Origin of the sequence: Agrobacterium sp. LAD9, assembly GCF_003031125.1 — a bacterium.
In the GTDB taxonomy this organism is placed as follows: Bacteria; Pseudomonadota; Alphaproteobacteria; order Rhizobiales; family Rhizobiaceae; genus Agrobacterium; species Agrobacterium radiobacter.
Genome location: NZ_PHGS01000023.1, coordinates 1 through 49,431, shown reverse-complemented (window position 1 = coordinate 49,431; position 49,431 = coordinate 1). Strand labels below are relative to the sequence as shown.

The 49,431-nt window shown below is 60.0% G+C and carries 45 protein-coding genes and 1 pseudogene; 23 read left to right on the top strand and 23 right to left on the bottom strand.

Annotated features, from left to right (window positions below; genetic code table 11):
- The 6 genes from DA915_RS21510 to panB all read left to right on the top strand — a co-directional run.
- Positions 1-969, top strand: a 969-nt coding sequence (locus DA915_RS21510; protein WP_305765031.1) for a carboxyl transferase domain-containing protein, incomplete at its 5' end; no start/stop codon positions are given.
- A 7-nt stretch (positions 970-976) separates the two neighbouring features.
- The gene (locus DA915_RS21505; protein WP_107677262.1) at positions 977-2,968 is read left to right on the top strand and encodes an acetyl/propionyl/methylcrotonyl-CoA carboxylase subunit alpha; all 1,992 of its coding nucleotides are present in this window, start codon (positions 977-979) and stop codon (positions 2,966-2,968) included.
- Between the two features lies 1 nt (position 2,969).
- Positions 2,970-3,881, top strand: a complete 912-nt coding sequence (locus tag DA915_RS21500; RefSeq protein ID WP_107677261.1) for a hydroxymethylglutaryl-CoA lyase — start codon at positions 2,970-2,972, stop codon at positions 3,879-3,881.
- Positions 3,882-3,886: 5 nt separating this feature from the next.
- A complete protein-coding gene (locus DA915_RS21495) occupies positions 3,887-4,657 on the top strand; it encodes an enoyl-CoA hydratase-related protein (RefSeq protein ID WP_107677260.1) in 771 nt (256 codons plus the stop codon).
- 152 nt (positions 4,658-4,809) lie between these two features.
- Entirely contained in the window at positions 4,810-5,688 is an 879-nt protein-coding gene (gene panC, locus DA915_RS21490) for a pantoate--beta-alanine ligase (RefSeq protein ID WP_107677259.1), read from the top strand.
- Positions 5,685-6,524, top strand: coding sequence for a 3-methyl-2-oxobutanoate hydroxymethyltransferase (gene panB, locus DA915_RS21485; protein WP_003506997.1), 840 nt, complete (start codon positions 5,685-5,687; stop codon positions 6,522-6,524). The genes panC and panB overlap by 4 nt, the downstream gene beginning before the upstream one ends.
- Before the next feature lie 201 nt (positions 6,525-6,725).
- Here the strand turns inward: panB and rhaI are convergent, their stop codons facing one another.
- A complete protein-coding gene (gene rhaI / locus DA915_RS21480) occupies positions 6,726-8,018 on the bottom strand; it encodes an L-rhamnose catabolism isomerase (protein ID WP_107677258.1) in 1,293 nt (430 codons plus the stop codon).
- 188 nt (positions 8,019-8,206) lie between these two features.
- Complete coding sequence (locus tag DA915_RS21475) at positions 8,207-10,303, bottom strand: bifunctional rhamnulose-1-phosphate aldolase/short-chain dehydrogenase (RefSeq protein WP_107677257.1); 2,097 nt, start codon at positions 10,301-10,303, stop codon at positions 8,207-8,209.
- Between the two features lie 200 nt (positions 10,304-10,503).
- On the opposite strand from DA915_RS21475, the gene DA915_RS21470 reads away from it, so the two are divergent.
- The 7 genes from DA915_RS21470 to DA915_RS21435 all read left to right on the top strand — a co-directional run bounded on the left by DA915_RS21470 (position 10,504) and on the right by DA915_RS21435 (position 17,880).
- Positions 10,504-11,334 (top strand): DeoR/GlpR family DNA-binding transcription regulator, encoded by an 831-nt coding sequence (locus DA915_RS21470; protein ID WP_003507004.1) that lies wholly within the window; start codon positions 10,504-10,506, stop codon positions 11,332-11,334.
- Positions 11,335-11,381: 47 nt separating this feature from the next.
- Positions 11,382-12,392, top strand: coding sequence for a rhamnose ABC transporter substrate-binding protein (gene rhaS, locus DA915_RS21465; protein ID WP_003507005.1), 1,011 nt, complete (start codon positions 11,382-11,384; stop codon positions 12,390-12,392).
- A gap of 224 nt (positions 12,393-12,616) precedes the next feature.
- A complete protein-coding gene (locus DA915_RS21455) occupies positions 12,617-14,152 on the top strand; it encodes a sugar ABC transporter ATP-binding protein (protein ID WP_192886628.1) in 1,536 nt (511 codons plus the stop codon).
- A 13-nt stretch (positions 14,153-14,165) separates the two neighbouring features.
- On the top strand, positions 14,166-15,167 hold the full coding sequence (locus DA915_RS21450) for an ABC transporter permease (protein WP_003507007.1): 1,002 nt from the start codon (positions 14,166-14,168) through the stop codon (positions 15,165-15,167).
- Positions 15,164-16,174: an ABC transporter permease gene (locus tag DA915_RS21445; RefSeq protein WP_003507008.1), complete on the top strand. Its 1,011-nt coding sequence runs from the start codon at positions 15,164-15,166 to the stop codon at positions 16,172-16,174. The genes DA915_RS21450 and DA915_RS21445 overlap by 4 nt, the downstream gene beginning before the upstream one ends.
- Positions 16,175-16,177: 3 nt before the next feature.
- Positions 16,178-16,501, top strand: coding sequence for an L-rhamnose mutarotase (rhaM, locus tag DA915_RS21440; RefSeq protein WP_020812004.1), 324 nt, complete (start codon positions 16,178-16,180; stop codon positions 16,499-16,501).
- The gene (locus tag DA915_RS21435) at positions 16,498-17,880 is read left to right on the top strand and encodes an FGGY-family carbohydrate kinase (protein WP_107677256.1); all 1,383 of its coding nucleotides are present in this window, start codon (positions 16,498-16,500) and stop codon (positions 17,878-17,880) included. Before rhaM ends, DA915_RS21435 begins: the two co-directional genes overlap by 4 nt.
- Before the next feature lie 55 nt (positions 17,881-17,935).
- Here DA915_RS21435 and DA915_RS21430 read toward each other — a convergent pair whose 3' ends face one another.
- From DA915_RS21430 to DA915_RS21415, 4 genes are all read right to left on the bottom strand, one after another.
- Positions 17,936-18,772: an alpha/beta fold hydrolase gene (locus DA915_RS21430; protein WP_107677255.1), complete on the bottom strand. Its 837-nt coding sequence runs from the start codon at positions 18,770-18,772 to the stop codon at positions 17,936-17,938.
- Between the two features lie 253 nt (positions 18,773-19,025).
- Positions 19,026-19,721, bottom strand: coding sequence for an FkbM family methyltransferase (locus DA915_RS21425; protein WP_107677254.1), 696 nt, complete (start codon positions 19,719-19,721; stop codon positions 19,026-19,028).
- A gap of 161 nt (positions 19,722-19,882) precedes the next feature.
- On the bottom strand, positions 19,883-21,805 hold the full coding sequence (locus DA915_RS21420) for a bifunctional diguanylate cyclase/phosphodiesterase (protein ID WP_223564893.1): 1,923 nt from the start codon (positions 21,803-21,805) through the stop codon (positions 19,883-19,885).
- Positions 21,806-21,826: 21 nt separating this feature from the next.
- Positions 21,827-22,333: a molybdopterin-dependent oxidoreductase gene (locus DA915_RS21415; RefSeq protein WP_003507019.1), complete on the bottom strand. Its 507-nt coding sequence runs from the start codon at positions 22,331-22,333 to the stop codon at positions 21,827-21,829.
- Between the two features lie 616 nt (positions 22,334-22,949).
- Between DA915_RS21415 and DA915_RS21410 the strand changes: the two genes are divergently transcribed.
- Both DA915_RS21410 and DA915_RS21405 read left to right on the top strand, forming a co-directional pair.
- A complete protein-coding gene (locus tag DA915_RS21410) occupies positions 22,950-24,386 on the top strand; it encodes an NAD-dependent succinate-semialdehyde dehydrogenase (protein ID WP_031233430.1) in 1,437 nt (478 codons plus the stop codon).
- A gap of 150 nt (positions 24,387-24,536) precedes the next feature.
- A complete protein-coding gene (locus tag DA915_RS21405) occupies positions 24,537-25,634 on the top strand; it encodes a DNA alkylation repair protein (protein ID WP_107677253.1) in 1,098 nt (365 codons plus the stop codon).
- A gap of 7 nt (positions 25,635-25,641) precedes the next feature.
- Here the strand turns inward: DA915_RS21405 and DA915_RS21400 are convergent, their stop codons facing one another.
- From DA915_RS21400 to DA915_RS21380, 5 genes are all read right to left on the bottom strand, one after another.
- Entirely contained in the window at positions 25,642-26,667 is a 1,026-nt protein-coding gene (locus DA915_RS21400; protein WP_107677252.1) for a sulfate/molybdate ABC transporter ATP-binding protein, read from the bottom strand.
- A 5-nt stretch (positions 26,668-26,672) separates the two neighbouring features.
- The gene (cysW, locus tag DA915_RS21395; protein WP_107677251.1) at positions 26,673-27,560 is read right to left on the bottom strand and encodes a sulfate ABC transporter permease subunit CysW; all 888 of its coding nucleotides are present in this window, start codon (positions 27,558-27,560) and stop codon (positions 26,673-26,675) included.
- A 3-nt stretch (positions 27,561-27,563) separates the two neighbouring features.
- Positions 27,564-28,403, bottom strand: a complete 840-nt coding sequence (cysT, locus tag DA915_RS21390) for a sulfate ABC transporter permease subunit CysT (protein ID WP_107677250.1) — start codon at positions 28,401-28,403, stop codon at positions 27,564-27,566.
- Between the two features lie 57 nt (positions 28,404-28,460).
- Positions 28,461-29,447 (bottom strand): thiosulfate ABC transporter substrate-binding protein CysP, encoded by a 987-nt coding sequence (gene cysP / locus DA915_RS21385; protein ID WP_107677249.1) that lies wholly within the window; start codon positions 29,445-29,447, stop codon positions 28,461-28,463.
- A 315-nt stretch (positions 29,448-29,762) separates the two neighbouring features.
- On the bottom strand, positions 29,763-30,833 hold the full coding sequence (locus DA915_RS21380; RefSeq protein ID WP_107677248.1) for an enoyl-CoA hydratase/isomerase family protein: 1,071 nt from the start codon (positions 30,831-30,833) through the stop codon (positions 29,763-29,765).
- A gap of 283 nt (positions 30,834-31,116) precedes the next feature.
- Between DA915_RS21380 and DA915_RS29005 the strand changes: the two genes are divergently transcribed.
- Positions 31,117-31,374, top strand: coding sequence for a DUF2934 domain-containing protein (locus DA915_RS29005; protein WP_020808902.1), 258 nt, complete (start codon positions 31,117-31,119; stop codon positions 31,372-31,374).
- Between the two features lie 203 nt (positions 31,375-31,577).
- Here the strand turns inward: DA915_RS29005 and DA915_RS21370 are convergent, their stop codons facing one another.
- Positions 31,578-32,423: an SH3 domain-containing protein gene (locus DA915_RS21370; RefSeq protein ID WP_020808901.1), complete on the bottom strand. Its 846-nt coding sequence runs from the start codon at positions 32,421-32,423 to the stop codon at positions 31,578-31,580.
- A 256-nt stretch (positions 32,424-32,679) separates the two neighbouring features.
- Between DA915_RS21370 and ubiG the strand changes: the two genes are divergently transcribed.
- Positions 32,680-33,432, top strand: a complete 753-nt coding sequence (ubiG, locus tag DA915_RS21360) for a bifunctional 2-polyprenyl-6-hydroxyphenol methylase/3-demethylubiquinol 3-O-methyltransferase UbiG (RefSeq protein ID WP_107677247.1) — start codon at positions 32,680-32,682, stop codon at positions 33,430-33,432.
- A 38-nt stretch (positions 33,433-33,470) separates the two neighbouring features.
- Here ubiG and DA915_RS21355 read toward each other — a convergent pair whose 3' ends face one another.
- The 4 genes from DA915_RS21355 to DA915_RS21340 are packed head-to-tail and all read right to left on the bottom strand — an operon-like array spanning position 33,471 to position 35,893.
- Positions 33,471-33,899: a DUF1178 family protein gene (locus tag DA915_RS21355; protein ID WP_003507039.1), complete on the bottom strand. Its 429-nt coding sequence runs from the start codon at positions 33,897-33,899 to the stop codon at positions 33,471-33,473.
- Positions 33,896-34,756 (bottom strand): carbon-nitrogen hydrolase family protein, encoded by an 861-nt coding sequence (locus tag DA915_RS21350; protein WP_107677246.1) that lies wholly within the window; start codon positions 34,754-34,756, stop codon positions 33,896-33,898. The genes DA915_RS21355 and DA915_RS21350 overlap by 4 nt, the downstream gene beginning before the upstream one ends.
- A gap of 30 nt (positions 34,757-34,786) precedes the next feature.
- Positions 34,787-35,041, bottom strand: coding sequence for a glutaredoxin 3 (grxC, locus tag DA915_RS21345; protein ID WP_060724909.1), 255 nt, complete (start codon positions 35,039-35,041; stop codon positions 34,787-34,789).
- A gap of 60 nt (positions 35,042-35,101) precedes the next feature.
- Positions 35,102-35,893: a ComF family protein gene (locus tag DA915_RS21340; RefSeq protein ID WP_107677245.1), complete on the bottom strand. Its 792-nt coding sequence runs from the start codon at positions 35,891-35,893 to the stop codon at positions 35,102-35,104.
- A 143-nt stretch (positions 35,894-36,036) separates the two neighbouring features.
- Between DA915_RS21340 and DA915_RS21335 the strand changes: the two genes are divergently transcribed.
- Positions 36,037-36,918: a methyltransferase domain-containing protein gene (locus DA915_RS21335; RefSeq protein WP_107677244.1), complete on the top strand. Its 882-nt coding sequence runs from the start codon at positions 36,037-36,039 to the stop codon at positions 36,916-36,918.
- A gap of 10 nt (positions 36,919-36,928) precedes the next feature.
- Here DA915_RS21335 and DA915_RS21330 read toward each other — a convergent pair whose 3' ends face one another.
- The 6 genes from DA915_RS21330 to DA915_RS21305 all read right to left on the bottom strand — a co-directional run bounded on the left by DA915_RS21330 (position 36,929) and on the right by DA915_RS21305 (position 41,160).
- A complete protein-coding gene (locus tag DA915_RS21330) occupies positions 36,929-37,123 on the bottom strand; it encodes a Flp family type IVb pilin (protein ID WP_003507050.1) in 195 nt (64 codons plus the stop codon).
- A 93-nt stretch (positions 37,124-37,216) separates the two neighbouring features.
- Complete coding sequence (locus tag DA915_RS21325; RefSeq protein ID WP_020808898.1) at positions 37,217-37,531, bottom strand: hypothetical protein; 315 nt, start codon at positions 37,529-37,531, stop codon at positions 37,217-37,219.
- A 230-nt stretch (positions 37,532-37,761) separates the two neighbouring features.
- Positions 37,762-38,175: an 8-oxo-dGTP diphosphatase MutT gene (mutT, locus tag DA915_RS21320; protein WP_020012084.1), complete on the bottom strand. Its 414-nt coding sequence runs from the start codon at positions 38,173-38,175 to the stop codon at positions 37,762-37,764.
- Positions 38,172-38,948, bottom strand: coding sequence for an N-acetyltransferase (locus DA915_RS21315; RefSeq protein WP_020808897.1), 777 nt, complete (start codon positions 38,946-38,948; stop codon positions 38,172-38,174). Before DA915_RS21315 ends, mutT begins: the two co-directional genes overlap by 4 nt.
- An 18-nt stretch (positions 38,949-38,966) precedes the next feature.
- On the bottom strand, positions 38,967-40,208 hold the full coding sequence (argJ, locus tag DA915_RS21310; RefSeq protein ID WP_080864808.1) for a bifunctional glutamate N-acetyltransferase/amino-acid acetyltransferase ArgJ: 1,242 nt from the start codon (positions 40,206-40,208) through the stop codon (positions 38,967-38,969).
- An 88-nt stretch (positions 40,209-40,296) separates the two neighbouring features.
- A complete protein-coding gene (locus DA915_RS21305) occupies positions 40,297-41,160 on the bottom strand; it encodes a peptidylprolyl isomerase (RefSeq protein ID WP_099087380.1) in 864 nt (287 codons plus the stop codon).
- A 242-nt stretch (positions 41,161-41,402) separates the two neighbouring features.
- Here DA915_RS21305 and secA point away from each other — a divergent pair, with 242 nt between their 5' ends.
- From secA to DA915_RS21280, 5 genes are all read left to right on the top strand, one after another.
- A complete protein-coding gene (gene secA / locus DA915_RS21300) occupies positions 41,403-44,120 on the top strand; it encodes a preprotein translocase subunit SecA (RefSeq protein ID WP_020012088.1) in 2,718 nt (905 codons plus the stop codon).
- A gap of 147 nt (positions 44,121-44,267) precedes the next feature.
- Positions 44,268-45,161: a DMT family transporter gene (locus DA915_RS21295; RefSeq protein ID WP_107677243.1), complete on the top strand. Its 894-nt coding sequence runs from the start codon at positions 44,268-44,270 to the stop codon at positions 45,159-45,161.
- Positions 45,162-45,232: 71 nt separating this feature from the next.
- On the top strand, positions 45,233-46,435 hold the full coding sequence (mdoC, locus tag DA915_RS21290) for a glucans biosynthesis protein MdoC (protein ID WP_107677242.1): 1,203 nt from the start codon (positions 45,233-45,235) through the stop codon (positions 46,433-46,435).
- A 57-nt stretch (positions 46,436-46,492) separates the two neighbouring features.
- Positions 46,493-47,908 (top strand): Wzx-type polysaccharide biosynthesis protein UppV, encoded by a 1,416-nt coding sequence (gene uppV / locus DA915_RS21285; RefSeq protein ID WP_107677241.1) that lies wholly within the window; start codon positions 46,493-46,495, stop codon positions 47,906-47,908.
- A gap of 8 nt (positions 47,909-47,916) precedes the next feature.
- Positions 47,917-49,188 (top strand): GNAT family N-acetyltransferase, encoded by a 1,272-nt coding sequence (locus DA915_RS21280; RefSeq protein WP_107677240.1) that lies wholly within the window; start codon positions 47,917-47,919, stop codon positions 49,186-49,188.
- Positions 49,189-49,242: 54 nt separating this feature from the next.
- On the opposite strand, the pseudogene uppQ reads toward DA915_RS21280, so the two are convergent.
- Positions 49,243-49,431 (bottom strand): annotated as a pseudogene (gene uppQ, locus DA915_RS21275) (polysaccharide biosynthesis GNAT family N-acetyltransferase UppQ); the annotation flags it as partial.

Sequence of the window (49,431 nt, the reverse complement as noted above, 5' to 3'; positions counted from 1 at the left end):
GGCGGCCCGCCGCTGGTGAAGGCTGCAACTGGTGAAGTGGTGAGCGCGGAGGAACTGGGCGGCGCGGATGTGCATTCGCGGCAATCGGGCGTCACCGATCATTACGCCCATGACGACCGCCACGCGCTTTCACTGACCCGGCGGATCGTCTCCACGCTCAACCGCCGCAAACAGGTGGAGCTGGACATTCGCGAACCGATGGAGCCGCTTTATCCGCCGGATGAACTTTACGGCATCGTTCCCGCCGATACGCGAAAACCCTTCGAGGTCCGCGAGATCATCGCACGTCTGGCGGATGGTTCCGAATTCGACGAATTCAAGGCGCTTTACGGCACCACGCTGGTCTGCGGTTTCGCCCATATTCATGGCTATCCCGTAGGCATCATCGCCAATAATGGCATTCTCTTCTCGGAATCGGCGCTGAAGGGCGCACATTTCATCGAACTCTGCTGCCAGCGCGGTATTCCGCTGGTCTTCCTGCAGAACATCACCGGCTTCATGGTCGGCAAGGCCTATGAGGCCGGCGGCATCGCCAAGGATGGCGCAAAGCTTGTCACCGCCGTCGCATCGGCAAAAGTGCCGAAATTCACCGTCATCATCGGCGGCTCCTTCGGTGCCGGCAATTACGGCATGTGCGGTCGCGCCTATTCGCCCCGCTTTTTGTGGATGTGGCCCAACGCCCGCATTTCGGTCATGGGCGGCGAACAGGCGGCCTCTGTTCTGGCACAAATCCGCCGCGATGGTATCGAGGCCGATGGCCGCCACTGGTCGAAGGAAGGCGAAGAGGCGTTCAAGCAGCCGATCCGGGAAAAATACGAGCGGGAAGGACATCCCTATTATGCCAGCGCGAGGCTGTGGGATGACGGCATCATCGATCCCAGGGATACCCGCCTCGTGCTTGGCCTCGGTCTCTCCGCCGCGCTCAACGCACCGATAGAACCCACCCGTTTCGGCATATTCAGGATGTGAGGCGACCATGTTCTCGAAAATACTGATCGCTAACAGGGGCGAAATCGCCTGCCGCATCATCCGCACCGCCGCCAAGATGGGCATACGCACCGTTGCCGTCTATTCGGATGCCGACCGTGACGCCATGCATGTGGCACTGGCCGACGAGGCAATCGCCATTGGCCCCGCGCCCGCGCGTGCTTCCTATCTCGACGGCGAAAAAATCATCGCCGCCGCAAAAGCGACCGGCGCGGAAGCGGTCCATCCGGGTTACGGTTTCCTCTCGGAAAATGCCGGTTTCGCCGAAGCCTGTGCCGCCGCCGGTCTTGTTTTCATTGGCCCGCCGGCAGCAGCGATCCGCGCCATGGGCGGGAAAAGCGAGGCAAAAGCGCTGATGGCGAAGGCGGGCGTTCCCGTCGTTCCCGGCTTTCACGGTGAGGATCAGGCGGAAGAGCGGCTGCGCAGTGAAGCGGATGCCATAGGTTATCCCGTTCTGCTCAAGGCCTCGGCCGGCGGCGGCGGCAAGGGCATGCGCATCGTGCGGAAGAAACGCGAATTTGCGGCGGAACTTGCGGGCGCAAAACGCGAAGCGCTGGCCGCCTTCGGCAATGACCGCATGCTGATCGAAAAATATCTGGAGCGGCCGCGACATGTGGAAGTGCAGGTCTTTGCCGATGGCCACGGTAATTGTTTCTCACTTTTCGAGCGCGATTGCTCGATCCAGCGCCGCCACCAGAAGGTCATAGAGGAAGCCCCCGCCCCCGGCTTGCCCGATGCGCTCAGGCAACGCATGTATGAAGCGGCGGTCGCCGCCGCCCGCGCCATCGACTATCGCGGCGCGGGAACGGTGGAATTCCTGCTCGACCCTTCCGGCGAGTTCTATTTCATGGAAATGAATACAAGGCTTCAGGTCGAACATCCGGTGACGGAATATATTACCGGCCTGGATCTGGTCGAATGGCAGCTCCGTGTTGCGGATGGTGAGGCACTGCCGCAGGACTGGGCCGATCTCGGCATAAATGGTCACGCCATCGAGGCCCGGATTTATGCCGAAGACCCGGCGTACGATTTCCTGCCGTCGATCGGCACGGTGAGCCAACTCATTTTTCCCGATCAAGGTCCTCACGTCAGGATAGACAGCGGCATCCGCGCCGGCGACGCCATTACCGTGCATTACGATCCGATGATCGCCAAGCTGATCGTCTGGGATCGTGATCGCCCATCGGCGGTGCGGCGTCTGCGGTTGGCATTGGAAAATCTGGCGATCTGTGGCGTCACCAGCAATGCCGCCTTTCTGACCCGGCTTGCGGGACTGGAGGCCTTCGCAAAAGCCGAACTCGACACAGGCTTCATAGCCCGCAACGATGTCGTGCTTTTTGCCCCGGCCCCGAATGACGGGAACGAGATAGCGATGGCCGCGCTTGGCCTGCTGCTCTCGCGGCAGAAAAACGGAAAGTCAGGTTCAGAGGCCGATCCCTATAGCCCGTGGAACACGGCAGCCGCCTTCCGCCTCAACGCGCCGTCGCGGGAAACGCTGTATTTCACCTTTGAGAACCAGCCGCTTAACGTCGGCGTCACGCATGAGGCGGACGGTTTTTCGCTTGCCATCGACGGGCGGACGATCAGCGCCCATGGCAGCCTCTCGGACGACGGCAAATTCCGTGCAACCATGGAAGACAGGAAAAGGCAGGGCCATTTCTTTGCAGAAGGCGGCAGTTACGCGCTTTTCCTGGATGGCGAACATTATCGCATCGCCCAGCCTGATCCCGTCGATATCGAGGATTCCTCCACCCACACCGGTGGTCTGGAAGCACCCATGCCCGGCGTTATCCGCGCTTTGCTGAGCCATAACGGTGCTGCGGTTGAAGCCGGCGAGGCGCTTGTGGTGATGGAGGCGATGAAAATGGAGCACACGATCCGTGCACCGGCGAAAGGTACGGTCACGGCCATCAATTGCGTCGAGGGCGATATGGTCGCGGCCGGTGCGGTGCTGGTGGATTTCGAACCGGAGGGGGCGTGACATGAGCTGGCCCCGAACGGTAAAAATCGTCGAAGTGGGCGCGCGCGACGGCCTGCAGAACGAAAACGCCGAGGTTCCAACCGCCATCAAGATCGAGCTGATCGAACAGCTGGCCGCAGCCGGATTGACTGCGGTGGAAGCGGGCGCTTTCGTCTCGCCCAAAAAAGTGCCGCAAATGGCAGGCTCGAAGGAGGTGTTTCAAGGCCTCGAACGACGATCCGGCACCGCCTATCCGGCGCTCGTTCCCAATATGAAAGGTTTCGAGGCCGCCATTGATGCCGGCGTGACGGAAATCGCCGTTTTTGTGTCCGCCTCCGAAGGCTTTAGCCAGCACAATATAGGCTGCTCGCGCGCCGAAAGCCTCGAGCGCCTGCGCGATGTCGCGGAGGCGGCGGGCGGGCGAAACATCCTCATACGCGGTTACGTTTCCTGCATTGCCGGCTGCCCCTATGACGGCGCGGTCGCGCCCGATGAGGTGGCGGCGATGGCCGAGGCGCTTATCGCGCTTGGCTGTTACGAAATCTCGCTCGGCGATACGATCGGCATCGGCACGGCCGCGCATATTCGCAAAATCATCGAACGGGTGTCGGCCAACATTCCGCGCAAAAAAATCGCCATGCATTTTCACGATACCTATGGCCAGGGCGTCGCCAATGTGCTGGCCTCGCTGGATGAAGGTATCTCCGTCTTCGACAGTTCCGTCGCCGGGCTGGGCGGCTGCCCCTTCGCGCCGGGCGCCAGCGGGAATGTCGCCACCGAAGACGTCGTTTACCTGCTGCAGGGGCTTGGCATTAAAACCGGTATCGACCTGATGGCAGTGGCTAAAACCGGCGACTGGATCAGCCGGCATCTCGGCAGACCGAATGCAGCCCGCGCCGGCAAGGCGCTGCTTGCGGCAAGACAGGAAGGGTAACGCGCATGGCGGATGAACTGCTGAGCGAAAGGCGCAAGGACGTTCTCTGGCTGACACTCAACCGGCAGGAGGTGCACAACGCGTTGAATGCTGCGATGACGGACGCCCTGGCGAAGGCCATCCGCGCGGCATCGAGTGATGGTGGCCTGCGCGCCGTGGTGATAACGGCCGCGGGAGACCGCAGTTTCTGCTCAGGGGCAGACCTCAAGGAAAGCGCCGGCGGCATGTTCCTCTCGCCTGATGGAACGAACCCCATTGCCGATGTGATGCGCGCCATCGAGGGCTGCGACAAGATCGTCATGGCCCGCATCAATGGCCGGGTTCTGGCTGGCGGGCTTGGCCTCGTCGCCGCCTGTGATCTTGCCTATGCCGCCGCTCATGCCGAATTCGGTTTGCCGGAAGTGCGCGTCGGGCTTTTCCCGGCCATGGTGGCGGCAAAGCTGCTGGCGAAGGTGCCACTGGGCCAGCTTCAGGAAATGGCCTATCTCGGCGTCGCGATCAGCGCTGCTGACGCGGAGCGTCTTGGCCTCGTCACTCGGGCCGTCCCGTCGGCCGAACTCGACGGCGTGGTTGAGGATGTTCTCGCCCGGCTGCGGCAGAATGCGCCGGGCGCGATCGCGGCCGGAAAGGCGGCATTGCTGAAGATGCGCGATATGTCGTCCGCCGAACGGCTTGCCTTTGCCGAAAGCGTCATTGCCACGATCAGCGGTAGCAACGAGGCGCGGGAGGGGCGATTGGCCTTTGCCGAAAAAAGGAAGCCGCACTGGGTGGAGTGATCGCCGCCGCGCTGCCCGAGGACCGATTTTTTTCGAAAGTCGTCCTGGGGTCAATCGATATAATCCCGATGCGTGCGTTGACCCCGTTGGGCAAATCGCGTTCTATCCAGCACCTTTCGCCGGACCGCGATTGGGGGAGCCGGAGGAGACCCATGCAGCTTGTAAAAACCGTCGCCGAATTGCGGGATGCCACCGCTGCCTTTCGCCGTGCGGGCAAAACCATCGGCTTCGTGCCGACCATGGGCTTTCTCCATATCGGCCATCTGACGCTTGTTGCCCGATCCAAAGCCGAAAACGACGTGACCGTGGTTTCGATCTTCGTCAACCCGCTGCAATTCGGCGCGAATGAGGATCTGGCCCGTTACCCGCGCGATCTCGCCCGCGACAGCGCATTGCTGGAAGAGGCTGATGTCGACATTCTTTTCGCGCCCGAAGTCTCCGAGATGTATCCGCGCCCGATGCAGACCGTCGTGGATGTGCCCGAACTGGGCAGCCAATTGGAAGGCGCGGTGCGGCCGGGGCATTTCGCCGGCGTTACGACCGTCGTGACCAAGCTTTTTAACCTCGTCCAGCCGGATGCCGCCTATTTCGGTGAGAAGGACTATCAGCAGGTGACACTGATCCGCCGCATGGTCGAGGACCTCGCCCAGCCGGTCAGGGTCGTGCCCGTCGCCACCGTGCGCGAGGCCGACGGGCTCGCCTGTTCCTCGCGCAATGTCTATCTAAGCCCCGCAGAACGCGCCGGCGCCGTGATTGTGCCGCGCGCGCTGGATGAGGCGGTACGCCTTTATGGTGAAGGCTTCGACGACCCCGCCGCATTCGAGGCAGCCATAGAAAAATTCATCGCCGCCGAGCCGCTGGCGTCGCCGGAAGTCGTCGCGGTGCGCGATCCCGATACGCTCGCCCCCGTTGCTTCATTGCAGGCGGGACCGGTGCTGGTGGCGCTGTTCGTCAGGGTCGGAAGTACACGGCTTCTCGACAACCGCGTCATCGGGCGCGTCAAGATCGATCAACGGGAGGCTGCCCAATGAGCGCCCATGGAAAACACAAGCGGCTGACAACAGCCTCCATCCGGCAGATGAAAGGCGAGGCGCGCATCGTCTGCCTCACCGCCTATACGACGCCGATTGCCCGCCTGCTCGATCCGCATTGCGATCTGCTGCTGGTCGGCGATTCGCTCGGCATGGTGCTTTATGGCATGGACACGACGGTCGGCGTCACTCTGGACATGATGATCGCCCATGGCCGCGCCGTCATGCGAGGCGTCGAACATGCCTGCGTCATCGTCGATCTCCCCTTCGGGACCTATCAGGAATCCAAGGAACAGGCGTTCCGCAACGCCGTGCGGCTGATGCAGGAAACCGGCTGCGACGGCGTGAAGCTGGAGGGCGGCGAGGAGATGGCGGAGACCATCGCCTTTCTGGTGGCGCGCGGCATTCCCGTCTTCGGCCATGTCGGGCTGATGCCGCAGCTGGTGCACACCGCCGGCGGTTTCCGCTCGCTCGGACATTCGGACGCGGAAACGCAGAAGATCTGGCGTGACGCGATTGCAGTCGATCAGGCCGGCGCCTTCGCCATCGTCGTGGAAGGCACCGTCGAGCCGCTGGCCCGGGAACTGACCGAAAAACTCGCCGCGCCGACGGTCGGCATCGGCGCATCTCCGGCCTGCGACGGGCAGGTGCTCGTTTCCGACGACATGCTCGGCCTTTTCACTGACTTCAAACCGAAATTCGTCAAGCGTTTCGCCGATCTAGGTTCAACCGTTTCGGAAGCGGCGGCAAGTTATGCAGATGAGGTGCGCTCCGGGGCGTTTCCGGGGCCGGAGCATACGTTTCAGGTTCGCAGGCAATCGCCTTCGCGCGATTGAAGGATCCGGACTGACTTGCTGGACAACGCCCTGACTAAAACTCGGTGTCATCCTCGGGCTTGACCCGAGGATCCATGGCGTGGGGGCTCTGGATCCTCGGGTCAAGCCCGAGGATGACGGAGGAGAGGTTGAGGCGACGCTGTCAGCTCTCAGCGGTATATTCGGCCTGATCGCAGGCTTTGCATCCAGCAAAGCGAACGACTACACAATCCCGCCACTACCGCCAACCGAAGCCGGGCGCTCCGCCGCAACCTGCTTGCGATAACCACTCGCCCGATAGGTCGCCACCGGATCGATAGCGCCGCCCGCCAGCTGCCGGGCCTTGGCGAGGATCGGCTCCACATCGGTACGGTAAGCCCTTTTCAGCATATCTGATGCCATCAGCGCATCATTATCCTGCTGATAGCCGTCGAGAGCCGCGCGATCCACCAGCAGCGCCTGCGCATAGGCGCGGCGGATTTCGTTGGCGCTGGAAATCAGGCTTTCGATCGGGTCTGTCACATTGTGCGACTGGTCGATCATATGGGCGGGATGGAAACCCTTCACGCCGCGATATTCGGCATCCACCAGTTCGTTGAAAACGAGGAACAGGCGATATGGCTCGATTGAGCCGGCATCCAGATCGTCATCGCCGTATTTGCTATCGTTGAAGTGGAAACCACCGAGCTTGCCGAACTGGATGAGCCGGGCGACGATCATCTCGATATTGGTGTTCGGCGCATGGTGGCCGAGATCAACGAGGCAGAAGGCCTTTTCGCCGAGCGTATTGGCAATGAGGTAATTGGTGCCCCAGTCCTGCACGACAGTGGAATAGAAAGCCGGCTCATACATCTTGTGTTCGGAAAAGATACGCCAGTCATCCGGCAGCGCCTTGTAGATATCGGCCATGGCGGCAAGATAGCGCTCGAAACTTCTGGTGAAGTTGCTCTGGCCCGGGAAATTGGAGCCGTCGCCCACCCAAACCGTCAGCGCCTTCGAGCCGATGGCCTTGCCGATCTCGATACATTCGATGTTGTGCTCGACGGCCTGCCGGCGCGTCGCGGCATCCGTGTGGCTGAGCGAACCATATTTGTAGGAATGGCTCTGACCCGGCGCGTCCGAAAACGTGTTGGAATTCATGGCATCGAAGCCGAGACCCAGCGCCGCGGCATGGGCCTTCAAACGCTTCGGGTCCTGTTTGTCCCACGGAATGTGAAGGGAGACGTTCGGCGTCGCCCGTGTCAACTGGTTGATGACAGCGCAATCATCCAGCTTGTCGAAAATACCGCGCGGCTCGCCCGCGCCGGGAAAACGGGCAAAGCGGGTGCCGCCGGTGCCAACGCCCCAGGACGGCACGGCGACGAAAAACTCCGCGACCTTGGCCGTGACTGCGTCGATATCGATATTGCGACGGGCCAGCTGGTTGCCAAGCGCCTGATAATCGTCCTTCAGCGCGCCAGCGCGTTTTTCGTTTTCGGCCGCGATGATGTCGGCGGCGATTTTCGTCTCGGTCATCTCTTCCTCCCGGGAATCGGTCCAGTGCATGCTAGTTCATCGCGCTCACCTCCGTCATTCCGGCCTTGAGCCGGAATCCAGCCGACGCACGTCTGTGCGGCGGAGAGAGTCTTTTCAGCCCAAGGACTTGGGCTGGCTGGATTCCGGCTCAAGGCCGGAATGACGGAAGTGAGAACGTGCCGAACGTCCTACCGCGTAAAGCTCTGCGCGTTGCCGGCATCGACATTGATGATGTTGCCTGTCGACTTGGCGGAAGCATCGGACGCCAGGAAGTAGATCGCTTCGGCGATGTCTTCCGGGAACACATTGAGCTTCAGCATCGAGCGCTTGCGGTAATGCTCCTCCAGATCGGTCACCTCGATCTTGGACGAGGCCGCGCGCTGCTCGCGCCACTCGCCGTTCCAGATTTTCGAGCCACGCAGCACGGCATCGGGATTGACGGTGTTGACGCGAATGCCCGCCTCCGCTCCTTCCAGAGCAAGGCAACGGGCAAGGTGGATTTCCGCTGCCTTGGCCGTGCAATAGGCGGAAGCATTGGGCGAAGAGGCAAGACCGTTTTTCGACGCGACGAAAACCACGTTGCCGCCGAGGTTCTGACGCCGCAGCAGGCGGAATGCTTCGCGCGACACAAGGAAATAGCCCGTCGCGAGAATATCTATATTCTTGTTCCACATGGCAAGCGTCGTGTCTTCCACCGGCGCGGAGGAAGCAATGCCGGCATTGGAGACGAGAATATCCACGCCGCCGAATTCCACGCTCGCTTCCGCGAAGGCGGAAATCACGGCATCTTCCTTCGTCACGTCAAGCTTGACGGTACGCACCGCATCCGCGCTGTAGTGCTTGACGAAATCGCCCTTGGCTGCTTCCAGCGCCGCCTCGTCAATATCGGCCAGCACAACGCAGGCACCCTCGGCCGCCAGCCGTTCCGCCGTCGCCCGGCCGATGCCGCCGGCTCCACCGGTAACGAAGGCCACGCGGCCGGCAAGGCTTTTCGGCTTCGGCATGCGCTGAAGTTTCGCTTCTTCCAGCAGCCAATATTCGATGTCGAAGGCTTCCTGTTCGGGAAGGCCCTGATATTCGGACACGGTGGAAGCGCCGCGCATGACATTGATGGCGTTGACGTAAAATTCACCGGCGATACGCGCCGTCGCCTTGTCCTTGGCAAAGGACAGCATGCCGACGCCGGGGATCAGAAAGATCACGGGGTTCGGATCGCGCATCTTTGGTGAATTGTCGTGGCGGCACGCCTCATAATAGCGGCTGTAGTCGGCCCGGTAAGCCTCCAGCGCCTCGTCGAGACCCGCCGTCAACGTATCCACATCGGGATTTGCCGTATCGAGATCGAGGATCAGCGGGCGGATTTTCGTGCGCAGAAAGTGATCGGGGCAGGATGTGCCGAGTGCACCCAGCGGCTTCAGATTTTTCGAATTGACGAATTCGAGAACCGCATCCTGGTCGTCGAAATGGCCGAGCTTGCGTTCCTCACGGCCGATGCGGCCACGAATTTCCGGCATCAGCCGGGAGGCGATGGCGCGGCGTTCGGCAACCGGCAGGCTTTTTGCCGTGGCACCGCCGAAAATCGTCTTTCCTTCGGTTTGCGCAGCGAACCATTCAATCGCCTTGTTGATGATGGCGAGCGTCAGTTCGTAACACGCCTTGGCGTCGTTATCCCAGGTGAACAGGCCGTGGCTTTCCAGCACGACACCCTTGGCCTTGGGATTGGCTTTTACGAAAGCCTCCAGGTCGAGGCCGAGCTGAAAGCCCGGACGGCGCCAGGGAAGCCAGCCAATGTCATCGCCGAAGATCTGCTGCGTCAGCTCTTTCGAGTTTTTGGAGGCGGCAATCGCGATGATCGCATCGGGATGCATGTGGTCGACATGATCATAAGGCACGAAACCGTGCAGTGGCGTATCGATGGAGGCCGCGCGCGGATTGAGGTTGAAGGTGCAATGCGGCAGGAAGCCGACCATGCGATCCTCGTCCTCCACACCCTTGTAAATGCCCTTCAGCGCTTCCAGCTTGTCGAGATAAAGCGTCGCAAAACCATCGAGCTTGATGGTGCCGACATCGCCGCCGGAGCCTTTCACCCACATGACGCGGACCTTTTCGCCGGTCAGCGGATCGGTTTCGAGCACCTTCGCGGATGTGTTGCCGCCACCGTAATTGGTGATGCGCTTGTCCGCACCTAGCAGATTGGAGCGATAAAGCAGCTTGCCCGGCTCATCGAGCGTCTTGGCGTAAGCATCGTCCCAACGGCTTTCGAGAAGGCGGGATTTTCCCGTCATGTCTTCCTCCCAATATCTGTCTGCATTCGCGGAGCCGATACCGGCCCGCCTCCTTTGATGGCAGATATCGCGCATCCAAAAGCACAATGTCAATCAAAAACGATCATAAATTTTCATGTTGCAGCGCGATATTGATTAATTTGATCGTTCTTGATTGACAACGTAAAGAGATTGCGAATAATCACGACCAGGAGGACCCCATGCACGAACGCGAACGCCATCGCATCATCTTGAGCGCCACACAGGAAAAAGCTGTCGTGACGGTGCAGGATATTGCCGAACTGACGGATGCGTCGGAAGCGACGATCCGCAGGGATATCGCGTCGCTGCACGTTCAGGGCAAGTTGCGCCGCGTGCGTGGTGGAGCCGAAGCGGTACATCCGCCGCAACTCGGCAATCTCGCGGCAAGGCCGTTCCGTGTATCCGAATCGGTCAACATCGACAAAAAACGCGCAATTGCGCGCAAGGCGGTTGATCTCTGCAATGATGGCGATGCGATCATCCTGAATGGCGGCACGACGACATTCCAGATGGTGCACTACATGGCGGCGCGCCGTCTGCAGGTGATGACCAATTCCTTCGCGATTGCGGAACATCTGGTCAAGCATTCCAAATGCAATGTCAGTGTGCCGGGCGGCGCGATCTATCGCGACCAGAGCCTCATCCTGTCGCCTTTCGAGAATGATGCGATCCGCAATTTTTATGCACGACGCATTTTTCTCGGCGCACAGGGCGTGGGTGCGCTCGGCATCATGGAATCCGACGCACTGGTCATCCAGAGCGAGCAGAAGCTGATGCGACAGGCGGAAGAACTGATCGTGATGGTCGATTCTTCGAAATTCAGAAAACGATCCAGCCTCATTTTATGCCCGCTCGAAAACGTCTCGACCATCATTACCGATGACGGGATTTCCGATGAGGCGGCGAGGATGGTGGAAGATGCCGGCGTCGAATTGCTGATCGCCGGCGCGGTGAAGGATGGCAAGACAGCCACCCCATCGGATGAAGAGGATTCTTCTTCGGTCGCCTGAGGAGCACCGGAGGGAGGAAAAAGGTTCAAAACGGGAGGAAAAGGGACATGAAACTTACACGCAGAACATTGACGAGCGCTCTGGCGCTCAGCGCGGCGCTCTCCGTCGCTGGACTGGGCGGCGTTGCCCAGGCAGCCGATGTGAAGATCGCACTGGTGGTCAAATCGCTCGGCAACGGCTTTTTCGAAGCCGCCAACAAGGGCGCGCAGGAGGCCGCAAAAGACCTCGGCGGCGTCGAGATCATCTATACCGGCCCGACCAGCACCACGGCGGAAGGCCAGATCGAAGTCATCAATTCGCTGATCGCGCAGGGTGTCGACGCCATCGCCATTTCCGCCAATGACCCCGACGCCGTGGTTCCGGCGCTGAAAAAGGCGGCGCAGCGCGGCATCAAGGTCATTTCCTGGGATTCCGGCGTAGCGCCTGAGGGCCGCATTCTCCAGCTCAACCCCTCGTCCAACGCACTGATCGGCAAGATGTGCCTACAGCTTGCCGCATCACATCTGGAAGGCGGCAAGGGCGATTTCGCCATTCTTTCGGCCACCACCACCTCCACGAACCAGAATATCTGGATCGACGAGATGAAAAAGCAGCTGAAGGATTTCCCCGGTCTCAACCTCGTCACCACCGTTTACGGTGACGACCTTGCCGACAAGAGCTACCGCGAAGCGCAGGGCCTGCTTTCCTCGCAGCCGAATGTGAAGGTCATCGTCGCACCGACGACGGTTGGCGTTCTCGCCGCCTCGCAGGCCGTGAAGGATGCGGGCAAGATCGGCCAGGTGTTTGTGACCGGCCTTGGCCTGCCGTCCGAGATGGCCGGCGCCATCAAATCAGGCGCGACCAAGGAATTCGCCATCTGGAACCCGATCGACCTCGGTTATTCCGCCACCCAGATCGCCTATCGCCTTGTGAAGGGCGAGGCAGACGGCAAGCCGGGCTCGGAAATCGAAGCGGGACGGATGGGCAAGATCAAGGTTGGCGAAAACAGCGAAGCTGCAATGGCCGATCCCTTCGTTTATGACGCGAAGAATATCGATCAGTTCTCGAAGATTTTTTGACCTGAGTAGCAGCTAACGGCGAGCGGAGGGCACCCCCCTCTGCCCTGCCGGGCATCTCCCCCTCAAGGGGGGAGATCGGCCGGAAGAGAACGCTCGCTCATCCTCAACGTTGGAGATGGCCGAGAGGTCGCCACATATCGATCTCCCCCCTTGAGGGGGAGATGCCCGGCAGGGCAGAGGGGGGTGCCCCTCACCGCTTCAATCAAAACTGACCGGTAAGACGGATGATGCGTATCGAAACGAAAATTTTAGATGTCGCCGAGGCTTCAAATTCAACGCCCATTCTGGAAATGCGCGGCATCAGCCAGATATTCCCCGGCGTCAAAGCGCTGGATGGTGTCGATATCGCGCTTTATTCCGGCAAGGTCACCGCTCTGATCGGCGAGAACGGTGCTGGAAAATCCACGCTCGTCAAAATCCTCACCGGCATTTACCGTCCTAACGAGGGCGAAATCCTTCTCGATGGCCAGCCTGTCCATTTTCACAGCGCGCAAGACGCCATCGATGCCGGTGTCACCGCCATTCACCAGGAAACCGTGCTGTTCGATGAGCTCTCCGTCGGTGAAAACATCTTCCTCGGTCATGCACCAAAAGGCCGTTTCGGCCTCATTGACTGGAAGACCATCAATGCGCGCGCAAAGGTTCTGCTGGAACAGCTCGAAAGCACCATTGATCCGACGATCCGGCTGAAGGACCTGTCCATTGCCCAGCGCCATCTCGTCGCCATCGCCCGCGCGCTGTCGGTCGAGGCACGGATCGTCATCATGGACGAACCGACGGCTGCTCTTTCCCGCAAGGAAATCGACGATCTCTTCCGCATCGTCGAAAATCTGAAGCGGCAGGGCAAGGCGATCCTCTTCATCAGCCACAAGTTCGACGAAGTCTATGAGATCGCCGAAAATTACGCCGTGTTCCGGGACGGCAAGATGGTCGGCGCGGGCAATCTCGCCGCCACGCCGCAGGACGAAATCGTACGCCTGATGGTCGGCCGCGATGTCACGAACGCCTTTCCGAAACAGGCCGTCACCCTCGGCCCGACGGTTCTGTCGGTCCGCGACTATTCGCACCAGACCGAATTCCGCGATATTTCGCTCGATCTGCGCAAGGGCGAAATTCTCGGCCTTTACGGGTTGATCGGCGCCGGGCGTTCGGAACTGTGCCAGTCGCTTTTCGGCATTACTCGCCCAGCCTCCGGACAGATTACCCTCAATGGCGAACCGCTCGTCATCCGTTCGCCGGAGGATGCGATCCGCGCCGGTATCGTTTATGTGCCGGAAGAGCGCGGCCGCCACGGTCTCGCGCTCGAAATGCCGATTTACCAGAACATGTCGTTGCCCTCCCTCACGCGAACCTCGCGCAAGGGATTTCTGGCCGCGGCCAATGAATTCGCGCTGGCGCGCAAATATGCCTCGCGGCTCGATCTGCGCGCCGCCGCCCTCTCGGTGCCCGTCGGCACGCTTTCGGGCGGCAACCAGCAGAAGGTGGTGATCGGCAAATGGCTCGCCACCCAGCCCAAGGTCATCATTCTCGATGAACCCACCAAGGGCATCGACATCGGCTCCAAAGCCGCCGTGCATGGCTTCATCAGCGAGCTTGCCGCCGAGGGGCTCTCCATCATCATGATTTCATCCGAACTTCCCGAAATCCTCGGCATGTCCGACCGCGCCATCGTGATGCGCGAAGGCCTGATGGCGGGCCAGTTCGAACGCGCCGATTTTTCTCCGGAAAAGCTGGTGCGCGCCGCCACCGGCAATGCCTGAGAGGGGCAAAACCATGCAACGTCTACTCAAAAATCGCGAATGGCTGCTGGCGGGCATCATCCTCATCATGATCGCCGGTTTTGCGCTGCGCGCGCCCGGTTTCGGCCGGCCGGCCAATCTCGTCAATATCTTCAACGATACTTCCATCCTTATCATTCTGGCGCTGGGCCAGATGGCGGTCATTCTCACCAAATCCATCGATCTCTCCGTTGCCGCCAATCTCGCCTTTACCGGCATGGCGGTGGCGATGACCAATGCCGCCTTTCCGGGCATTCCGCTGCCGCTTCTCATCGTCATGGCGGTCGGCATCGGCGCTTTTCTCGGTTCGCTTAACGGCGTACTGGTCTGGTGGCTCGGCATTCCGCCCATCGTCGTCACGCTCGGCACGCTTACCATCTATCGCGGCATGGCATTCGTGCTTTCAGGCGGCGGCTGGGTGAATGCGCACCAGCTTTCGCCGACCTTCCTCAATGTGCCGCGCACCATGATCCTCGGCATGCCTGTCCTTTCCTGGGTGGCGATCCTCATCATCGCTGGCGCCTGGCTGGTGCTCAGCCGCACCTCCTTTGGCCGCTCGGCCTATGCGTCGGGCGGTAATCCGAGCGCGGCCGTCTATGCGGGCATCGATGTGGGCCGCACGCGCTTCTTCGCCTTCGTGCTGTCAGGCGCACTTGCCGGCCTCGCCAGCTATCTCTGGGTATCGCGTTATGCGGTTGCCTATGTCGATATCGCCGCCGGTTTCGAGCTGGACAGCGTGGCGGCGAATGTGATCGGCGGCATCTCGATTGCCGGCGGCATCGGCTCGGTGGCAGGTGCGGTGCTCGGCGCGCTGTTCCTCGGCGTCATCAAGAACGCCCTGCCCGTCATCGGCATCTCGCCCTTCGCGCAGATGGCGATTTCCGGCGTGGTGATCGTGCTCGCCGTCGTCTTCAACGCCCGCGCCGAAGCTCGAAAAGGCCGCATCATCCTGCGTGACCGCGCCGCAGCCGATCAGGCCAAGGAGGCCGCAGCATGAGCACGCCATCTCAACCGACGCAGAACGCGCGCATCATTCCAGACAAGCTCGGCACGCCACTACGCCGCATCATGGCCAGCTGGGAAGTGCTGCTGCTTGGCGTTGCGATCCTCATCTTTATCGCGAATTCGCTGGCCTCGCCCTATTTCCTCAATGCCTGGAACCTGTCGGACGCGACTTTCAATTTCACCGAAAAGGCGATTATCGCCTTCGCCATGGCGCTGCTGATCATTGCCGGTGAAATCGATCTTTCCGTCGCCGCCATCATTGCGCTCGCCTCCACCGCCATGGGCGCTGCGGTGCAGATGGGCATCGGCACGCCGGGCCTCGTCGCCATCGGCATCGGCACCGGGCTTTTATGCGGGGCATTTAACGGTTTTCTGGTCGCAGGGCTGAAACTGCCGTCCATTGTCGTCACCATCGGCACGATGAGCCTGTTTCGCGGCATTTCCTACATGGTGCTGGGCGATCAGGCCTATGGCAAATACCCGGCCGATTTCGCCTATTTCGGTCAAGGTTACGTCATCTCCGTCATTTCCTTCGAATTCGTGCTGTTTATCGTCATGGCAATCCTCTTCGCCATCCTGCTGCACGCCACCAATTTCGGCCGGCAGGTCTATGTGATCGGCAACAACCCGTTCGCCGCCCGTTTCTCCGGGATTCCCGTTGAACGCGTGAAGTTCATCCTGTTCCTGCTCACCGGCCTAATGAGCGGCATCGCTGCCGTCTGCCTCACCTCGCGCCTCGGCTCCACCCGCCCGTCGATCGCTCAAGGGTGGGAGCTTGAGGTGGTGACGATGGTGGTGCTGGGCGGCGTTTCCATTCTCGGCGGTTCCGGCACCATCGCAGGTGTGGTCATCGCGGCCTTCGTCATGGGCCTCGTCACCTTTGGGCTTGGGTTGCTCAATGTGCCTGGTATCGTCATGTCGATCTTCGTCGGCCTGCTTTTGATCATCACCATCGCCATCCCCATCGTTGTGCGCCGCCTTCGGGCCATGAGAGGCTGAGCCATGCCGGAATTCGAAAAACACGCCTTCAGGATGAAACTCTTTGCCGGAAAAGAGGCCGAATATAAAAAACGCCATGACGAGATATGGCCGGAACTGGTGGCGCTGCTGCATGAGGCGGGCGTCAGCGATTATTCCATCCATCTCGACCCGGAAACCAGCATCCTTTTCGGCGTGCTGACGCGGCCGAAGAACCACGGCATGGCGGCACTGCCCGACCATCCCGTGATGAAGAAGTGGTGGGCGCATATGGCTGACATCATGGAGAGCAATCCGGACAATTCGCCCATTGCGAAAGATCTGGTGACGGTGTTCCATCTGCCATGAACGACAGCATCAAACCGGGCCGTGTCGCGGTCATCGATATCGGCAAGACCAATGCCAAGGTCGTCGTCATCGACACCGGCAGCGGAGAGGAGATTGCTGCCGAGAAACAGGCGAACCCTGTCCTTCGCGATGGAATTTATCCGCATTACGATGTGGAAATGCTCTGGCGCTTCATTCTCTCCGCCCTTCAGCGGTTCGGCCAGCAGCACGGTTTCGATGCGATTTCCATCACCACCCATGGCGCTTCGGCAGCGCTTCTCGATGGGAACGGCGATCTCGCCATGCCCGTGCTAGATTATGAACACAGCTACCCCGCGGCCATTCAGGAAGCCTATCGTGGCATCAGGCCCGATTTTGCCGAGACCGGCTCACCGCAGCTTCCCGCCGGGCTGAACCTTGGCGCGCAAATCCATTTCCAGAAAGAGGCCTTTCCGGACGATTTCTCCAGAGTGCGAAGTATCGTCACCTATGCGCAATATTGGGCGGGGCGGCTGACCGGCGTTCAGGCCACGGAAACGACTTCGCTCGGCTGCCATACGGATCTCTGGAACCCGCGGCGGAAGAATTTCTCCTCGCTCGTCGCGCGTCTCGGCATCGAGCAGCTGATGGCGCCGGTTCGCTCCGCTTTTGATGTGCTGGGAACAATCCGCCCATCGCTGGCAATGGAAACCGGCCTTTCGCCGCATATGCCGGTCTATTGTGGCATCCACGATTCCAACGCGTCGCTCCTGCCGCATCTTCTGCGCCGGGACGGTGATTTTTCGGTCGTCTCCACCGGCACCTGGGTGGTGAATTTCGCCATTGGCGGCGCGGCGGGTGCGCTCGATCCCACCCGTGACACACTCCTGAATGTCGATGCTTTCGGCCGTCCCGTTCCCTCCTCCCGCTTCATGGGCGGCAGGGAATATGAAATGCTCGCGCAACAATTCGGGGCAGCGGAAGACGAAGCGATAGACGCGGCGCTCAGCGGCGTGGTTGCCAGAGGCATGATGCTGCTGCCGAGCGTCGTCAGCGGCTCCGGTCCATTTCCCGACAAGGCGGCGCGCTGGATCGGCGATGAAAATGCCACGGCTGCGGAACGGCACGCGGCGACGTCGCTTTATCTTGCCCTGATGACGGAATTCAGCCTTTCGCTCATCGGGCGGAAAGGTCCAATCCTTGTGGAAGGCCCCTTCGCCAGCAACGCCTTTTATCTGAAGGCGCTGGCCGGCTTTGCAGAGACGGAAGTAACGGCAGTCGAAGGGTCTACCGGCACCAGCGCAGGCGCGGCCCTGCTCACCGGCATCAAGCCGCTTGCCGGTCGCGAGCGCCATTTCACGCCGCACGATATTCCCGGCCTCACTTCTTACCGCAATGCCTGGCGAGGCCGTCTGGCCTGATGCGAAACAAAAAATGCGGCCGAATGATCGGCCGCATTATGATTATGAAGAAGGATCAGCCCTTGATGAAGGCCAGGAGATCGGCGTTCAGCACATCGGCGTTGACGGTGAGCATGCCGTGCGAGAAACCGGGATAGGTCTTCAGCGCGCCGTTCTTCAGGAGCTTCACGGCTTTCAGTGCGGAGTCGGCAATAGGCACGATCTGGTCGTCTTCGCCGTGCAGAACCAGCGTCGGAACGCTGATATTCTTAAGGTCTTCGGTCTGGTCGGTCTCCGAGAAGGCCTTGATGCCATCGTAATGGGCCTTTGCGCCGCCCATCATGCCCTGCCGCCACCAGTTCTGGATAACGCCTTCATGAACGGTCGCACCATCGCGGTTGAAGCCGTAGAACGGGCCGGCTGGCACATCGCGGAAGAACTGCGCGCGGTTTGCGGCGAGCGACGAGCGGAAGCCATCAAAAACCTCCATCGGCAAGCCTTCCGGATTGGCCTCGGTCTTCAGCATCAGCGGCGGCACGGCGGAAACGAGAACCGCCTTGGCGACACGGCCGGCGGGTTCGCCATGTTTGGCGACATAACGGGCAACTTCGCCGCCGCCGGTGGAGTGGCCGATATGGACAGCATTCTTCAGATCGAGAGCTTCGACGACGGCAAAGGCGTCGGCGGCGTAGTGGTCCATATCGTGACCGTCGGCAACCTGGGCGGAACGGCCATGACCACGGCGGTCATGGGCGACGACGCGAAAACCCTTGGAAACGAAGAACAACATCTGCGCATCCCAGTCATCGGAGCTGAGCGGCCAGCCATGGTGGAACATGATCGGCTGAGCGTCCTTCGGGCCCCAGTCCTTGTAGAAGATTTCGGTTCCGTCTGTCGTCTTAACAAAGCCCATGATCGTTTCTCCTTCGGTTGCGTTGGCATCTCCGGTGCAGCCTGTTGTGCGCCGGTTTGATGGAGAGATGATGACGCAGGATAACGGTTGCGACAATTGCAACAATAATTGAGAATGAATTGCTGTTTATGAAATTATCTTTTCGAACCGCATACCATTCCGGCACACGCGTCGACCCGCTCCACGCCCTCATGCACGGGTAAGAACGAGATGACAGGCGGACGGTTCCTTGAATTCGACGCGACCCTCGGCCTCAGTCAACCTCGGGATCGTATTCTCTCGGGCTCTCGTCCTTCGAGAACAGGACGCAGGGCCCGCGTGAACCGCGCGGATCATAGGCATATCCCTTGGCGGTCAGGGCCTGCATGATATCGCGAACCCCGGCGAGACCGTAAAGATGGTCATGCAGCTCCACGAATATCCGCTCCACGCCGGTCAGATCGGCCCTGCCGAGCAGGTCGCGTTCCGCGCCCTCGATATCCATGACAAGCGCGGTAATGCCCCGGCTGGCGATAAATTCATCGATATTGGCGGAGGAGACTTCGATGCGCTTTTCATAGGGGCCCTGGTTTTCGTCCATGGACGACATCCAGAGATCCTTGCGAACGTAAAAAGAATAGGAGCTCGGCTCGTCGGCGGTAAGAAGTCCCTGCGAAAACACGACATTGCCGCGGCAATTCGCCTTGATCACCCGTTCTGCCAGCGCCGCCGTGGAGGGGTTGGCCTCGAAAGCCCAGACGGAAACATCCTCAATGCCGGCAATGATCGACGTGATGATCCCGATACCGGAGCCCAGCTCCAGCACACGATCGCCGGGCTTGATGGCTTTCAGGACGCTGCGGGCCTCTTTCGCCTCGTAGCTGCCGTCGGTCAGCGCCTGCCAGATGACGGGCGACACCTCATCGGAAGAAAGAGGCAGGGCAACTCCATGCACGTCCAGTATTTCCATGTCTCAAGCCTTTTCGTAAAACCCGGCCGCTTCGTCGGAATGATCCCATATCGACCGGGAATGCTCTACAGCATCGTTGCGGCAACCGGTATCGGTTTTCGCAAGCAACAATATGACTTGGTAAAAATTCAAGATACGGCCGCCGTCAAACAGGCCCCGTCTCAGACGGAACTCCAGGCCACCAGCTCCTTGGCCGGCAATGGCCTGCTGATCAGATATCCCTGAACCTGATCGCATCCCAGACGCCTGACGCATTCATATTGCTCTTCCGTCTCGATACCTTCGGCAATCGTCGTCATCCGCAGACTGCGACCGACACCGACCACGAATTCCACGATCGCCAGCGCATCGCGGTCGCTGGTGATATCGCGCAGGAACGAGCGGTCGATCTTGATCTTGTCGAAGGGTACGCCGCGCAAGTTGGCGAGCGATGAATAGCCGGTGCCAAAATCATCCATGGCGATCTTGATGCCGACAGCCTTCAACCGCGACAGCGTATTGATCGTCTGGTCGCTCTTGTTGAGCAGGATCGATTCGGTGATTTCAAGCTCGAGCCGGCTCGGCTCCAGCCCGCTTTTCTCAAGCGCGCCCATGACGTTCTGGATGAGACTGGTGCTGTGGAACTGAACCGGCGACAGATTGACGGCCACCTTCATGTCCTCGTCCCAGCCCATCGCCTCGCGGCAGGCGGTCTCCATCACCCATTTTCCGAGCGAATGGATGAGACCGGTTCTTTCCGCCACGGGAATGAAAACGCTGGGCGGCACATCGCCCCGCACCGGATGTTTCCAGCGCAGCAGCGCCTCGAAGCCGCAGAGCTTGCGGGTCTGCGTCGCCACCTGCGGCTGGTAATAGACTTCCATCTCGTCGTTCTGCAACGCGGTCTGCAGATCGGCCTCGAAGGATTTCTTCTCGGTCAGCTGTTTCTGCATGCGGACCTTGAAAACGCTCGCCCGGCCGGGGCCGATAGCCTTGGCCTCATAAAGCGCCAAGTCGGCACGCTTGAACAATTCATCCGCATCGACGGCGCCGTGCGAAATGGCGATGCCGATGCAGGTGCCAATTTTGACCTCCTGCTCACCCAGCTGGTAAGTGCGGCTGATCTGGTCGATGAGCTTGGTGGCAAGGCGGCGGGCGGCGTCCTCGTTCAGATCGTCGGAGACGACGGCGAACTCGTCGCCGCCCAGACGGCAGACCATGTCATAATCGCCGCCGATGGCCGAAAGGCGCTGCGCCACGGCCTGAAGCAGCGCATCGCCCGCATCATGGCCGAGCGTGTCGTTCACGTCCTTGAAGCCGTCGAGATCGAGGAGAAGGATGGCCGTCGTTCCCGTACCGCCGAAGGATCGGCGCAATCTCTCGATCAATTCCTGCCGGAACAGCGCGCGGTTCGGCAGGCCCGTCAGCGCATCGTGATAGGCATCATGCTCGAGCCGGACATTTTTCGCCTGCAATTCCAGCGTGGCGGCACGTAGATCGTCCGTCAGGCCGCGCATGCTTTTCTGCGCGCGGTTCAGGAGGTCGTTCTGGCGAAGCAGCAATATGACAAGCGCTATACCGCACAGGATGAGGCCGCCTGCCAGCGCGGTGTAAACGATATGCAGCTTGCGCACATCCTCATGGGCCGTATCGATGAGATTGACGTCATAAGCGACGGAAGACGAGGCCAGCGTCGTCATCGGCGCGTCAAGTGCGCTCATTGCCGAAAGCAGATCCGGCACATCGGCCGGATTAAGGTTGTTCACCTGCTGCTCCAGACGGGCCAGAACGGCATCAAGACGGGTCACTAGATCCCGCCACTGCTGCTTTTCGTCAATGAAGGCGCCCAGATTGCCCTGCTTCAGAAGCTCAAGGCGGCTCAGCATGATGTCCAGACGCAGTTGCAACTCGTCCCGGTCGATCTTGCCGGGATTGAGCGCAAAGACGGCCAGCTTGTTCTGGAGGCGCAGATATTCGGCTACGGTCTGGCTGACGGCCCAGGAATCATTGTAGCGGGCGAATTTCTGCAGAGCGGTCTGCCGCTCGGCAATGACGAAAGCGATATAGCCCGTTGCCAGGACGAAGCAACAGATGATCACCGCCACAAGTTTTCGCAAACGGCACCTTTATTCCACTATCAGTTTGGCAACTTGCCATGCGGACCGCGAATAATAGGTCTGCTTCTGCAGCTCCGGGTCGCTGTCATAGGGATAGATGACGAACAACGGGCCTTTTTCGCGAACTGTCATGTAATTGCCGTCCAGCTTGATCGCCAGGATAACGTTAAATTTCTTAAAATCTTCAATAGGTATCGTGCTGACATAATCGTTGAGAGCGACCGCCGTGACGCTGGTGCCCTTTGCACCGACGACATCCATCAGTTTCGCCAGCGAGACACCATCGAAACGGACACGGCCGTCATGCCAGGGCGTCGTCGTCTCCACCGTCTCCATGCCGAGCGCTTCCAGCATGTCACGATCAAATACCGCGGCACCATCGGCATTCGTATTACTGATGTTTCCGGATATGGTTAATATCGGCTTTCCCTGCGGTTTGGCAATTTCCCCGGCTTCGGCACAGGAAAGCCACGCAAGCGACAAGAACGCACTGAGAAGTACCCGGGCGAAACTCATACTTTTTCTCCATCGATAACGTTCAGGTCGAGGGTTTTCACCAACCTTTGAAGGTCAAGGGAACCGACGTTAGCAATATATATCAGGAACTGATGTTATATCCTCACTGAGATTTTATCCGTATTTTCTCTAGGTTTTGAGTAAACCCTTTGGATAATTTTTCCGTCTTATTGTAGTTTTTTACACTCGACGCCCTGTTATGACGCAGGCGGCAAGCCCCGGAGACCCCTCCCGATAATTCGTCAGGTGCGACAAAGGCCGAATTGTGGCGAGAGCCTCGCCGTCGCCGCACAGGTTCATCTGATTCGCGTGAGGCGGCCGGGCAGGCGTCGCCCCATCTCCACGCCGGATTGAAATGACGAATGACAAATTCCGCATCATAGAAAAATCATGACGATTGCCGGAGCGCATGGTTGAAACATACCGCCCGGAACTTAATATAAAGGCTGTCGTTTCCGTTTCCGGCAATTCCAGAAGCCTCTTGTCGGAAATATCCAGACACATGTTCCGCGCAGCGAAAGCCGCGATGCCGGTTTCGTCCGGCCAGGACAATTCTGTTCACGTCTCCGGGCCGGACGGCTTCCGCCGTATCGGCCGCATCATGAAGGTAGCCCCTATGCACACCTATCCCGACATCAAACTTCTCATTGATGGCGAATGGCGAGACGCCGTTTCCGGCAAGACGATCGCCGTGTCCGATCCGGCAACCGACGAGATCATCGGCGCGATCGCGCACGCCGAGAAGGAAGACCTCGATCTGGCGCTTGCCGCCGCCGAGCGCGGTTTCAAGCTGTGGCGCGACACCTCCCCCTTCGAGCGCTCGAAGATCATGCGCAAGGCGGCCGATATCCTGCGCGAGCGCAAGGACAAGATCGCCTATATCATGACCCGCGAGCAGGGTAAGCCGCTGGCGCAGTCGGGCACCGAAATCATGGGCGCCGCCGACACCATCGACTGGTTCGCGGAAGAAGCACGCCGCACCTATGGCCAGGTCATCCCGGCCCGCGCGAGCGGTGTTTCGCAGCTTGCCATCAAGCTGCCGGTCGGCCCTGTGGCGGCGTTCACGCCGTGGAACTTCCCGATCAACCAGATCGTCCGCAAGCTTTCCGCAGCGCTCGCCACCGGCTGCTCCATCATCGTCAAGGCGCCCGAGGAAACACCGGCATCGCCGGCCGAACTCATTCGCGCCTTCGTGGATGCGGGCGTACCGGCCGGCGTCATCGGTCTCGTTTACGGTGTTCCATCCGAAATTTCGGAATATCTGATCCCGCATCCGGTCATCCGCAAGATTTCCTTCACCGGTTCCACGCCCATCGGCAAACATCTGGCCGCACTTGCGGGCAAACACATGAAGCGCGCCACGATGGAACTGGGCGGCCACGCGCCTGTCATGATCTTTGACGATGCCGATATCGACAAGGCGATCGAAGTGACCTCGCTTGCCAAGTTCCGCAATGCCGGTCAGGTCTGCGTCGCCCCCACCCGCTTCCTCGTGCAGGACGGCGTGGCCGATCGCTTCCTTGAAGGTTTCGTGGAAGCGACGAAAGCCATCAAGGTCGGCAACGGTCTCGAAGATGGCGTCATCATGGGCCCGCTCGCCAATGAGCGCCGCATTCCGGCACTGGAAGGCCTCATCAACGACGCCGTTTCCCATGGCGCAGAATTGAAGACCGGCGGCCGTCGCATCGGCAACAAGGGCAATTTCTTCGAGCCGACGGTTCTCGCCAATGTGCCCACCACCGCCAAGATCATGAATGACGAGCCCTTCGGCCCGGTCGCGATCATCAACCGCTTCTCGAGCTTCGATGACGCCATCACCGAAGCGAACCGCCTGCCCTTCGGTCTTGCATCCTACGCCTTTACCGGTTCGGTCAAGACCGCGCACGCACTTGGCCAGCAGGTAGAGGCCGGCATGCTGACCATCAACCATAATGGCCTTGCGCTTCCCGAAGTCCCCTTCGGCGGCATCAAGGATTCCGGTTATGGCACGGAAGGCGGCTCGGAAGCGGTTCAGGCCTATCTGGAGACCAAATTCGTCAGCCAGATGAGCTGAAGTTAGTTTGTCACGAAACTTCTTCTCCCCGTCGGGGAGAAGAAGTAAGCGGCACCCACTCGGTCCGTCAGCACTCTTCGAAAGTTGCTCAGCCCTTGCCTCCAGCCTCATCCTGCCCTAAAAGAACAAAAAGTGAACTTTGAGGGCAATATGAGCGACACGGCGGCACCTGCATTGAAGGAAATCTTCAACCGCGAGAAACTGCGGCATATCGCCGATCAGACCAGGGCCGTTCATCCGCAGTTTGACATCTCAGCCTTCATGGCGCTCGCCACCGAAAACCTCGAGGCCTTGGGCATCATGCAGCGTATGCGGCAGGTGGCGACGAGCCTGCATGCGACACTTCCCGGCGACTATGCCCGCAACATCGAAATCCTGACCGCCGCAGCGCCGGGCATCGGCAACGGTTTTGCCTCCATTTCGCTACCGGAATATGTGGCGCTCTACGGCCTCGATGATTTCGATCTTTCCATGGAAGCGCTGCATTATTTCACCCGTTTCGGCTCCTCGGAATTCGCCATCCGTCATTTCCTGCAAAGGGATATGGCCCGTACCCTTGCCGTGATGGAGACATGGTCACGACATGAAAACGAACATGTGCGGCGGCTGGCGAGCGAGGGCTGCCGGCCGCGCCTGCCATGGTCATTCCAGCTCAAACCCCTGATCGACGATCCATCCCCGGTCACTGGTATCCTCGAGGCCATGAAAGCTGATGAGGCGCTTTATGTGCGCAAATCCGTCGCCAATCATCTGAACGACATCACCAAGGACAATCCCGCTTTCGTGCTGGCGCTCATCGATGCATGGCCGAAGGAAAACCCGCATACGCGCTGGATTACACGCCAAGCCCTGCGCACGTTGATCAAGAAGGGCGACGCCGCCGCGCTTGCCCATCTTGGCGCACATGAGGAAGCGGAAATTGCACTTGCGGCATTTCAGGTTACGCCGGACAAGGTGGCTCTCGGCAACCCTGTGCGGATTTCAGCCTCTTTCACCTCGACGGCGAAACGCCCGCAGAAACTGGTGATCGACTACGCCGTGCACTACGTGAAGAAGAGCGGCGACGCCTCGGCGAAAGTCTTCAAGTGGAAAGAAATCGAGCTTCAGCCCGGTGAGACATGCGCGCTGTCGATCAGCCGCGCCATACGCGATTTCACCACCCGCAAACACTATCCCGGCCTTCACAGGGTTGAGCTGATGATCAACGGCAAGCTTGTGGCAGAAAGCGCCTTCGAGCTTCTGGGCTGACAACGGCTCATGCCGCCGGGAAAATCTTCGCCCGGCGGATGATGACGGAACCGCGGTCACCGGCGGCGACGTCGTTTTCCGGCGGCACGTCAAATTCCAGGATGTCGCCGCCATCGGTGCTGGCGATTACCCGGCGTTCACCCGCCCGGTCGAGAACCCGCGCCACCGAGGCCGGAATGCCCTCATGCAGATCTTCCCATTCGAGATCGCCGGGGCGGGCATAGATATCCACGACGCCATCGCCCTGCGCATAGGAGAAAGGCAGCTCATTGTCACCGACATAGACCTTGCCGCCGCGCGCCACGCCGGAGACCCGGTTGGCATCACCCAGAAAGCGCATGACGAAGGCGCTGTTCGGCTGGCGGCAGACCTCCTTCGGCGTGCCCTCCTGTACGATTTCGCCCTGATTGAGGATGACAACACGATCGGCAAGATCGAGCGCCTCTTCCTGGTCATGCGTCACGAAAATCGTGGTGATGCCGAGCGAATCGTGAATCTCGCGCAGCCAGCGGCGAAGATCGCGGCGCACATTGGCGTCCAGCGCTCCGAAAGGCTCATCCAGCAGCAGCACCTTGGGATCGACCGACAGCGCACGCGCCAGCGCCACGCGCTGCCGCTGGCCGCCGGAAATCTGCGCCGGAAAACGGTCGCCGAGGCCATCGAGCTTCACCAACCGCAGAAGCTCTTCGACGCGGGCGTCGATCGCCGCCTTGTCGCGCTTCACCTTCGAGACCTTCATACCGAAAGCGATGTTTTGATGCAGAGTCATATGCGGGAAGAGCGCATAATGCTGAAACACAAAACCGACGCCGCGGTCACGCACCGGAATATTGGTGGCGTCCTCGTCGCCAAAAAAGATCCGGCCGCCATCGCTATATTCGAGACCGGCAACCATGCGCAAAATCGTCGTCTTGCCGGAGCCTGAGGGACCGAGCAGCGCCAGAAGCTCGCCGCTTTCGATATCCAGCGAAACATCGCGCACGGCGCGGAAGGTATCGAAGGTCTTCACCACATTTTCGAGGCGGATTTTCATGGGAATCAGGTCTCCGTGGCGATGGCGGCATCGCCGTTGGTCTTCTTGGCGCCGCGTCCGGCGCCGCGCCCTTCCAGCGCCACCTTGGCGATGATGGTGACGACAGCGAGCAAGGCAAGGATGGAGGCGGACGCGAAGGCGCCGGCCGTCTGGTAATCGTGGTAAAGCAGCTCGATATGCAGCGGCAGCGTATTGGTCTGGCCGCGAATATTGCCCGATACGACCGATACCGCGCCGAATTCGCCCATCACGCGGGCATTGCAGAGCACGACACCATAAAGCAGCGCCCATTTGATGTTCGGCAAGGTCACCGAAAAGAAGGTACGCCAGCCGGATGCGCCAAGCGAGGTCGCCGCCTCCTCGAGATCGCGACCCTGCGCCTGCATCAGCGGGATCAGTTCGCGCGCCACGAAAGGCGCAGTCACGAACATCGAGGCGATGACGATGCCGGGAAGCGCGAAGAGTATCTTGATATCATGCGCATCGAGGAACGGGCCGAACAACCCCTGAAGGCCGTAAACGAAGAGATAGGCGACGCCGGCGACGATCGGCGAAATGGAAAAGGGTATTTCGATCAGCACCAGCAGGAAGCGCCGGCCCGGGAAATCGAACTTGGTGATCGCCCATGCGGCGGCCACACCGAAGGCGGTATTAACAGGCACGGCGATCAGCGCCGTCAGTACCGTCAGCATGATGGCGTGGCGGGTATCGGGATGGGCGATGGTGGCGGAATAGACCTTCCAGCCCTGCGAAAAGGCTTCGACGCCGATGATGACAAGCGGCGCTAAGACCAGCAAGGCACCGATAACAAGCACGAAGGCAATCAGGCTGCGGCGAACAAGAGGCGCGTCGCCAACCCGTGGCGGCTTGCGGTGTGAAGAAACGGCACTCATGTCTCAGCCCCTCACCGTGTAACGAAGCGCGCGCGCCTGCAGGTAATTGGTCACCGCCAGCATCACGAAGGCGGTGATGAGCAGCACGGAGGCGATGGCGGCCGCCGCCTGATAATCATATTCCTCCAGCCGGATGAAGATCAGCAGCGCGGTGATCTCAGTCGAAAACGGCTGGTTGCCGGCGATGAAGATGATCGCCCCGAATTCGCCGAGGCTGCGGGCGAAGGACAGCGACAGACCGGCGAGCAACGCCGGCGTCAGGAGCGGCAGGATGATCTTGCGGAAAATTTCGAGATCGGAACCACCGAGCGATTGCGCCGCTTCTTCCAGCGCCGGATCGAGGTCTTCCAGAACCGGCTGCACGGTGCGCACGATAAAGGGCAGGCTGGTAAAGGCCATCGCCACCATGATGCCAAGCGGCGTGTAGGCCACCTTGATGCCGAATTGGGAAAGCACCGAGCCGAACCAACCATTGCCCGCAAAAAGCGTCGTCAGCGCAATGCCGGCAACGGCGGTCGGAAGCGCAAAAGGCAGATCGACGATGGCGTCCACGATGCGCCAGCCGGGAAAGCGGTAACGTGTCAGCACCCAGGCAAGCGCCACCCCGAAAATGACGTTGAACAGCGTGGCGGCCAGCGCACAGAGCACGGTAACACGATAGCTGGCGACGGCGCGCGGAGAAGAGATGATCGACCAATATTCGGCAGGGCCTAGGCTTGCCGCCTTGAACACCAGCGCCGAGAGCGGCAGAAGCACGATGATGGCGACGTAAGTCAGGGTAACGCTAAGGGACAATTTCAGCCCCGGCAGAACATTCCGTTTCAAACCCCGCCCCCAATTCATCAAAAAGCGACCCGGCAGTTTCCCGCCGGGTCTTCTATCTGTTCTTTGTCGTTGTGATTAACGTCTGCCGTAAAGCGTATCAAGCGTCGCGCCGGATGCAAAATGCTCTTTCTGAATTTTGTCCCAGCCGCCGAAGACATCATCGACATTGACGAGGCGAATGGCGGGGAACTTGTCCTTGAACTCGCCGACGACCTTTTCATCGTGAACGCGGTGGCCGAATTCGGCGGCGATGCGCTGGCCTTCCTCGGTATAGAGGAAGTCGAGATAGCTCTTCGCCAGATCACGCGAGCCGCGCTTGTCGACCACCTTATCCACCACGGCCACCGGAAATTCGGCGAGCAGGCTGACGGAGGGCACAACGCCTTCCACCTTGTCGGCGCCATATTGCTTGGCGATGCCGCGGGTCTCGGCTTCGAAGGTGATCAGCACGTCGCCGATCTCGCGTTCCACGAAAGTGGTGGTGGCGGCGCGGCCTCCGGTGTCGAAAACCGGCGTATTGTCGAAGATTTTCTTGACGAATTCCTGGACCTTCTTCTCGTCGCCGTTGAACTTCTCCTTGGCGTAAGCCGTGGCGGCGAGATAGGTGTAACGGGCGTTACCCGAGGTCTTCGGATTGGGGAAAACGATCTTCACATCGTCGCGGGCAAGATCGTCCCAGTCCTTGATACCCTTGGGATTGCCGGCGCGCACGAGGAAGGACGGGAAGGAATAGAACGGCGATGCGTCGTTCGCAAAATCCTTCTTCCAGTCGGCGGAAACGAAGCCCTGCTTCACCAGAAAATCGACATCGGTCACCTGGTTGAAGGTGACAACATCGGCTTCAAGACCCTCGACAATGGCGCGCGCCTGCTTGGAGGTGCCGGCATGCGACTGATCGACGGTTACGCCCGGATGCTGCTTGATAAACGCCTCGTTCTCGGCCGCAAAAACTTCGCGGGCGACATCGTAGGATGCGTTGAGGATGGTGGTCGGAGACTGCGCCTGCGCCGCACCTGCAAAAAGAGCGGCAAAAGCAGTACCGATAATGAGAAGACGTTTCATGAATACCCCCGGCAATTCGAATGGTGTTCAACATAGCGGGCGGCGGCAACGCCCGCGAGAAACAACTGTGCCTTGCAGGGGTATGGATTGGAAATTTCACCCAAAGAATAAGCACTCAAAAGGTGATGATTTCATATAGGGCAAGAAGCCGAATTTCTTTTGCGTCACCCTTCCCAAAATCTCGGAGAGAACCATGAAATTCATTACGCCCGAAACATGTATTCGCATTGAGCGTAGCCCTCGTCCTTGTGCTTGTCACAGGAATGAGGGCGGAGATTCGCCAGTCTCCAGGCAACAGGCGCGGTCTCCACTGATCTAAAGGCGATGATCGGGAAACAGATTGCCGGAATGCCCGGCAAAATAGGGCGCCAGATTCTCCTCCCGCACCTCTTCCAGCCGCGCCGGTTGCCAGCGGGGATTGCGGTCCTTGTCGATAAGGGCCGCACGCACGCCTTCGTAAAAATCGTGCTGGCGCAATATCTCCGTGCCGGCGGCAAATTCCCGCTCCAGGCATTCGATGAGGCTCGCACTTTCCCGACCGAGGCGCAGCAGCTTCAGGGTCAGTTTCAGACTGGTGGGAGAGCGCTTTTGCAGGACCTCAAGGGTCTCGCGCGAAAACGCATCTTGGCGCGCCGAAAGCGCGGCGAAAATCTCCTCAACCGTGTCGAAGCGGAATGTCGCGTCGATAATATCCCGATTTATGGATAAAACGCCTTCATCGGCCTCAACCGCCTGCGCCATGATCGCCGTCTCGATGCTGTCTATATCCGCCGCTTGCGACAGGTTCTGGACCAGACCGTCGAGACGGTCCGAAGGAACAATATAATCGGCAAAGCCGGCGTAGATGGCATCAGCGGCCGTAACCGCGTTGCCCGTCAGCCCCAGCCAGGTGCCGCATTCGCCCGGCGCTCGTGGCAGGAGCCAGGAGCCGCCGACGTCAGGAAAGTAACCGATGCCGGTTTCCGGCATGGCGAGTTTTGTGCGTTCCGTGACGATGCGGTGGCTGCCATGGGCTGAAATGCCGACGCCGCCGCCCATGACGATGCCGTCCATCAGGGCAATATAGGGCTTGCTGAAGCGGGCGATGCGATAGTTGAGCGGAAATTCTTCCCGCCAGAAATCAAGCACCTGCGGGTCGCCGGCCTTGCCAAGATCATGAATGATGCGAACATCGCCCCCGGCGCAAAGCCCCCTGTCGCCTTCCCCGGTCAACACCACGCAGGCAACACCGGCATCCTCCTCGAAACGCTGAAGCGCCTGAAACAGGCCGCGAACCATCGGCAACGTCAGGCTGTTGATCGCCTTCGGGCGGTTGAGGCGAATGATGCCAGCCCCTCCCCGCTTCTTGACGATGACCTGCGCATCCGCTTCCGTTGTCTGTTCCAAGACCGCCTCCTCCGCTGCCCATTCATCCGGCCATCTTGGCGGCCTTGGGCCGATCACGCAACGTTGATCTTCTCTTGTAGGAACGTCTTTCGCGCAAACCGCTTTAACGGGGACAAAATGCCAGAAATCCGTTTTTGCAATGCAGCATGTTTGCTTGACGCCCGGAAAATCATGGCATGTAATGGGCTCTGGAAATGCCGGCATTGATTCCTGTCGAGCGTGTGCCGGACCAAGCGGAATGTCGCCTTCTCAAAGGCGCTGTAAACAGCAACGGGAGACGAGCATGCAGGTTTCGGAACACGAATGGATCAGCAAACGGGCATATACACTCTGGGAAAAGGAAGGCCATCCCACTGGGCGCGACGCGCACCACTGGGAACAGGCCAGACATGAATTTTCGCTGCTGAAGACATCGGAAGCGACAAAACCCGCAACGCGCAAGAAGGCCGCTCCCAAGGTCGCGGCTGCCGATGCCGCACCGGATGCAGAAACCCCGGCGAAACCCAAGAGCCGTACTCGCAAGGCTGCCAGCGCGAAGTAGCGGCAAACGATCACACGGACGCCGATTGAAAGTTTTGAAGTCTCCTGCATCCGAACGATGCGCAGGTGTTGTAGCCTTGCCGCACGGGGAATTTTACGGAGACATCAGGCATATGCTTCGAAGGGAAAAAATGTCCCCGGCACTAAACCGGGGACATTTTTCGTCAATTATGTTTGGCTGGCGGGAATTTCCGCCAGTCTAAGTTATTGTCTCGACAGGCATTCCGTATCGGCCGGATCACACGCCCGGTTGCTCCGGGGCGCCGGCTCGGGCGGACGAACCTGTTCCTGCGACGGAGCGCGGCCTTCCGGACGCCGTTGCTCTTCAGGTTGAACACGACGCTCGGGGCGACGCTGGCCATCATCCTGATTAAACTGACGATTACGATCCCGGTTCTCATCTTCCCAGCGCCGGCGATCGTCATCGCGACGGGGCCTGTCCTGATTTCTGTCGCCCTGGTTCCAGTCGCCATAACGACGTTCCCAGCGTCCGTCATTCGGACCGCCGCCCTGACGGGGATCGCGCCACTCGTCACGACGACCATCACGCCAGTCATCCCGGCGTCCGTCACGCCACTCGTCACGCGGACGCGGGCGATCCCATCCGGCACTCGGCGGCGGGGCGTTCCAGTAACCGCCTGATGGCGGCGGACGACGCCAGCGGTCACGCTCGCGGTAGAAGTCGCGGTCGCGGTAATAGCGGTCCCAATAACGGCCGACTTCGAAGGTGATCACCGGCACGCCGAGATCGCGGTAATAACGCGGTTCGACATAGACCCGGTTCTGCCGGTAGGTCGTGGCGATGTAACGCCCGGCTACCCAGCCGCGACCACCCACAAACGCGACGTCGCACCAGGGCGTGTCGGAAAGGCAGCCATGGACGGTGAGCGGCGCGCCATTCGGGATCACCACAACAGCCGGATAGGCCGTGCTCGGGCCGGAGCGCATATTCACATTCGCGGTGGCGAAACCGCGCGTCGCAGCTTCGGCAAGTGCCGGCGCGGCGAGCATGGCCACCAGCGCAATTGCGCCAAACAGTTTTTTCTTCACTTCTTTCTCCTCAAGCAAAGGCCCGCTTTGCCCTTGTCGGCATCCACCACTTCGATGGACGAGTATGCGTTCCGCATACTGCCACGATCGGAAAATACGCGTTGCTGCATGAACGCAGCATGAAACAAATGAGACGCCTCATCAGTTCCACCTGCGGCAATGAGCGCCCGACAAATTGCCGCCGGAATGGACCGCCGGTCTTGACTTCGGGGGGCAATCATCCGACTTCAATGCAACAGCAATATGGAGCAGAACCATGAGCGAAACCGCACAGACGACCGTCGACCAGAGCGAAGTGGATCGCTTCTCCGCGATGGCTGCGGAATGGTGGAGCCCGACCGGCAAGTTCCGCCCGTTGCACAAGTTCAATCCGGTGCGGCTCGAATATATCCGCAACCGGATCTGCGACAATTTCGGCCGCGACCCGAAGGCGCACCGCCCGCTGGAAGGGCTGCGCATATTGGATATTGGCTGCGGCGGCGGCCTTCTCTCCGAACCCGTTGCGCGCATGGGCGCGGATGTGGTGGGCGCCGATCCCTCGGAAAAAAATATCGGCATCGCTTCCACCCACGCCCGCGAAAGCGGGGTCAGCGTTGACTACCGCGCCGTGACCGCCGAACAGTTGCAGGAAGCTGGCGAGACCTTCGACGTCATCCTCAACATGGAGGTGGTCGAGCATGTGGCCAATGTCGATCTCTTCGTCACCACCTGCGCAAAAATGGTGCGACCCGGGGGCCTGATGTTCGCCGCCACCATCAACCGCACGCTCAAAGCCCGGGCACTGGCAATCTTCGCCGCCGAAAACGTGCTGCGCTGGCTGCCGCGCGGCACGCACCAATATGAAAAGCTGGTTCGCCCGGAAGAGCTCGAGAGGCCGCTGGTGGCAAGCGGCACGGATATCATCCACCGCACCGGCGTGTTCTACAACGTGCTGCAGGACCGCTGGAATCTTTCACCTGACATGGAGGTCAACTACATGATGCTGGCGAAAAGACCGGCGCAAGGCTAACGCGGGGCGCTCTGTGAGTGATGTCGTTCTAAAGAAATTCAGTTGACGTCGTCAGGCAAAACCGGCAGCGGCGCGATCTCTATACCCTCATCCAGCAGGGCCTTGGCTTCCTGCGCAGAGGCATTGCCGATGATGCCGCGCTCATCCGCCTCGCCATAATGGATCTTGCGCGCCTCTTCGGGAAATTTATCGCCGACATCCTCGGCATTGGCGCGGATATTGGCGACAGCCTCGCGGATTTTCGCCATCGCCTCTTTCCTGGCCGTATCCATGGCGAGCGTCTGGCGTTCGTCTTTCTTGCGGGCGGTGGAGACCGAGGGCGCCATCAATAGCTTGGAGACCTGCACGGAATTGCAGACCGGGCAGGACAGGAAACCGCGCTGCAACTGATTGTCGAAATCGTCGCTACCGGCAAACCAGCCTTCAAACTCATGGCCTTTTTCACAGGCCAGCGCATAACGGATCACGCCGCTTCACCTCCGGCAGGTTTCAGGGGAATGACAGTGTCCAGTCCGAACTCGCGGGCATTGCGCAGATTGGGAATCTTGCCACGCGCAGCCGCGACCAGCGACGTGTCGATCTCGGCGAAGATGATCTCTTCTCCAGCGCCGCCGGCAATGGCCAGAACCTTGCCCCAGGGATCGATGATGATGGAATGGCCAAAGGTCTCGCGCCCGTCCTCATGCACGCCGGCCTGCGCGGCAGCAATGACAAAAGCGCCATTTTCAATGGCGCGGGCGCGCAGCAGGATCTCCCAATGCGCCTCCCCCGTCTGCCGGGTGAAAGCCGCCGGAACCGTCAGAACCTCTGCACCGGCCAGTGCTTCAGCGCGAAAAAGCTGCGGAAAACGGACGTCGTAACAAATCGCAAAGCCGAATTTCGCCAGCGGAAGTTCAGCGATACGCGCCACCTCGCCGGGTTGATAAGCAGCGCTTTCGCGCCAGCTTTCACCATTGTCGAGATCGACATCGAACATATGGATCTTGTCATAGCTGCAGATGCGCGAACCATCCGGCGCGAAGAGAAAACCGCGATTGGCGATCTTGCCATCCGGCCGGGCAATCGCGGTCGAGCCGACATGGACATGAATGCCGAGTTCGCGGGCGAGACGCGCGGCCGTCGCAACGATGATATCGCCATCGTCATCCTGCAATTGCGCACGCAGCGCCTGCCTGTCCTTCTGGATGGCGCCCGTCATTTCCGGGGTCTGCACATAAACGGCGCCCTCGGCTGCAGCCGCCCGCACCAACCGTTCCATATCGGCGGCGTTTTTTGCCGGGTCGACGCCGGAACGCATCTGAATGGCGGCAGCCTTGAAACTCATCATATCCTCCATGCCCGCAAATCGGGCCGATCAGGCGGCCAGCAGCACGTCCAGTTTGCCGGCGCGCTCCAGCGCGTGCAGATCATCACAACCGCCCACATGCTCGCCATTGATGAAGATTTGCGGGAACGTTGTACCACCTGATTTCTCGATCATTTCCTGCCGGTATTCGGGCGTCGTCGTAGCGTTATATTCGGCGTAATCCACGCCCTTGCTGTCCAGCAGCGCCTTGGCGCGCGCGCAATAACCACAAAAATCCCGCGTATAGATCGTTACCGGTGCCATGTTTTCAAAGCCCTCGCAAACGTGCGGTAAAACGCACGATAAAGTCATGTCATTCAGGTTTCATATAGGGCCGGAAATGGCCATTGCAAAGGTCAAAACCGTCACATCCACGGCACCGGCCTTGCGCAAGGCACGGCTTGCCGCACCCACCGTCGCACCTGTCGTATAGACATCATCCACCAGCACCACGCGCTTGCCATGGACATCGGTTTCCCGGCCGGGCGCGAGCGCGAAAGCGCCGCGCATATTGTCCTGTCGGGCAAGTGCCGAAAGCCCCACCTGCCGCTCGGTCGGCTTCACGCGCAACAGCGTGCCGGCAAGCAAGGGCTTGCCGGCGGCCTTGGCCAGATGCCGTGCCAGCTCGGCGGATTGATTGAAACGGCGGCGCAGGAAACGGTGACGATGCAACGGAACGGGCACGATACAATCACAGTCACCCACCGTTCCGTCACTTGCCCTCAGCATCCACAGCGCCATCAGTCGGGCGAGATCGGTCCGGTCCTGATATTTCAGCCGGTGCACGAGCTTGCGGGCGGTTCCCTCATGGCTTGCGACGGCACGCAGCCGGTCAAAGGGCGGCGGTTCGGCAATGGCCCGCGCGCTCACAAAACCGTCTCCGTGATCCCGCGCGAAGGGAATGCCCAGAACCTCGCAAAAGGGGCGATCGATAAAGCCCACATCCCGCCAGCAATCCGCGCATAAGGCACCCTCGCCGCCGGTCATGCGGGTGCAGCCCGCGCAGGTTGGCGGGTAGACCATACGGAATAGCGCGCGCCACATGTCTCCCGCTGCCGCCGGCACGGTCGCGGACTTCGATAGCAACGCCGAAAACAGACTTTCACCAGCACCCATGAGGTTGACTTTACCGCTGAACGGGTGCCTTTGCGAGAGCGATAGTTCCGTCCCGTCACCGGGAGAACGATGCCCGCAGCGGCATGACAGTAACGATACGGCCCGCCGATCCCGAAGGCGTTTGAGGCCGAGCAGGCAAGACGATGGATATTCTCTTTGACCAGGCCCTGATCGAACAAAACCGTCACCGGGCGTGGGCCAGACGCGATGACAAGGCCCTGTTTCTTCTCGATATGGCGGCCGAAGAGCTGGCCGACAGGCTCGCCATCGTCGAGCGCCAGTTCGAGACCGCGATCGAACTTCATGGCGGAACCGGCGTCACCGCCCGACGCCTGTCGGAGACCGGCAAGGTCGATACCATTCGCCGTATCGAAACCGAGAGTTCTTTTGCGACGGATGCAAATATTCCCGAGGCCGCTTCCATGGAGCATCTGCCGCTTGAGGAGGCCTCCGCCAATCTCATCGTCTCACCACTTGCCCTGCATCTGACCAACGACACCCCCGGTGCGCTGATCCAGATCCGGCGGGCATTAAAACCGGACGGCCTGTTTCTCGGCGCCATTCCCGGCAGCGGCACCCTGCAGGAACTGCGCGATGTGCTGCTGACCGCAGAGGCCGAACTGACCGGGGGCGCAAGTCCGCGTGTCATTCCCTTCGCCGATGTGCGCGATGTCGGCGCGCTTTTGCAGCGCGCCGGGTTTGCGCTTCCCGTTACCGATGCGGAAAGCTACACGGTTCGTTACGATTCTATTTTTCCGCTGATGCGGGACCTGCGCGCCATGGGCATGGCCAACCCGCTGGCAAGCCGCAGCAGAAAACCGCTCAACCGCGCCTTTTTCCTGCGCGCAGCGGAGCTTTACGCCGAGCGCTATTCAGATCCTGACGGGCGGATAAGGGCGACATTTTCCATTATTTACGTATCAGGCTGGGCCCCGCACGAAAGCCAGCAGAAACCGCTAAAGCCCGGCTCCGCCAAGGTGCGGCTTGCCGATGCCTTGAAGACAACAGAGGTGAAGCTGTCCTGAGCGATCAGCCCTACAGGTTCGACTGGGCAAAAGTATCTACGATGAACTGAAACACGGCATTGATATTGCTGCTGATGTTGCCTGCGCCAGCGATGAGGGCGGCGGAGAGCAGCCCCACGATCAAGCCGTATTCAACGGCTGTCGCACCGTCTTCGTTTTTGCAAAAATTGATAAAAAAATGCAGCACAGGATATTCCCCATCCACCGGTGCGTTCCGACAACCGGCATCTGCCCTGTTGAAATCAACACTATCCTAGGTCGGCGATGTGAGAAATCCGTTACCGTTGATGGTAAACGATCAGCAACCGCTCTCGTTGCTGTAACCCGTGACCACGCAGGGCATCTCCGGCATCGGCTGGGTGATGCTGCGACGAATGGAATAGGTCTTGCCGACATCGGTCTTCTTGATGGAGCCCGTGCTGATCATGTCGTAATTTTCGGGAAACTGCGCCACGCGCGTGGAAGATTTTCCGGCAAGCATGGGGGTGATGATCAGGGAAAGGGCGATAACCGCCGTGCCAAAAAGCAGCGCCACATTGAGCACGCCGGTGCGACGGGATTTGTTGGAATACAAATGACGACCTTCCACCGTCTTCCAGAAATCCTCGTTCATGACCAACCTCGTCTCGCGCAGTTTACCGCTTCTTTAGCTTAACAATCTGCCAGAGGGTGCTGAACGATCTCTTAACACAGCCCCGTTTTGGTACGGTAAAGCGCTGGCAACAGGGCATTTTCACGAAGCTGTGACGGGATGACCTTACAAGGGTGGGATCCAGCCTCGCACTCGACAATTGCGTACTCGACAGGCTGATCCCGATCGCGCGCAAACGCCACGCCGCCAGCTTACAGCAGATCCTGCAGGAAGGGGATGAGCGGCTCATCGGCCGGCGGCATGGGGTAATCGCGCAGAGCCTGCGGCTTTACCCATTTCAGCGCCTGCCCTTCCCGGCCATGTGCAATGCCCTCATAACGGCGGCACACGTAAAGCGGCATCAGGAGGTGAAAGGTCTCATAGGTGTGGCTGGCGAAAGTCAGCGGTGCAAGGCAGGCGACCTTGGTCTTGATGCCCAGTTCTTCGTCCAGCTCGCGAACAAGGGTTTCCTCCGGCGTCTCACCGTGCTCCACCTTGCCGCCCGGAAATTCCCACAGGCCGGCAAGCGACTTGCCTTCAGGACGCTGCGCTAGAAGGATGCGCCCATCCTGATCGAGGAGCGCACAGGCGGCGACCAGCAGAATCTTCTTGCCCGCTTCGCTCATTTTTCGTCAACCTTGCGCCAGTAGCGATAGAGGTAGGCATCGGTGAAACCGAATTTTTCATAAAGCGCGATTGCGGGCACATTTGTCGAGACGACCTGCAACCAGGCGCTTTTGGCACCGCTGATCCGTGCCCAACGCAGCGCCGACGCCAGAATCTGCGTACCGAGGCCCTTCTGGCGCTGCGACTTGTCAACGTCGAGCGACAGGATACCGGCGAGATCGTTATCCTGCACGCAGATCACAGTCGCAAGCGGGCTGCCTTCAACTTCCTCGTTGATGAACAGGCCGAGCGTCGGCTTGATCGAACTAACGATTTCTGCGATCGCTGATCGCTGGGCCGGGTCGCTATCGCTGACCTTGATGCTCGCCTCGACAAAACGGCCGATATCGTGGCTCGGCAGGCTGACCAGCGTTTCCGGCAGTTCCATGCCGGTGAGGTCAGCCGTCATGACCCTGACCTCTTCGACCATGGACCAGCCGTCCTTGACCAGAAAGTCCTTGAGTTGCGGCGGCATCAGCGTCGTTTCACGCACCACCAGCGGACGACCGAAATCCTCGAAGCGCTTGCGTGCCTTTTCCAGCCGCACGGCGCTGTTTCCGTAGTCGGAAGGGTCGAGCGGCACCACGCAGTTGATCCGCTTGGAGGGATGCGAGCCTGTGAGGCGGATTTGCCAGCTGCCGTCATAAATCACCGACGAGGCAGGCCATGCCCGGAAGCTGACGGCTTCCAGACGGCGAACCAGCGGCAGATTGACGGCCTTGTTGTCCTGCATTCTCTTCGGCTCCAACGGTCAGCTCCGGTAGTCGCCGTTGATCGCAACATATTCCTTGGTGAGATCACAGGTCCAGACAGTGGCCTTGCCCTGACCGAGACCAATATCCACCTTCACCGGAATGTCTTCGAGACGCATCACCGCGGTCGTCTCCGCTTCCGAATAATCCGGATCGCGCTCGCCATTAACCGCCACGCGCACGCCGCCGAACCAGATCGCGAGACGGTCGCGGTCTGCCATTTCGCCGGATTTGCCGACTGCCATGACGACACGGCCCCAATTGGCGTCTTCGCCGGCAACCGCGGTCTTCACCAGCGGCGAATTGGCGATGGAAAGAGCGATCTTCTTGGCGGCGGCATCGTTTTCCGCGCCAGTGACAGTGACTTCCACCATCTTGCGCGCGCCTTCGCCGTCGCGAACCACCTGCAAGGCTAGGTCCTTCAGGAGATCGTTCAGCGCGACGCGGAAGCCGGCAAGGCGCTCGTCATCGGCGCTCGTCACCTTCACCTGGCCGTCTTCAGCTGCCGCACCCGTGGCAAACAGCATCAGCGTGTCGGAGGTGGAGGTGTCGCTGTCGACCGTCACGGAATTGAAAGTCGGGCCGACACCGGCCGAAAGCAGCGCCTGCAGGGCTGCCGGCTCAATGTCCGCATCCGTCACCACGAAGGAGAGCATCGTCGCCATATCGGGCGCGATCATGCCGGCGCCCTTGGCGATACCGTTGATGGTAACGATGACGCCGCCGATTTCGGCAGTGCGGGTCGAAACCTTGGGATAGGTATCGGTCGTCATGATCGCCTTGGCGGCTTCCTGCCAGAAATCGGCTTCGGCCATACCGTTCATATCGCCCAGAACACCGGCGAATTTGGTGGCGTCCAGCGGCTCGCCGATCACACCGGTCGATGCCAGAAATACCTCGTTTTCGGAGCAACCGACGGCAGCGGCGGCGGATTTCGCCGTCAACTCGGTCGCTGCCTTACCCTTGACGCCGGTAAAGGCATTGGCGTTGCCGGAATTGACCACCACGGCACGCGCCACGCCGCCGCCGAGATTGGCGCGGCAGAAATCAACCGGCGCAGACGGGCATTTTGATTTGGTGAAGACGCCGGCGACACTTGCCGGCGTGTCGAACACCATCAGCAGAACATCCGTGCGGTTCTTGTACTTGATGCCGGCGGCGGCCGTCGCCATGCGAACACCGCGCAGCGCGGGCATGTCGGGATAGGATTTCGGAGCGAGCGGGGAAACGGCAACGGACATGGGAAGCGCCTGAAATTCTGGAAAGGAGGATCTGGGAATGCCTGAGATGAAACGGGGCGGCCCATAGCCGCCCCGTAACCTGAGTTTTTTACTGCTGCGGCTGAGCCTGCTGTTCCTTCGAGGCTTCGTCGTAGCCCTTCTTCAGCGTCTCATCCATGATTTCGATCTTCTGGTCAGCCTTTGCCTTCTCGATGAGGGCAACGTACTTGTCACGCATGACAAGCTGACGAACCTGCGGCTCAACCTGCTCGAAAGCCGGCGGCGGGGCGATGCGCTTGTCTTCCAGCTTGATGACGTGGAAGCCGAACTGCGTCTTCACCGGGGTCTTGGTGTAGGCGCCCTTTTCGAGGCCAAAAGCAGCTTCTTCGAATTCCGGAACCATGCGGCCCTTGCCGAACCAGCCGAGATCGCCGCCGTCATCCTTGTTGGAATCGGTCGACTTTTCCTTGGCGAGCGCGGCGAAATCCTTGCCCGAATCAAGCTGCTTGATGATGTCTTTCGCTTCGTCCTCGCTGGCGACGAGAATGTGCGCGGCCTTGATTTCTTCTTCCTGCGGCAGGGCTGCGACTTCCTTGTCGTAGCGCGCCTTCACCTCGTCATTGGTGACGGCCTCGACCACATGCTTGCGGAAATAGGCGTTATGCAGCTCACGGTCCTGGATGAATTCCATGCGCTTCTTGAAATCTTCAGTCTTTTCCAGACCTTCGGCGCTGGCGTTCTTTACCAGAAGCTTGACGTCGATCGCGCCGGAAAGGGCTGCGACCTTCTTCTGCTCATCGGGAAGCTGCGCGAGCTGCGGGTCGAGGTTGCTCATAGCGAGGTCGAGTTCGGACTGGTGGATTTCCAGATCGCCGACCTTGGCGACGACCTTGTCTTCCTGTGCGAAAGCAGGGAACTGGAGGCCGAGCGTGGCCACAATCACCGCAGCCGCAATTTTATTATAGCGCAACATTTTGAACCTTTCGGGGACAATGCCGGCTCCAGACATGGTTTCCGGCTCTGAAAAAACTTCCAAACACCGGATTGTGGCCATTCTGTAACGGGCAGAACCGTTGACATCATTTGCCCCCCCTCTTATCTGTCACGCAACCTCGCGTCCAGATACGTTGAAGGGCGAAGTCCGTCATTTGTGCTGAAAACAGCGTGACGGAGAAAAGCGCCCGGCAAAACGGAATTTCAGAAAGGGCCAGTAAGATGGTCAGTCTCGGCGGTATAGCCCGCAAGTTGTTCGGTTCGGCAAATGATCGCCGCGTCCGCTCCTATAAAAGCAAGATCGCAGCCATCAATGCGCTGGAAGAGGCCACCAAGGCGCTCTCCGACGAAGCGCTGGCGGCCAAGACCGCCGAGTTCCGCCAGCAGCTGGCAGACGGCAAGTCGCTGGACGACCTGCTGATCCCGGCTTTTGCCGTGGCCCGCGAAGCATCGCGCCGTGTTCTCCACATGCGTCCCTTCGACGTGCAGCTGACGGGCGGTATGATCCTGCACGGCGGCGCCATCGCCGAAATGAAGACGGGTGAAGGCAAGACGCTGGTGGCAACGCTTGCGGTCTACCTCAACGCGCTCGCCGGCAAGGGTGTGCATGTCGTTACCGTCAACGACTATCTTGCCCAGCGCGACGCCGCCACCATGAGCAGGCTTTACCGCTTCCTCGGCCTCACCACCGGCGTGATCGTGCACGGGCTGGACGACGACCAGCGCCGCGAGGCCTATGCCTGCGACATCACCTACGCGACGAACAACGAACTCGGCTTCGATTATCTGCGCGACAACATGAAATATGACCGCGCGCAGATGGTGCAGCGCGGCCACAACTACGCGATCGTCGACGAAGTCGACTCGATCCTGGTCGACGAGGCGCGCACGCCGCTCATCATTTCCGGCCCGCTGGACGACCGTTCCGATCTCTACAACACCATCGACGCCTTCATTCCGCTGCTGGCACCAGAAGATTACGAAATCGATGAGAAACAGCGCTCGGCCAACTTCTCCGAAGAAGGCACCGAAAAGCTCGAAAACCTGCTGCGGCAGGCGGGCCTCCTGAAGGGCGAATCGCTTTACGACGTCGAAAACGTCGCCATCGTCCATCACATCAACAATGCGCTGAAGGCCCACAAGCTCTTCACCCGCGACAAGGACTACATCGTCCGCAACGACGAGATCGTCATCATCGACGAATTCACCGGCCGCATGATGCCCGGCCGCCGTTATTCCGAAGGTCAGCATCAGGCTCTCGAAGCCAAGGAAAAGGTGCAGATCCAGCCGGAAAACCAGACGCTTTCCTCCGTCACCTTCCAGAACTACTTCCGCATGTATGAAAAGCTGGCCGGCATGACCGGTACGGCCTCGACGGAAGCGGAAGAATTCGGCAACATCTACGGCCTCGACGTCATCGAGGTGCCGACCAACCTGCCGATCCAGCGTATCGACGAGGACGACGAGGTTTACCGCACCGGCGAGGAGAAGTTCCAGGCGATCATCACCGAGATCAAGGCGGCGCATGAACGCGGCCAGCCGGTTCTGGTGGGCACGACCTCCATCGAAAAGTCCGAGCTTCTGGCCCATATGCTGCGCCAGTCCGGTTTCTCCGACTTCCAGGTTCTGAACGCCCGTTACCACGAGCAGGAAGCCTATATCGTTTCGCAGGCCGGTGTTCCCGGTGCCGTCACCATCGCCACCAACATGGCCGGCCGCGGTACCGACATCCAGCTCGGCGGCAACGTCGAGATGCGTCTCGAGCGCGAGCTGGAAGGCATGGAACCGGGTCCGGAGCTTGACGCCAAGGAAGAGGCCATCCGCGCCGAGATCAAGGTGCTGAAGGAAAAGGCGCTCGCCGCCGGCGGTCTTTATGTCATCGCCACCGAACGCCACGAAAGCCGCCGTATCGACAACCAGCTGCGTGGTCGTTCCGGCCGCCAGGGTGACCCCGGCCGTTCGAAATTCTACCTGTCGCTTCAGGATGACCTGATGCGCATCTTCGGTTCCGAGCGCATGGACAGCATGTTGCAGAAGCTCGGCCTGAAGGAAGGCGAAGCGATCGTCCATCCGTGGATCAACAAGGCGCTGGAACGCGCCCAGAAGAAGGTCGAAGCCCGCAACTTCGAGACCCGCAAGAACCTTCTGAAATATGACGACGTGCTGAACGACCAGCGCAAGGTGATCTTCGACCAGCGTCTCGAGCTGATGGAAGCCGACAATATCGGCGAAACCGCAGCCGACATGCGCCACGAAGTCATCGAAATGCTCGTCACCAAGCATGTTCCGGAAAATGCCTATGCCGAACAGTGGGATATTGCGGGCCTCAAGGCCGGCATCGCCCAGTTCCTGAACCTCGACCTGCCGGTAGAGGACTGGGCCAAGGAAGAGGGCATCGCCGAGGACGATATTCTCCAGCGTGTCACCGAGGCCGCCGACAAATACGCCGCCGAGCGCGCGGAACGTTTCGGCCCCGAGATCATGACCTATGTCGAACGTTCGGTCATTCTCCAGACGATCGACCATCTGTGGCGCGAACATATCGTCAATCTCGATCACCTTCGTTCCGTCGTCGGTTTCCGCGGTTATGCCCAGCGAGACCCGCTGCAGGAATACAAGGCGGAAGCCTTCGAACTGTTTCAGGCGCTGCTCGCCAATCTGCGCGAGGCGGTCACCGCCCAGCTGATGCGTGTGGAACTGGTGCAGCAGGAACCGCAGCAGCCGGAACTGCCGGAAATGACCGCGCATCATCTCGACCCCAATACGGGCGAAGATGAAATGGCGCAGGGCATGCAGCCCACGCCCGTCAATTTCGTGCCGGCCGAGGAACGCGATCCGAACAACCCCACCACCTGGGGCCGTATCGGCCGCAACGAAATGTGCCCCTGCGGCTCCGGCAAGAAATACAAGCACTGCCACGGCGTTTACGAACAGGCGTAAGGCGCTTGTTATCAGTCTGAAATCAATCGCCCGTAACCCGCGTTACGGGCGATTTTGTTTGGGCCGGGTCATTGCCGGTGAGCCGACTGTTGACTGGTCTCGGCGCTTTCCATAAGGGAGCCTGATCATTTTCTGGAAACTGCTTCCATGGCCCCTCGCGATCTCGCCGCCTATATTTTTCTCGCGCTCGCGTGGGGAGTCTCTTTTCTGCTGCTTTTACAAGTCGTAGCTGCCTTCGGCTGGATCGGCGCCGTCACGCTTCGTTCGCTCATGACCGCTGCCGCCCTCTTTCTCATTGCGCGGACGGTGCGCCGAAAACTGACATTCTCGGCCGGCTGGCGCGCCTTTACGATCGTCGGTGCCACAACGGTCGCGGGGCAACTGATCGGCCTGTCCTACGCCACACCGCAGATCGGCACTGCTATGGCTGCCATATTGGTGGCGACCATTCCGCTTTTTTCCATGCTCATCTCTCAGCTATGGGGTATTGAGCGTCTGACGCGTCAGGGCATTGCCGGTCTCGTTATCGGCTTTGCCGGCATCGTTCTGCTTGTCGGCTTTCCCGCCGTTCCAGTTACAACCACCTTCATCATCGGCTGCGCCGCTGCTGTCGCCGCCTGCATCTGCGCGGCCTATGGCAGCAATTTCGCCAGCCGCCACCTGAAGGGCGTAGGTTCCTGGGAAATCACCATAGGCTCATTCCTGACAGGCGGCCTGATGACCCTGCCGCTTCTCTTCGTGGTCCCATTGCCGAGAACACCTGATCTCATCGATTACGGTTATCTTTTGATACAGGCGGTGGTCATGAGCGGCCTTACCTACATCACCTATTTCAAGCTGGTCTCCTCGATCGGTGCGACCAAGGCGATCAGCGTTGAATTCGCCGTCACCGTCGTGGCGGTTCTCGTCGGTGCTTTGGTGCTGGATGAGCCGCTTTCGCTTCCCCAGCTTTTCGGTGCCGGCATCATCATTTTGGGCTGTGCGCTGGTCCTTGACCTTATGCCCAAGAAAAAGGCTCCACCCACCCCTTCCGGTGCGTGAAGAGTTTATTAGCGTTTTCCACCAATAGTCGTGCTGGTCATTGCTGATCGCGTTTGCGGCACGGGGGAAAAATGCAACCGGGCAAGTCAGACTACGAGCATTATTGGGACCCGCTCAGGGCTCTCCTCATGCTGCTTGGCATTCCCTATCACGCCTCCCTCATCTACAGCCATGCGTTGCCATGGGACATCAAGGATTTTGACACCAGCCCGCTGCTGAGCGCGCTTGGCGCCGTGCTCTCCACCTTCCGCATGCCAGCTTTTTTTGTGGTGGCCGGATATTTCTCCACCATGGTCATCGGCAAGAAGGGCAAGATGCGCTGGCTCAGGCAACGTTTCCTGCGCCTCGGCGTGCCCTTTATTGTGGCGGTCCTTCTGCTCGGGCCATTGCAGCTTTTCCTGCTGCAACTGGCCGGCGTCGCCAAGGGCGAGATCCCGGCCGACCGGCTACTGGAGAGCCTGCCCGGCCTGCTGCGTCCGAGCGAACAGTGGATCATGCATCTGTGGTTCCTGCCGGCCCTTATCGTTTATTCCATTCTACTTGCCAGCCTGCTGTTTCTTACGGAACATCAGCCATTGGCACATGCGAAAGACTGGTTCGACAGCCTGCGGCAGCGACATGCCACACTGTTTTTCGCAGCACTCTGCACTGCGCCTATCCTGTGGGAATTGATGATCTACGGATCCGGCCTGCTTGCGGCAAAGAACGGAAGCAGACTCTTTCTTCTCTATGAGCGCGCTTCCGACCCCTATGCGCGCTACCTGCCATTTTTCCTTGTCGGGGCCCTGCTGCACCGTGATCGCGCCCTCTTTCACCGCTTTCGCCAGACGGGACTTCTCACCGGCATCGTCGCGGCGGGCGCCATCGCAACCTCGGTGAGCCTGCGGCTGCAAAATCCCCTTTCGAATTCGGCCCTGCTGGTGCTGGTTTCGGCAATTGCGGCGGTGGCCACGAGCCGTCTGTTGATCGACCTTGCCTGCCGTTATTTCGATCGGCCAAACCGCTTTGCCAGACGCATGACGGATGCATCCTTCACCATCTACCTGTTTCACCATCCACTGATTTACGCCTTCGGAACGCTCTTCATCCTGATCGCGCTGCCGCCGATCCTGGAATTCGCCATCATCGTCGCGGCCACCACAGTGGTGGCCTATATGCTGCATCAGGTGATACGGCTCAGCCCGCTCGCCCTTTTCCTGTTCAATGGCATCCGCAGGCCGAAGGTGGTGGACGACATTGGCACACAGGCCGGCGCCTCCCAAACCCTTCGTTAAGGATGAAGCGCGTATAATCGGCTTGCCTATTCAACTGGAAATGATGGCGTGTGGATCATGGCTATCCTCAACACGGCGGAAAAAGCCTTACCCGCAGGCCTGCGCGCGAAGCTTTCGCCGCTGGTAGCGAAAGTCGCCGTCCTTCTTTCCGGCGGAGATGAGGTTTCCCGTGCGCAGCGCATGGCGCTGGTTGCGTTTGCGGTGCGCATCGTCAGCGCCGGCATCGCCTTCATTTCCCAGATCATCCTTGCCCGCCTGATGGGGGAGTTCGAATATGGCCTGTTTGCCTTTGTCTGGGTCCTGGTGATCCTGTTCGGCAACCTCTCCTGTCTCGGCTTTCACACCACCGTCATCAGGTTTTTACCCGGCTACCGTCTGGAGGATGCCCATGACAAGATCATGGGACTGACCTCGACGGCGCGCGTCTTCGCCATGTTTTCGGCCAGCGCTCTTGCGATTTTCGGTTTCGTTTTCCTGTACTTCTTCGGCGAGCGCATCGCCTCCTATTATCTCATTCCCGTTTCGCTGGCGCTGTTCACCCTGCCGATGGTGGCGCTGGGCGATGTGCTGAACGGCACCGCGCGCGCCAATGGCTGGGCGGTTTCCGCTCTCAGCCCCACCTATATTATCCGCCCGGTGCTGATCCTGCTGTTCATGCTGGTGGCAATCGGTTTCGGAGCGGAAAAAACCGCGACGACGGCCATGCTCACGGCCCTTCTTGCCACCTATGTCACCACGCTTTTCCATTTCGTCTTCATGGACCGCCGGCTCAACCGGCATTTCCGCAGCACAGCCCGCAGGGTTCATTTCCGCCACTGGATAAGGTTCGCCTTTCCGATGTTCCTGATCGACGGCATCGGGTTTTTGATGACCAATTCCGATGTGGTGATTGTCGGGCTTTATCTGCCGCCGGATAAGGTGGGCATTTATTTCGCCGCGGCAAAGACCATCGTGCTGATGCAATTCGTGTTTTTCTCCGTGCAGGCGGCAGCCGCCCCGCGTCTGGCCGCCCTGATGTCTGCCAATGACAGGCAGGGGCTCGCCGGTTTCGCCAGCCAGGCCGCGCGCTGGGCCTTCTGGCCGTCGCTTGCCGTCGGCAGCGTGGTGCTTCTGGCCGGCCCGTTCCTGCTATCGCTGTTCGGTCCGGGCTTCGTTCAGGGTTACGAGCTGATGTTCTTCCTTTTCGCCGGTTTCCTCGCCAAAGCGCTGATCGGCCCGGGAGAAACATTGCTGAATATGGCCGGCAAACAAAAATTGTGCGTCGTGCTTTATATTATTATCTTTGGTTGCAACATTGCACTCAACATGGCGCTCATTCCGGTCTATGGTCTGGCAGGGGCCGCGGCAGCGGTGGCGATAGCCATGTGCATAGAAGCTGTGCTATTGCATATTGCCATTCGCCGCACACTCGGGATCGTCCTTTTTGCCTTCAACGATCCCCGGGCGGGCCAAAACACTGGGAAGGCGGTGTAACGATAAGCATGTCCAGCGATCCAAAGAATCCGGATTTTCAGGACCCGCGCATCGCCGCACTGATGGCGTCTGCGGAGCGTGACCGTCCCGTAGCCGACAGCAGCCGACGCGTGGGGCGCGATGGCCGGGAATTCTGCATCTATCCGGGTCAGCTCGGTTACGACATGCAGGAAGAACTCGACTTTCTGTCCAACCGCGTGATGGAGGCGAATGTCTTCTTCACCGGACGTCTTCTCGCACCCGCCATGCCGCGGATCGAGGACAAATCCGTGCGCTTCGCCCTTATTCGCGACGAGAACGGCGCCAGAAGCCGCATGCGCTTCCTGATGCCTTTCACCGTGGAAAAGCCCGGCTTTTCCATCGGCCCTTCCATCATTCGCGTCTGGGCCAATCCGTTCGGGCCGCTTGGCACGCCGCTGGTTGATACCGAAGGGGCCGCCGAAACCCTCGACAATCTTTTCGATGCCCTTTCCGACCGCAACATGCGGCTGCCCAACGTTCTGGTGCTGCCGGATGTTCGGCTGGAAGGGCCTTTTGCCCGCATGTTCAAAGCCATCGCGCTCAGCCGCAACCTGCCGGTGACGACGACGGGCAATTATCACCGGCCGATGCTGGAAAGCCTGCTTGATGGCAGGGCCTACCTGCAAAACGCCCTTGCGCCGCACCATCTGCGTGAAATGAACAGGCAGTGGCGCCAGCTCGAAAAACTCGGGCCCCTCGCCTACACCGTTACCCGACAGCCGAAGGACGTGCGCTATCGCATGGAGGAATTTCTGGCGCTGGAGGCGAGTGGCTGGAAAGGCCGCAAACGCACCGCGCTGGTCAACGACCGTTATCGCGCCGCTTTCGCCCGCGAGGCGATCACCAATCTGGCCGAAGCGGATGCGGTGCGTATCCACACCATCGACCTCAATGGCAGCGCCATCGCCTCCATGGTCGTCTTCATCACGGCCGGTGAGGCCTATACGTGGAAAACCGCTTTCGACGAGAGCTATGCGCAATTTTCTCCCGGCAAGCTGCTGGTGCAGAAACTGACCGACTGGCATCTGGATGACGCCAATATTCTGCGCAGCGACAGCTGCGCCGTGCCCGATCATCCAATCATGAGCCGCTTCTGGCAGGAACGCCAGGAGATGGGCACGCTGGTGGTTGGGCTTGCCCAGAACAGTGACCGCGACGTGCGGCAGGTTTCCACGCAGGTGGACATGTACCGCAACACCCGCAACCTCGCCCGCAGCCTGCGGCAGAAGATCCTGTCCTTCGGACGCAAGGGCAATTGACCCGAAGGACGCCGGCGGCGTCCTTCGGAGTTTATGACGCGGGTAAAGGCCGCTTCAGCGCGAGGCCGTCCGGATCATCTTGCACAATTGCGTCAGAGCCACATCATATCCGCCGCCCAGAATATCGACACAACGGCGGGCGAGCTTGATCTGCTCGGTCCGCGACATATCGTTATAGGCTTGGAGAGCGTTGCGCACCGCGCCGGGAGACACCGTGCCCGAGCCGCCGGGAGTGGTGGTGCT

Bases quoted from the DNA above. Each gene is read 5' to 3' on its own strand.
- DA915_RS21435 (WP_107677256.1), top strand. From the start codon at position 16,498: ATGAACGACAGCATCAAACCGGGCCGTGTCGCGGTCATCGATATCGGC.
- DA915_RS21455 (WP_192886628.1), top strand. From the start codon at position 12,617: ATGATGCGTATCGAAACGAAAATTTTAGATGTCGCCGAGGCTTCAAAT.
- DA915_RS21430 (WP_107677255.1), bottom strand. From the start codon at position 18,772: ATGGGCTTTGTTAAGACGACAGACGGAACCGAAATCTTCTACAAGGAC.
- DA915_RS21405 (WP_107677253.1), top strand. From the start codon at position 24,537: ATGAGCGACACGGCGGCACCTGCATTGAAGGAAATCTTCAACCGCGAG.
- panB (WP_003506997.1), top strand. From the start codon at position 5,685: ATGAGCGCCCATGGAAAACACAAGCGGCTGACAACAGCCTCCATCCGG.
- secA (WP_020012088.1), top strand. From the start codon at position 41,403: ATGGTCAGTCTCGGCGGTATAGCCCGCAAGTTGTTCGGTTCGGCAAAT.
- DA915_RS21315 (WP_020808897.1), bottom strand. From the start codon at position 38,948: ATGCAGGACAACAAGGCCGTCAATCTGCCGCTGGTTCGCCGTCTGGAA.
- rhaS (WP_003507005.1), top strand. From the start codon at position 11,382: ATGAAACTTACACGCAGAACATTGACGAGCGCTCTGGCGCTCAGCGCG.
- DA915_RS21295 (WP_107677243.1), top strand. From the start codon at position 44,268: ATGGCCCCTCGCGATCTCGCCGCCTATATTTTTCTCGCGCTCGCGTGG.
- rhaI (WP_107677258.1), bottom strand. From the start codon at position 8,018: ATGACCGAGACGAAAATCGCCGCCGACATCATCGCGGCCGAAAACGAA.
- DA915_RS21505 (WP_107677262.1), top strand. From the start codon at position 977: ATGTTCTCGAAAATACTGATCGCTAACAGGGGCGAAATCGCCTGCCGC.
- DA915_RS21415 (WP_003507019.1), bottom strand. From the start codon at position 22,333: ATGAGTTTCGCCCGGGTACTTCTCAGTGCGTTCTTGTCGCTTGCGTGG.
- argJ (WP_080864808.1), bottom strand. From the start codon at position 40,208: ATGTCCGTTGCCGTTTCCCCGCTCGCTCCGAAATCCTATCCCGACATG.
- DA915_RS21305 (WP_099087380.1), bottom strand. From the start codon at position 41,160: ATGTTGCGCTATAATAAAATTGCGGCTGCGGTGATTGTGGCCACGCTC.
- mutT (WP_020012084.1), bottom strand. From the start codon at position 38,175: ATGAGCGAAGCGGGCAAGAAGATTCTGCTGGTCGCCGCCTGTGCGCTC.
- DA915_RS21280 (WP_107677240.1), top strand. From the start codon at position 47,917: ATGTCCAGCGATCCAAAGAATCCGGATTTTCAGGACCCGCGCATCGCC.
- mdoC (WP_107677242.1), top strand. From the start codon at position 45,233: ATGCAACCGGGCAAGTCAGACTACGAGCATTATTGGGACCCGCTCAGG.
- cysP (WP_107677249.1), bottom strand. From the start codon at position 29,447: ATGAAACGTCTTCTCATTATCGGTACTGCTTTTGCCGCTCTTTTTGCA.
- DA915_RS21500 (WP_107677261.1), top strand. From the start codon at position 2,970: ATGAGCTGGCCCCGAACGGTAAAAATCGTCGAAGTGGGCGCGCGCGAC.
- ubiG (WP_107677247.1), top strand. From the start codon at position 32,680: ATGAGCGAAACCGCACAGACGACCGTCGACCAGAGCGAAGTGGATCGC.
- DA915_RS21475 (WP_107677257.1), bottom strand. From the start codon at position 10,303: ATGACGGGAAAATCCCGCCTTCTCGAAAGCCGTTGGGACGATGCTTAC.
- DA915_RS21400 (WP_107677252.1), bottom strand. From the start codon at position 26,667: ATGAAAATCCGCCTCGAAAATGTGGTGAAGACCTTCGATACCTTCCGC.
- DA915_RS21340 (WP_107677245.1), bottom strand. From the start codon at position 35,893: ATGGGTGCTGGTGAAAGTCTGTTTTCGGCGTTGCTATCGAAGTCCGCG.
- DA915_RS21445 (WP_003507008.1), top strand. From the start codon at position 15,164: ATGAGCACGCCATCTCAACCGACGCAGAACGCGCGCATCATTCCAGAC.
- DA915_RS21325 (WP_020808898.1), bottom strand. From the start codon at position 37,531: ATGAACGAGGATTTCTGGAAGACGGTGGAAGGTCGTCATTTGTATTCC.
- DA915_RS21350 (WP_107677246.1), bottom strand. From the start codon at position 34,756: ATGAGTTTCAAGGCTGCCGCCATTCAGATGCGTTCCGGCGTCGACCCG.
- DA915_RS21335 (WP_107677244.1), top strand. From the start codon at position 36,037: ATGGATATTCTCTTTGACCAGGCCCTGATCGAACAAAACCGTCACCGG.
- panC (WP_107677259.1), top strand. From the start codon at position 4,810: ATGCAGCTTGTAAAAACCGTCGCCGAATTGCGGGATGCCACCGCTGCC.
- DA915_RS21470 (WP_003507004.1), top strand. From the start codon at position 10,504: ATGCACGAACGCGAACGCCATCGCATCATCTTGAGCGCCACACAGGAA.
- DA915_RS21450 (WP_003507007.1), top strand. From the start codon at position 14,166: ATGCAACGTCTACTCAAAAATCGCGAATGGCTGCTGGCGGGCATCATC.
- cysT (WP_107677250.1), bottom strand. From the start codon at position 28,403: ATGAATTGGGGGCGGGGTTTGAAACGGAATGTTCTGCCGGGGCTGAAA.
- DA915_RS21410 (WP_031233430.1), top strand. From the start codon at position 22,950: ATGCACACCTATCCCGACATCAAACTTCTCATTGATGGCGAATGGCGA.
- grxC (WP_060724909.1), bottom strand. From the start codon at position 35,041: ATGGCACCGGTAACGATCTATACGCGGGATTTTTGTGGTTATTGCGCG.
- uppV (WP_107677241.1), top strand. From the start codon at position 46,493: ATGGCTATCCTCAACACGGCGGAAAAAGCCTTACCCGCAGGCCTGCGC.
- DA915_RS29005 (WP_020808902.1), top strand. From the start codon at position 31,117: ATGCAGGTTTCGGAACACGAATGGATCAGCAAACGGGCATATACACTC.
- cysW (WP_107677251.1), bottom strand. From the start codon at position 27,560: ATGAGTGCCGTTTCTTCACACCGCAAGCCGCCACGGGTTGGCGACGCG.
- rhaM (WP_020812004.1), top strand. From the start codon at position 16,178: ATGCCGGAATTCGAAAAACACGCCTTCAGGATGAAACTCTTTGCCGGA.
- DA915_RS21425 (WP_107677254.1), bottom strand. From the start codon at position 19,721: ATGGAAATACTGGACGTGCATGGAGTTGCCCTGCCTCTTTCTTCCGAT.
- DA915_RS21495 (WP_107677260.1), top strand. From the start codon at position 3,887: ATGGCGGATGAACTGCTGAGCGAAAGGCGCAAGGACGTTCTCTGGCTG.